This is a genomic window from Aurantibacter crassamenti (assembly GCF_016811105.1).
GTDB classification, from domain to species: domain Bacteria; phylum Bacteroidota; class Bacteroidia; order Flavobacteriales; family Flavobacteriaceae; genus Aurantibacter_A; species Aurantibacter_A crassamenti.
In genome coordinates this window covers 461372-519042 of sequence record NZ_JAFBGM010000002.1, presented here as the reverse complement: position 1 = coordinate 519042, position 57671 = coordinate 461372, and the positions used below count along the sequence as shown (strand labels likewise).

51 protein-coding genes (2 of these 51 running past the window's edge) are annotated in these 57671 nt (G+C 33.7%); 28 read left to right on the top strand and 23 right to left on the bottom strand.

The annotated features are described in order from the left end of the window. Both JQC67_RS14850 and JQC67_RS14845 read right to left on the bottom strand, forming a co-directional pair. Positions 1-213 carry the 5' end (the start) of a sensor histidine kinase gene (locus JQC67_RS14850; protein WP_203253707.1) on the bottom strand. It extends 990 nt beyond the left edge of the window, so only the first 213 of its 1203 coding nucleotides appear in the window; its start codon is at positions 211-213; its stop codon lies beyond the left edge, outside the window. Between the two features lie 28 nt (positions 214-241). Next, positions 242-1399: an alpha/beta hydrolase gene (locus JQC67_RS14845; RefSeq protein WP_203253706.1), complete on the bottom strand. Its 1158-nt coding sequence runs from the start codon at positions 1397-1399 to the stop codon at positions 242-244. Positions 1400-1786: 387 nt separating this feature from the next. On the opposite strand from JQC67_RS14845, the gene dnaK reads away from it, so the two are divergent. Continuing rightward, positions 1787-3691 carry a molecular chaperone DnaK gene (dnaK, locus tag JQC67_RS14840; RefSeq protein ID WP_203253705.1) on the top strand — a complete coding sequence of 635 codons (1905 nt, stop codon included), beginning with the start codon at positions 1787-1789 and terminating at the stop codon, positions 3689-3691. Between the two features lie 100 nt (positions 3692-3791). On the opposite strand, the gene JQC67_RS14835 is transcribed toward dnaK, so the two are convergent. Beyond that, a complete protein-coding gene (locus JQC67_RS14835; RefSeq protein WP_203253704.1) occupies positions 3792-4697 on the bottom strand; it encodes a metallophosphoesterase in 906 nt (301 codons plus the stop codon). Between the two features lie 152 nt (positions 4698-4849). On the opposite strand from JQC67_RS14835, the gene JQC67_RS14830 reads away from it, so the two are divergent. Continuing rightward, positions 4850-5770 (top strand): hypothetical protein, encoded by a 921-nt coding sequence (locus JQC67_RS14830; RefSeq protein ID WP_203253703.1) that lies wholly within the window; start codon positions 4850-4852, stop codon positions 5768-5770. An 8-nt stretch (positions 5771-5778) separates the two neighbouring features. On the opposite strand, the gene JQC67_RS14825 is transcribed toward JQC67_RS14830, so the two are convergent. Further along, a complete protein-coding gene (locus JQC67_RS14825; protein WP_203253702.1) occupies positions 5779-6426 on the bottom strand; it encodes an alpha/beta hydrolase in 648 nt (215 codons plus the stop codon). A gap of 75 nt (positions 6427-6501) precedes the next feature. On the opposite strand from JQC67_RS14825, the gene JQC67_RS14820 reads away from it, so the two are divergent. The 9 genes from JQC67_RS14820 (at position 6502) to JQC67_RS14780 (ending at position 16025) form a co-directional block, all read left to right on the top strand. After that, positions 6502-6924, top strand: a complete 423-nt coding sequence (locus JQC67_RS14820) for a PaaI family thioesterase (protein ID WP_203253701.1) — start codon at positions 6502-6504, stop codon at positions 6922-6924. A gap of 1 nt (position 6925) precedes the next feature. Then, positions 6926-7963, top strand: coding sequence for an isochorismate synthase (locus JQC67_RS14815; protein ID WP_203253700.1), 1038 nt, complete (start codon positions 6926-6928; stop codon positions 7961-7963). 45 nt (positions 7964-8008) lie between these two features. After that, positions 8009-9760: a 2-succinyl-5-enolpyruvyl-6-hydroxy-3-cyclohexene-1-carboxylic-acid synthase gene (gene menD, locus JQC67_RS14810; protein ID WP_203253699.1), complete on the top strand. Its 1752-nt coding sequence runs from the start codon at positions 8009-8011 to the stop codon at positions 9758-9760. 53 nt (positions 9761-9813) lie between these two features. Next, positions 9814-10161 (top strand): DUF2853 family protein, encoded by a 348-nt coding sequence (locus tag JQC67_RS14805; RefSeq protein WP_203253698.1) that lies wholly within the window; start codon positions 9814-9816, stop codon positions 10159-10161. Between the two features lie 79 nt (positions 10162-10240). Next, positions 10241-11071: a CvfB family protein gene (locus JQC67_RS14800; protein WP_203253697.1), complete on the top strand. Its 831-nt coding sequence runs from the start codon at positions 10241-10243 to the stop codon at positions 11069-11071. A gap of 181 nt (positions 11072-11252) precedes the next feature. Next, entirely contained in the window at positions 11253-11858 is a 606-nt protein-coding gene (locus JQC67_RS14795) for an SPOR domain-containing protein (RefSeq protein WP_203253696.1), read from the top strand. 1 nt (position 11859) lies between these two features. Continuing rightward, positions 11860-12768, top strand: coding sequence for a 1,4-dihydroxy-2-naphthoate octaprenyltransferase (gene menA / locus JQC67_RS14790; RefSeq protein ID WP_203253695.1), 909 nt, complete (start codon positions 11860-11862; stop codon positions 12766-12768). A 33-nt stretch (positions 12769-12801) separates the two neighbouring features. Next, positions 12802-13560 (top strand): LytR/AlgR family response regulator transcription factor, encoded by a 759-nt coding sequence (locus JQC67_RS14785; RefSeq protein ID WP_203253694.1) that lies wholly within the window; start codon positions 12802-12804, stop codon positions 13558-13560. A gap of 497 nt (positions 13561-14057) precedes the next feature. Next, positions 14058-16025 carry a tetratricopeptide repeat-containing sensor histidine kinase gene (locus JQC67_RS14780; protein ID WP_203253693.1) on the top strand — a complete coding sequence of 656 codons (1968 nt, stop codon included), beginning with the start codon at positions 14058-14060 and terminating at the stop codon, positions 16023-16025. Between the two features lies 1 nt (position 16026). Here the strand turns inward: JQC67_RS14780 and JQC67_RS14775 are convergent, their stop codons facing one another. After that, positions 16027-16821: an SDR family oxidoreductase gene (locus JQC67_RS14775; RefSeq protein ID WP_203253692.1), complete on the bottom strand. Its 795-nt coding sequence runs from the start codon at positions 16819-16821 to the stop codon at positions 16027-16029. Between the two features lie 47 nt (positions 16822-16868). On the opposite strand from JQC67_RS14775, the gene JQC67_RS14770 reads away from it, so the two are divergent. The 3 genes from JQC67_RS14770 to JQC67_RS14760 are packed head-to-tail and all read left to right on the top strand — an operon-like array spanning position 16869 to position 19949. Then, on the top strand, positions 16869-17921 hold the full coding sequence (locus JQC67_RS14770; RefSeq protein WP_203253691.1) for an o-succinylbenzoate synthase: 1053 nt from the start codon (positions 16869-16871) through the stop codon (positions 17919-17921). Beyond that, positions 17912-18886 (top strand): CPBP family intramembrane glutamic endopeptidase, encoded by a 975-nt coding sequence (locus JQC67_RS14765; protein WP_203253690.1) that lies wholly within the window; start codon positions 17912-17914, stop codon positions 18884-18886. The genes JQC67_RS14770 and JQC67_RS14765 overlap by 10 nt, the downstream gene beginning before the upstream one ends. After that, positions 18861-19949 carry an AMP-binding protein gene (locus JQC67_RS14760; protein ID WP_203253689.1) on the top strand — a complete coding sequence of 363 codons (1089 nt, stop codon included), beginning with the start codon at positions 18861-18863 and terminating at the stop codon, positions 19947-19949. Before JQC67_RS14765 ends, JQC67_RS14760 begins: the two co-directional genes overlap by 26 nt. On the opposite strand, the gene JQC67_RS14755 is transcribed toward JQC67_RS14760, so the two are convergent. Beyond that, positions 19938-21566 (bottom strand): acyl-CoA carboxylase subunit beta, encoded by a 1629-nt coding sequence (locus JQC67_RS14755; protein WP_203253688.1) that lies wholly within the window; start codon positions 21564-21566, stop codon positions 19938-19940. The two genes, JQC67_RS14760 and JQC67_RS14755, sit on opposite strands and share 12 nt — an antisense overlap. Positions 21567-21636: 70 nt before the next feature. Between JQC67_RS14755 and JQC67_RS14750 the strand changes: the two genes are divergently transcribed. From JQC67_RS14750 to ettA, 3 genes are all read left to right on the top strand, one after another. Next, positions 21637-22620, top strand: coding sequence for a Gfo/Idh/MocA family protein (locus JQC67_RS14750; protein ID WP_203253687.1), 984 nt, complete (start codon positions 21637-21639; stop codon positions 22618-22620). A 72-nt stretch (positions 22621-22692) separates the two neighbouring features. Continuing rightward, the gene (locus tag JQC67_RS14745) at positions 22693-22875 is read left to right on the top strand and encodes a CAL67264 family membrane protein (RefSeq protein ID WP_203253686.1); all 183 of its coding nucleotides are present in this window, start codon (positions 22693-22695) and stop codon (positions 22873-22875) included. An 85-nt stretch (positions 22876-22960) separates the two neighbouring features. After that, positions 22961-24652, top strand: a complete 1692-nt coding sequence (gene ettA, locus JQC67_RS14740) for an energy-dependent translational throttle protein EttA (protein ID WP_203253685.1) — start codon at positions 22961-22963, stop codon at positions 24650-24652. A gap of 120 nt (positions 24653-24772) precedes the next feature. Here the strand turns inward: ettA and JQC67_RS14735 are convergent, their stop codons facing one another. Further along, positions 24773-25591 (bottom strand): MBL fold metallo-hydrolase, encoded by an 819-nt coding sequence (locus JQC67_RS14735; protein WP_203253684.1) that lies wholly within the window; start codon positions 25589-25591, stop codon positions 24773-24775. A gap of 3 nt (positions 25592-25594) precedes the next feature. Then, entirely contained in the window at positions 25595-26059 is a 465-nt protein-coding gene (locus tag JQC67_RS14730) for a GNAT family N-acetyltransferase (protein WP_203253683.1), read from the bottom strand. Positions 26060-26215: 156 nt separating this feature from the next. On the opposite strand from JQC67_RS14730, the gene JQC67_RS14725 reads away from it, so the two are divergent. Further along, complete coding sequence (locus tag JQC67_RS14725; protein WP_203253682.1) at positions 26216-27103, top strand: hypothetical protein; 888 nt, start codon at positions 26216-26218, stop codon at positions 27101-27103. 76 nt (positions 27104-27179) lie between these two features. Here the strand turns inward: JQC67_RS14725 and fumC are convergent, their stop codons facing one another. Beyond that, the gene (gene fumC / locus JQC67_RS14720) at positions 27180-28577 is read right to left on the bottom strand and encodes a class II fumarate hydratase (protein ID WP_203253681.1); all 1398 of its coding nucleotides are present in this window, start codon (positions 28575-28577) and stop codon (positions 27180-27182) included. A gap of 140 nt (positions 28578-28717) precedes the next feature. Here fumC and JQC67_RS14715 point away from each other — a divergent pair, with 140 nt between their 5' ends. Beyond that, the gene (locus tag JQC67_RS14715) at positions 28718-28891 is read left to right on the top strand and encodes a hypothetical protein (RefSeq protein ID WP_203253680.1); all 174 of its coding nucleotides are present in this window, start codon (positions 28718-28720) and stop codon (positions 28889-28891) included. A gap of 48 nt (positions 28892-28939) precedes the next feature. Here JQC67_RS14715 and JQC67_RS14710 read toward each other — a convergent pair whose 3' ends face one another. The 7 genes from JQC67_RS14710 to JQC67_RS14680 all read right to left on the bottom strand — a co-directional run bounded on the left by JQC67_RS14710 (position 28940) and on the right by JQC67_RS14680 (position 36963). After that, on the bottom strand, positions 28940-31429 hold the full coding sequence (locus tag JQC67_RS14710) for a TonB-dependent receptor domain-containing protein (protein ID WP_203253679.1): 2490 nt from the start codon (positions 31427-31429) through the stop codon (positions 28940-28942). A gap of 1 nt (position 31430) precedes the next feature. Next, positions 31431-31940, bottom strand: coding sequence for a hypothetical protein (locus tag JQC67_RS14705; RefSeq protein WP_203253678.1), 510 nt, complete (start codon positions 31938-31940; stop codon positions 31431-31433). Between the two features lie 104 nt (positions 31941-32044). Beyond that, positions 32045-32386, bottom strand: a complete 342-nt coding sequence (arsC, locus tag JQC67_RS14700; protein WP_203253677.1) for an arsenate reductase (glutaredoxin) — start codon at positions 32384-32386, stop codon at positions 32045-32047. A 50-nt stretch (positions 32387-32436) separates the two neighbouring features. Beyond that, positions 32437-33538, bottom strand: a protein-coding gene (gene prfB, locus JQC67_RS14695) for a peptide chain release factor 2 (RefSeq protein WP_203253676.1) whose coding sequence is annotated in 2 segments (ribosomal slippage) — positions 32437-33471 and positions 33473-33538 — 1101 coding nt in all. Because the reading frame shifts where the segments join, the coding sequence is not laid out codon by codon here. A 50-nt stretch (positions 33539-33588) separates the two neighbouring features. Further along, the gene (locus JQC67_RS14690; protein ID WP_203253675.1) at positions 33589-34446 is read right to left on the bottom strand and encodes a transglutaminase-like domain-containing protein; all 858 of its coding nucleotides are present in this window, start codon (positions 34444-34446) and stop codon (positions 33589-33591) included. Positions 34447-34489: 43 nt separating this feature from the next. Further along, positions 34490-35437, bottom strand: coding sequence for an alpha-E domain-containing protein (locus JQC67_RS14685; RefSeq protein ID WP_203253674.1), 948 nt, complete (start codon positions 35435-35437; stop codon positions 34490-34492). 62 nt (positions 35438-35499) lie between these two features. Continuing rightward, positions 35500-36963, bottom strand: a complete 1464-nt coding sequence (locus tag JQC67_RS14680; RefSeq protein WP_203253673.1) for a circularly permuted type 2 ATP-grasp protein — start codon at positions 36961-36963, stop codon at positions 35500-35502. A 294-nt stretch (positions 36964-37257) separates the two neighbouring features. On the opposite strand from JQC67_RS14680, the gene JQC67_RS14675 reads away from it, so the two are divergent. Beyond that, complete coding sequence (locus tag JQC67_RS14675; RefSeq protein WP_203253672.1) at positions 37258-38280, top strand: threonine aldolase family protein; 1023 nt, start codon at positions 37258-37260, stop codon at positions 38278-38280. On the opposite strand, the gene JQC67_RS14670 is transcribed toward JQC67_RS14675, so the two are convergent. Then, a complete protein-coding gene (locus JQC67_RS14670; protein WP_203253671.1) occupies positions 38281-38589 on the bottom strand; it encodes a YegP family protein in 309 nt (102 codons plus the stop codon). Positions 38590-38774: 185 nt separating this feature from the next. Between JQC67_RS14670 and JQC67_RS14665 the strand changes: the two genes are divergently transcribed. Next, a complete protein-coding gene (locus JQC67_RS14665; RefSeq protein WP_203253670.1) occupies positions 38775-39875 on the top strand; it encodes an OmpA family protein in 1101 nt (366 codons plus the stop codon). Positions 39876-39948: 73 nt separating this feature from the next. On the opposite strand, the gene JQC67_RS14660 is transcribed toward JQC67_RS14665, so the two are convergent. Further along, a complete protein-coding gene (locus JQC67_RS14660; protein ID WP_203253669.1) occupies positions 39949-40401 on the bottom strand; it encodes a thioredoxin family protein in 453 nt (150 codons plus the stop codon). 40 nt (positions 40402-40441) lie between these two features. After that, positions 40442-40768, bottom strand: a complete 327-nt coding sequence (locus JQC67_RS14655; protein ID WP_203253668.1) for a YbaB/EbfC family nucleoid-associated protein — start codon at positions 40766-40768, stop codon at positions 40442-40444. A 54-nt stretch (positions 40769-40822) separates the two neighbouring features. Between JQC67_RS14655 and JQC67_RS14650 the strand changes: the two genes are divergently transcribed. The 3 genes from JQC67_RS14650 to JQC67_RS14640 all read left to right on the top strand — a co-directional run bounded on the left by JQC67_RS14650 (position 40823) and on the right by JQC67_RS14640 (position 45471). Next, positions 40823-42961: a S9 family peptidase gene (locus JQC67_RS14650; protein ID WP_203253667.1), complete on the top strand. Its 2139-nt coding sequence runs from the start codon at positions 40823-40825 to the stop codon at positions 42959-42961. Positions 42962-43045: 84 nt separating this feature from the next. Beyond that, entirely contained in the window at positions 43046-44086 is a 1041-nt protein-coding gene (locus JQC67_RS14645; protein ID WP_203253666.1) for a PLP-dependent cysteine synthase family protein, read from the top strand. A gap of 125 nt (positions 44087-44211) precedes the next feature. After that, a complete protein-coding gene (locus JQC67_RS14640; RefSeq protein WP_203253665.1) occupies positions 44212-45471 on the top strand; it encodes an aminotransferase class I/II-fold pyridoxal phosphate-dependent enzyme in 1260 nt (419 codons plus the stop codon). 92 nt (positions 45472-45563) lie between these two features. On the opposite strand, the gene JQC67_RS14635 is transcribed toward JQC67_RS14640, so the two are convergent. Both JQC67_RS14635 and JQC67_RS14630 read right to left on the bottom strand, forming a co-directional pair. After that, on the bottom strand, positions 45564-46682 hold the full coding sequence (locus tag JQC67_RS14635) for a GTP cyclohydrolase (protein ID WP_203253664.1): 1119 nt from the start codon (positions 46680-46682) through the stop codon (positions 45564-45566). 69 nt (positions 46683-46751) lie between these two features. After that, a complete protein-coding gene (locus JQC67_RS14630) occupies positions 46752-47858 on the bottom strand; it encodes a transporter (protein ID WP_203253663.1) in 1107 nt (368 codons plus the stop codon). A gap of 88 nt (positions 47859-47946) precedes the next feature. Between JQC67_RS14630 and JQC67_RS14625 the strand changes: the two genes are divergently transcribed. The 4 genes from JQC67_RS14625 (at position 47947) to JQC67_RS14610 (ending at position 53562) form a co-directional block, all read left to right on the top strand. Further along, complete coding sequence (locus JQC67_RS14625) at positions 47947-48213, top strand: DUF4834 family protein (RefSeq protein ID WP_203253662.1); 267 nt, start codon at positions 47947-47949, stop codon at positions 48211-48213. A gap of 191 nt (positions 48214-48404) precedes the next feature. Beyond that, positions 48405-50840, top strand: coding sequence for a YfhO family protein (locus JQC67_RS14620; RefSeq protein WP_203253661.1), 2436 nt, complete (start codon positions 48405-48407; stop codon positions 50838-50840). Then, positions 50840-52111 carry a glycosyltransferase family 4 protein gene (locus JQC67_RS14615; RefSeq protein WP_203253660.1) on the top strand — a complete coding sequence of 424 codons (1272 nt, stop codon included), beginning with the start codon at positions 50840-50842 and terminating at the stop codon, positions 52109-52111. The genes JQC67_RS14620 and JQC67_RS14615 overlap by 1 nt, the downstream gene beginning before the upstream one ends. Then, a complete protein-coding gene (locus JQC67_RS14610) occupies positions 52111-53562 on the top strand; it encodes an oligosaccharide flippase family protein (RefSeq protein WP_203253659.1) in 1452 nt (483 codons plus the stop codon). Before JQC67_RS14615 ends, JQC67_RS14610 begins: the two co-directional genes overlap by 1 nt. A gap of 108 nt (positions 53563-53670) precedes the next feature. Here JQC67_RS14610 and JQC67_RS14605 read toward each other — a convergent pair whose 3' ends face one another. Both JQC67_RS14605 and uvrA read right to left on the bottom strand, forming a co-directional pair. Beyond that, positions 53671-54906 carry a hypothetical protein gene (locus tag JQC67_RS14605; RefSeq protein ID WP_203253658.1) on the bottom strand — a complete coding sequence of 412 codons (1236 nt, stop codon included), beginning with the start codon at positions 54904-54906 and terminating at the stop codon, positions 53671-53673. A gap of 216 nt (positions 54907-55122) precedes the next feature. Beyond that, a protein-coding gene (gene uvrA / locus JQC67_RS14600; RefSeq protein ID WP_203253657.1) for an excinuclease ABC subunit UvrA crosses the window boundary here: on the bottom strand, positions 55123-57671 show its 3' portion. 232 nt of this gene lie beyond the right edge of the window; the window shows 2549 of its 2781 coding nt (coding positions 233-2781); its start codon lies off the right edge, out of view — the gene reads right to left on this strand; its stop codon occupies positions 55123-55125.

Below are 57671 nucleotides of genomic sequence, written 5' to 3'. Positions count from 1 at the left end.
GGGTGTTTCTGTAGCGTCAATGTTATGACTTGATTTGAACCATTGTCGTTTGTCATCAATTAAGCTAATTACAGAAATTTGAGTACCACATATTTCAGAAGCAATTGCAGTTATATTATCATATTCGGTTTCTGAAATGGTATCAAGAATAGCATAAGATTCTAATTCTTTCAACCTTTCGTTTTCTTTCTTATGCTCTTTTGGCTTTATCATTGGTATTTTTTGAAATTAATTATGGTTATTACAAACCAATTTTTAAATATTTCATAATGGCCTCTTCACCCATGAGTGCATTTTTTGGTCGTGGATGCTTTTCATTAAAAACTCTTAAATCATCAGTAGCTAAAATGGTTACATAGCTTTCATCAAAACCATCATCATAGGGAGTATTAAACGGTAATTTTAAATGATGCTTAAAAAAATTGTATGCCGCTGCTCTCTTAGAATAGGCGTAATCATGTCGTTCTAGTGGCAAATGCACATTCTCTAGTCTATTTTCAGCATTATAAAGGGCATATACTTTTTGAACGTATGGATATTCTACTCGAGGTGTATTGCTCGTCCAATCACCACCATCAGAAATCATCAATAAAGGTCGTGGTGCGCATAGCGCTGCTATTTCAACATTATTGGTTTGGTGATCTGCACTTTGGTGTACAGGCATACCACTTTCACAAACGCAACCACCAAAAAAGTGAGCTGATACTTGAACAGCCGGAATTGAAACGCTTATTCGGTCATCAATTGCAGTAAGCATAAAAGTTTGTGTGCCACCACCAGAACCTCCGGTCATACCAATTCTAGTTGCATCTACATCAGGCCTAGAAATCAAATAGTCTAGAACACGTTGACTATTGAAAGTTTGTAATAACAAAGCAATTGGCATTTTATGATTTGTTTGATCATTTTCACCATAACCAACCATATCATAGGCAAAAACAATAGCGCCCATTCGTGCTAAAACGGCGGCTCGTTTTTGTATATAATGGGTATATCGTTTATCAGCTAAATGCCCATGTGGACTCAACACTGCAGCATATTTTTCTTTATCACCAATTGGTCTGTATAAATTACCAGATACATAAAACCCAGGAAAACTTTCAATGGCGATATTCTCAACAGTATAGCCATCCATTTCTCTTTTGCTGTGAATAATGGTGTTGAAACTTCCTGAAATCTTAGGCATTTTTTCAAGTTGCATACCTTCAATAATTCCCCTTTTTATCCGGTCGCGACGTTTTTCCCAAGATTCTAAATCATCCCATTCAGATGCAAATTTTTTCATGACCAAATTCGCTTCATCTTCTGTCCAGAAATGACCTTGACATAGTCTATTCTCTTGCCCGAAGGAAGAAACACTTAATAAAAAAAGAACTAATAAATTAAAATAAAACTTCATATTGATACAATTGATTATTATGAATCTATGAATTTAATGCCTTTCTCGACTGAATACAATAGCTCTGATTTAATTTTATTGTAGTATTTAGACTACATATTTAACGGTGTTTTTGCAAATTTGTTTTCTCAAGCTAAATAAGTAGTGAAAGAATAGTATTGTAGTGGTACATACATAAATCTGGATTGGATAGATAATGAAACAATTGTGGTTACAACTTTTTGCTGTCAAAACACCAGTAAACACAATAATTGGCGGTAATTAATAGTATTAGAAACTAATTAATTTAACTAAAAATGACATAGTGTCAGTCTTTATGTCTTGGCATATTGTTTGACAATAGAGTATTGATTATAAAAATAAAACGCTAATTAAATACATATATAAATGAGCAAGATTATTGGAATAGATTTAGGTACAACCAACTCTTGTGTCTCGGTGATGGAAGGTAACGAGCCAGTGGTTATTCCTAACGCAGAAGGTAAAAGAACTACTCCGTCTGTTATTGCATTCGTAGAAGGAGGCGAGATTAAAGTTGGAGATCCAGCCAAAAGACAGGCAGTAACAAATCCAGAAAAAACGGTTTATTCTATAAAACGTTTTATGGGCAATAAATACTCTGAGTCAAGTAAAGAAGCTCAGCGTGTGCCTTATAAAGTTGTAAAAGGTGATAATGACACACCTCGTGTTGATATTGATGGTAGATTATATACACCACAAGAATTGTCAGCTATGATTCTTCAGAAAATGAAGAAAACTGCTGAAGATTATTTAGGTCAAGATGTAACTAGAGCAGTAATTACTGTGCCAGCATATTTTAATGATGCACAACGTCAGGCAACTAAAGAAGCTGGTGAAATAGCTGGTTTAACAGTAGAAAGAATTATCAACGAACCAACCGCAGCATCACTTGCTTACGGTATGGATAAGAAAGATGTAGATCAAAAAATCGTTGTTTTTGACTTCGGTGGTGGTACACATGATGTTTCTATCTTAGAATTAGGTGATGGTGTTTTTGAAGTATTATCTACGGATGGTGATACACACTTAGGTGGTGATGATGTTGACCAAAAAATAATTGATTGGTTGGCTGAAGAGTTTAAAAAGGATGAGAATATTGACCTTCGTGATGATGCAATGGCATTGCAACGTTTACGTGAGGCTGCTGAAAAAGCAAAAATTGAATTATCTTCTTCAGCACAGACTGAGATTAACTTACCATATGTAACTGCAACGGCATCAGGTCCAAAACACCTTGTGCGTACGTTGTCTCTTGCTAAGTTTGAGCAATTGATTTCTGATTTGGTTGCACGTACTATTGAGCCTTGTCAAACTGCCTTAAAAGCAGCTGGACTTTCAAAAAGTGATATTGATGAGATTATTTTGGTTGGTGGTTCAACACGTATACCTGCAGTTCAACAAGCTGTTGAGAAGTTCTTCGGAAAAGCACCTTCAAAAGGTGTGAACCCTGATGAGGTTGTTGCCGTTGGTGCTGCAATTCAAGGTGGTGTTTTAACTGGTGATGTTAAAGATGTATTGTTATTAGATGTTACGCCACTTTCATTAGGAATTGAAACAATGGGTAATGTGTTCACTAAGTTGATTGAATCAAATACCACAATACCTACTAAAAAATCACAAGTATTTTCTACTGCTGCTGATAACCAGCCTTCAGTTGAAATTCATGTGTTACAAGGTGAGCGTGCAATGGCTGCTGATAACAAAACAATTGGACGTTTTCATTTAGATGGAATTCCACCAGCACAAAGAGGTACACCTCAAATTGAAGTTACTTTTGATATTGATGCAAACGGAATTATCAAAGTTTCAGCTACTGATAAAGCAACTAACAAGACGCAAGATATTCGTATTGAAGCTTCTTCAGGTTTGACAGAAGATGAAATTCAAAAGATGAAAGCTGAAGCAGAAGCTAATGCTGAATCAGATAAGGCGGCTAAAGAAAAAGCTGATAAGTTGAATGAAGCTGACAGCATGATTTTTCAAACTGAAAAGCAGTTGAAAGAATTCGGAGATAAATTATCTGAAGAAAAGAAGAAGCCTGTTGAAGAAGCTTTAGAAGAATTGAAAACTGCATTTGACACTAAAGATTTAGCGGTAATTACGCCAGCTTTAGATAAAATCAATGAAGCTTGGAAAGTTGCATCTGAAGAAATGTACAAGGCGCAAGCTGAAGCACAACAAGGTGGTGGAGCGGCTCCTGATCAAGAAGGATCTGCTGATTCTGCTGAAGGTGATAACGTTGAAGACGTAGACTTTGAAGAAGTGAAATAATAACTTCTTTTAAATATAAAAACCCGCAAGATGCACATCTTGCGGGTTTTGTTTTTTTAGGCATTACCTTAAACTTGGGTTGTGCTAAAAAAAAATCAGTTTATTTGATTTTTAAGTTTCTTGAAGGTTCTCTACCAAAGCCTTTTACCAAAATAGAATCTTTTATAAAGCGTACAGTTGCAAATGAAGTTGAATTTTCAGTGTCCACCATTCCTTTAAAGTTTAAATAGTGTACGCCATTTCTTTTTACGTAACCACCGTTGTGATAGTGGCCGTTAAAATAAAATTTTACACCGTCGTATTTATCAATAATAGAAAGTAACTGTTCGTAGTTCAAAAGATTATGTGTTGGTTCCTCTGCAATTGCTGGAAAATGACAATAAAATCCAACTTGCTCATTATTTTTTTTCGCCAATTCTAATTCATTTTCTACCCAGGCTAATTGATCATTACTCAAGCCACCATTCCAATCTTTTAAATTTGGTCTATTTTTTTTAGATAAATGTTTGAAAAGTGAATCTGTTTGTTGTTTTTTTGTTTCTGAAAGCGCACCATGTTTACTGAGGTCATTGCCATCAAGAATAATAAAACGCCAATTATTCTTGACAATGCTATAATAGCGATTATCAAGATTCATTTTTTTAAATATTAATGGTTTTAATGAATCAATCACACTGAAATCATGATTACCTAGCACGTGATATTTGTCAGATTTTAAGCTGTTCCAAATGGGAGCAACAGTATCAAAGCTTTCAAAATTCTTATCAATAAAATCTCCTAAATGAATTGAATAGTCTAGTTTGTTATTGTTTAGAATGTTAACAGCATGCTGAAGACGATTAGAAGATTTTTTATAAAAACGTACAGTAGATGGCTCACAGTAGCAATATTGACAATCAGCAACTACTCCAATTGTAAATTCGATGGGCTTTTGTTCTGTTTCCTTTTTGGTTTTGCAACTGACTAATACGAGAATTAAGAATATGAAGAGGTGCCGATTTATCATGCTTTTAAATTTTTGTCGTTTGATGCTATTTTATGCTAAAGATACAGGTAAGACTTTATTCAATAAAAATGAATTCACTACGTTTATAACCTTAATTATTTTTTAGCACAGTATTTGTTTCTATTTGAAGTAATATCAAGTAATTTTGCCAAATGATGAAAAACATTCTTGTCGTAGTATTCCTTCTTATCACAGGTGCTTTCTTTAAAGTGTTTGGTCAAGAAGCACAGATTTTTAGTGTTGAAGATTTTGATTTAAGAGGCAATGTGAAATCATGTCTAGTAATAACCAAGTACGGCAAAGAAGAATATGAGTTTGATGCGAAGAGTCGCTTGATCAAATCTGTCACTCGTTATAGTGATACTGATTACGATATAACACGTTATAAATTTGAAAAAGACGAGCTTACTGAAAAGCGCACAGAGAATTATAGAGATGGTAAGTTTGATCCATCTATTTCATTTGGTAATTTTTATACAGTAGAGAAATCTGAACCTCGAGTAGTCATAGAGAAGGTTTTTTCTTATGAAAAAGAATTCTTAGATAGTTACCAATACACCTATAATGAAGCAGGTAAATTAAAAGCTATTTTACATTCTGGTGCTGATGGTGAAAATGAAACCGTTATTGAACATTCAGAAAAAGGTAATATTTCTGAACAAACCTATAGTTTAAACGGAGTAATTAAAAAATCAGTAAAAATTACAATTGATAAAATTGAAAATACCAAAACTGAATTTACTGTTCAATATTTAGATGGAATTAAAACTTCTGCTGTTAAGAAAGTGTTTAATAAATATGAACAATTGATTTCTGAATCGCAAATGAGTTTTGATACTAACACTAAAAAATTCATAGCAACAGAAAAGAAAAAATATAGTTATGTTCAAAGTGGTGTGAAAAACAAACTAATTACTACCATTGGTAATTCAGAAAGTACGCACCAATATATTTATCAGTTTGATAATGAAGAAACAGGCAATTGGGTAAAAGAAATTATTGCGCCTGATAATTTATATACAACCCGTAAAATTGAGTATTTTCCTGAGGTAAAACCTGATAAAAAGGAATAATTTGTAATTCACTGTATTAAGCTTAATACAATTTCTTTTTTCACTTCATGGCCACCTTCAAATTTTATAGTTTGCGCTTTTCCTTTAAAAAGAATGTCTATTCTCTTATTTTCTGTGAGCATTCGGTCAGCAGTTAAATATTCATCTTTATCACCAATTATTACTTTCACTTCTGTATTGTTTTCTTGAAGGAAATTAAAATCAGTTGGTTTTAATTCATTCGGAAGACCACCTGCATAAAAAACCAATTGTGAACACTTTATCTTTCTTTTTGCAACCCATCTTGCTGCAATTGATACACCTTGTGAAAAACCGAATACAATTAAATTTAAGCTATTCGGGATGCCTTCTTTTTCACAAACTGAGTCAATAGAATTAAGTACATTTTCTATTTCTAGTTCTGTTTTTTCTTTTGTAAGCCAACTTGCACCTACATGTTTGTATTGATTTTTTAGATAGTATTTTGACGGAGCTTGTGGAGCAATAATATAATTTTCATCCGCTGAAAGCGTATCAAAAAAATTTATAAAATAACGGCTGAGATATCCAATGCCGTGAAAAACAATCCAAACATTTTTAGTTTTAGGTCCAAGAGTATTTAAAGTGGAATAAGTATTTGTTGAGGTGTAGGTATTTTCTTTTTCTATGCTACTCATATTTAATTTCAAATTGCCAAGCTTGTCTTGAATTTATTTCGTTAGGTAATAGTATTTTTACAAAAATTCAATTTTATGAATGAATTTCAAGAAAAGATACTCAAAATCTGTAACGAGTCCACAAAAAATACTTTTATGGAGACTATAGGAATTGAGTATGTAGATGTTGGCGAAAATTTTTTAACAGCAAAAATGCCAGTTTCACCAACCGTTCATCAACCTGATGGTGTTTTGCATGGTGGCGTTACAGCAGCATTGGCTGAAAGTGTTGGTAGTGTTGCAGCTCATGTTTTTTTAAATGGGCAAGATGTTATGATTAGAGGTACGCAAATTACGGCTAACCATATTAGTAGTATAAAAGAAGGTGTGGTTTTCGCTACTGCATCTGCAATACATATGGGTCGTACAACACAATTGTGGGATATAAAAGTCAGTGATGGTGATGGAAAACTAATTTCATCTTGCAGATTATCTACTATAGCCTTACAGAAAAAATAATATGTGGCAGCGTATTGAAAAACAGTTGAGTGATCAATTGCCATTTGTTGTTTATTGTAAACCAAGGCAAACGGAAATAAAAGCGATTTTTCAAAAAGATAAGTCGCTTACCAAGGTTTCTGATTTTACAGAAAGTGGATTTGTTTTTGCGCCTTTTGAATCAAAAGATGCAGCTGTTCTGATTAAAAATGATGAGCATATTCATCTTGAGTTTTCAGAAGAAAAACAAGAAATCAGTTTAACTCAACCACTTGCTGAATCAAATTCTGGGCGTGATCCTTATATCAAATTACTCAGAAAAACAATCCATGAAATAGAATCAGGTGCATTTACAAAAGTTGTGCTTTCACGTAATCTGAAAGTTGAAAGTAAAACTTCACCAATAACACTTTTTAGAAGAATAGTGTCATTGTATAGGAATGCGTTTTGTTATTTGTGGTATCACCCAGAAGTAGGAATGTGGCTTGGAGCTACTCCCGAAATTTTACTACAAACCGAAAACAGTAATCTGACAACTATGTCATTAGCAGGTACATTGCCTTACGAGCGGATACGTAAACCGAATTGGAGTTTTAAAGAATTAGACGAGCAAGCATTGGTTACCAAGTATATTCTTGATGCCTTGCAGGGTAAAGTTGAAGAACTTCAAGAATCAGATTTAGAAACAATTCGGGCAGGTGAGCTAGTTCATTTACGTACGAAAATCACAGGTGTTTTACAGTCAAATAAGTTGAACGAAATTATTGATGCTTTGCATCCTACACCGGCTGTGTGTGGATTTCCGAAGAAAAATACCATGAATTTTATTCTTGATAATGAAGACTATGATCGTCAGTTTTATGCCGGATTTTTAGGCGAATTGAATTTTGGTTTGAATATGGCAACAACACTTTATGTAAATCTAAGATGCATGCAAAAAATTGATAACATCATGAAGATTTATGTTGGGGGAGGGGTTACCAAAGATTCTGACCCCGAAAAAGAATGGCAAGAGACCGTTAATAAAAGTCAAACAATGCTACGCGTACTTTACAATTAATATTATTGGGTAGTATAGAACTTGGGTCGTATTTTTGTTAGTACTATGGAGCAATCAAGCATACCGTCAGCTCAGCTATTACTACAGCTATGTAAAGCCCACGGAATTAATAACATTGTAATTTCACCAGGTTCTAGAAATGCGCCGCTTACTTTAAGTTTTACTGAAGATTCATTTTTCACATGTTACAGTGTTGTTGATGAAAGAAGTGCTGCTTTTTTTGCAATGGGTATTGCCCAGCAATTACGTAAACCTGTGGCTGCAATTTGCACCTCTGGTAGTGCCTTATTAAATTATTATCCGGCCGTAGCAGAAGCTTTTTACAGTGATATACCGCTAGTATTGATTTCTGCGGATAGACCGTTTTATAAAATTGATATTGGCGATGGGCAAACCATACGTCAAGACAATGTTTTTAATCGACACATAGGTTATTCAGCCAATTTAAAACTTGATGTTTCGCATGCAACCGATCGTATTCAAAAGTATGCACCTCAATTGATTCATAACAAAAACGTTGATGTTTCTCAGTCTGAGGTGGATAAATATAATAGTGCTGAAATTCAAAATGCACTGTTGATGTCAATGCAGAACAATACTCCGGTTCATATAAATATTCCGTTTGAAGAGCCACTTTACGATATGGTTTTGAAGAAAGATCAAATTATTGAAACTGTAGTTGTAGAAAATAACTTAATAGATGATTTTGATGTTTCTGAATTTTCTTCCATTTGGAATAATGCAGAAAGAAAAATGGTTTTAGTTGGCACAAATATTCCAAACGATATAGAACAGGAATATCTTGATATTTTGGCTGAAGATGCTTCAGTAGTTTTTCTAACAGAAACTACTTCAAATTTACATCACGATAATTTTTTCACAAGTATAGATAGTTTAATTGCGCCAATTGAAAAATCTGAAAATAAAGATGTTTTATTTGAAAGGCTTAAACCAGAAGTCTTATTGACTTTTGGCGGCTTAATTGTATCAAAGAAAATAAAAGCATTTTTACGAACATATAAACCAGAGCACCATTGGCATATCAATTCGAAGAAAGCATTTGATACTTTTTTTTGTTTATCACATCATTTTAAAATGCATCCGAATGACTTTTTTAGTCAATTTTGTCTGAATTTAGAACATAAGATTAGCGACCATTTTAACTTTTGGAAGGATAAAAAAGATAACTATGAATCAAAACGCCAAGCATATTTAAAAACTATATCTTTTTCAGATATGTTGGCTTTTGAAAAAATAATTGCAACAATTCCAGAAAATTATCAATTGCAATTATCAAATAGCTCAACGGTACGCTACGCGCAGCTTTTTGATTTAGATACTTCACTTCAGGTATTTTGTAATCGTGGCACTAGCGGTATAGATGGTAGTGTTTCAACGGCAGTTGGTGCAGCAATTTATAATAAAGCTCCTACGCTTTTAATTTCAGGCGATTTAAGTTTTCTGTACGATAGCAACGGACTGTGGAATAATTATATTCGTGCTGATTTCAGGATAATTGTTGTTAATAATGAAGGTGGCGGTATTTTTAGAATACTTCCGGGGCATCGTGAAAGTGATAATTTTAAAACATTTTTTGAAACTCCTCAGAATCTCCAAATTTCACATATTTGTGATATGTATGGTTTCGATTTCATTTCTGCTAATGATTCAAGCGAACTTGAAAATGCTTTAAAAGAGTTTTATTTATCCTCAGAAAAACCAAAACTTTTAGAAATAAAAACGCCAAGTATTATTAACAATCAAATTTTGCTTGAATATTTCGATTTCATATCTTAGCAATCCATAACTATTTACATATAACTATAAACATTTATTAAACACTTCGTATTATGAGTTCAAAAAGAGAAGAATTAATTGAAAAGTATGTTGCTGACATTAAAGATAAATTTGGTGAAACACCAGATATGGATCTTTTAACTAAAGTTACAGTTGGCTTAGGTCCAGCAATTTACAATCTTGATGCATCAAAAGTTTCTGGTAGCGATGACAAAGAACTAGAAACGGTTAAGAAAAATTATTTGATTAAAAAATTGGGTATGGATGACAGCCCAAAACTAATGGAAGCTGTAAAAAGTGTTATGGATACTTACGGCTCTTCTAATAGAAATAAGCATCGTGCTGTGATTTATTACATGTTATGTAAGCATTTCAAAAAAGCAGCTGTTTACAATAAATAGAATAATAAGTTCAATGAAACCGTCAAACAATTGTTTGACGGTTTTTTTGTGCCTGTAAATTAAAAGATACCTTTACAAAATGATTGAGCTGGGTAATTACAATGAGCTGGAAATTTTGAGAGATACCAGTGTAGGACTTTTTTTAGGTAGTGAAGGTGGTACAGAAATTTTGTTGCCAAACAAATATGTGCCAGTAGATTATGAAATAGGTGACAAGCTGACCGTGTTTTGTTATTTAGATCATGAAGAAAGACCTGTCGCTACCAATATTGATCCATTTATAAAACGGGGTGTTTTTAGTTTACTACGAGTGGTAGAAGTAAATCAATTCGGAGCCTTTTTAGATTGGGGTTTAGAAAAACATTTACTTGTTCCGTTTCGTGAGCAACGTGATAAAATGAAAGAGGATCAATGGTATGTGGTCTATTGTTATCTTGATGAGCAAACCTTTAGACTAGTAGGGTCAAATAAATTAGATGGGTTTCTTGATAATGAAAATTTGACCGTAGAAAATGGTGATAAAGTAGAATTGGTGGTTACGCGATTGACTGATTTAGGTTGGGAAGTAATTATCAATAACGCTCACAAAGGTCTTGTATTTGATAATGAGGTATTTCAAAAAATTGCAATTGGAGACAAAATTGAAGGATATATTAAGAACATACGCCCTGACAATAAAATTGATGTTTCATTACAACCGCTGGGCATAGAAAGTCTTGAACCTACCGCTGAAAAAATTCTCAATAAAATTATAGAAAGAAACGGATTTTTACCTTTGCATGATAAGTCTAACCCTGAAGATATTTCTAAAATTCTACAGATGAGTAAGAAGTCTTTTAAAAAGGGAATAGGCGTACTTTACAAAGCTCGAAAAATAGAAATTAAAGAAGATGGTGTTCACCTCATTTAAAGATTAATGCTCAGATCTAGTATTTGTTTACTAATATATCTGTTTACCAAATCAAATTGACTACGATTTTACTAGGTTTTACCACTAAAATTTTTACTTTTACAACATTCGGTTGTCCAATATAATAAACATTGACGTTAATTGGTTAACTTTATAGAAACCCTGTAAAATATAGCAATACATGCCTTTTATAGAAGAAAGCGATTTACTAGAATTGCATAAAGATATTGATAAAGCCCAGATTATAAACGAGCGGCTTTTAGATCAAATAAAAATAAAGAACAAAGAGTTGAAATCAAGTAAGATTCAGCGCAATGTTCTTGGTGGTATTACAGCACTTTTTTTAGCTGGTACTTTAGCCATGACAGGTTTGACCGCTGGCTTAAGTATGAGTAAGAATAATTTTGAACAACAAAATAATCATCTGCTGGTTTCTATTGACAGTTTAGACGGTATAAAATCTAGAATTGATAATCTGAAACAACAGAATGAAGAGTTAAGTTTGTTGAATGATTTTTATCTAGCAAAAAAATTCTTAGAAAAAGAGACAATTTATTCTGTTCAAGTAAAGTCTTTTGTTGATAACAATGTTGCACTTGCTTCTGAAGCATTAACAAACACGTTGTTTGTAAAGACGAATCCTTTTTATTCCTATTCACTTGGAAATTTTGGAACCTTAGAAGAAGCTCAAAAATTTAGAACCGAATTGGTAAATATAGGTTTTCAAGATGCTTTTGTTGCTTCCTATAAAGATGGAAAGCGATTACAAATAGAAGATCCTTATTAGTTTGATGAAAATTAAGGCATGGTTGTATGCTGCTAGATTACGAACACTTCCACTTTCTGTTTCAGGAATTATAGTAGGTACAGCAGTAGCAAAGTATCACGGAAAAAGTGATACGTTAATATTTATTCTTGCATTATTGACTACAATCGGATTTCAAATAACTTCAAACTTTGCTAATGATTATGGCGATGGTGTAAAGGGTACAGACAATGACACGCGTATTGGCCCCAAAAGAGCCTTACAAGGTGGTTTACTCTCACGAAAAGAATTGAAGAATGGTATTCTCATTTCTATTATAATAAGCTTAATTTTTGTCGGTACTTTAGTTTATACAGCTTTTGGTCATCAGAAGTTAGAATACATAGTTTTATTTTCAATTTTAGGAATTTTAAGTATTTGGGCAGCAATCAAATATACTGTAGGTGATTCGGCATATGGGTATTTAGGTTTTGGTGATTTATTTGTATTTCTATTCTTCGGATTGCTTGCTGTATTGGGTTCAATGTTTCTTTATGCAAATTTTATAACACTTATTGCACTATTACCTGCAACAGCTATTGGGCTACTTTGTACTGCAGTTTTGAATTTAAATAACTTAAGAGATTACGAAACTGATAAGAAATCTCAAAAGAATACGTTAGTAGTATTGATGGGGTTTGAAAATGCAAAGAAATATCACTACACATTGTTGTTGATTTCTTTTCTTTGTATTATATTTTATATGTTTCTTAGCTTTGAAAATTGGCTTATATATATTCCTTTATTGGCATTTGTACCCATTTTCGTACATTTGAAAAAGGTGTATAATATCAAAGAACCAGTAAAGTTAGACCCCGAGCTAAAAAAATTGGCGCTAAGTACTTTTTTTTTATCTGTTTTGATTTTTATTAGTTGTTATTATAAAATTTAATTTGAAATGCTAACCACCTAAATAACCCACATCTTGGAACAACCAATTAGAATTCTTATCGTTGAAGACAATGTAATCATCGCAGATGATATGCAATCTATGCTTGAAGAAATTGGCTATGAAATAGTCGATAACGTAATTGTTTATGAGCAAGCTGTTGAAGTATTGAAAACAAAAGAGGTTGATCTTGTGTTAATAGATATAATCTTAGCCTCTGATAAAACGGGTATTGACCTTGGTAAACATATTCGTGAAAATTATAGTATCCCATTTATTTTTGTAACATCAAATTCAGATCGAGCAACGGTTGAGAATGCAAAAACTGTTAAACCAAATGGTTATCTAGTGAAGCCTTTTGAACAACAAGATTTGTATACATCAATTGAAATTGCGCTTTCAAATTTTATTTATGTTCCAAAAGATGGAAACAGTCAAGCTGCACAAGCACCTGTTGCTGATGGTCCAATGTCTAATGCAGTATTAAAGGATTCTATTTTTGTTAAAAAGCAACATTTGTATTATAGAATTCAGTTTGGTGACATTCAATTTATTAAAGCTGATAATGTTTATTTAGAAGTAAATACGGTTGACAAAAAATTCTTAGTTCGTTCTCCACTAAAAGACTATTTAGAGAAATTGCCTAAGAACAAATTTTACAGGGCACATAAATCATATATAGTTAATGTAGATCATATTGATGCTATTAACTCAAAAGATATTATGATTAATGAGACGCTTATTCCAATTTCTAAAGATTTTAAAGAATTTATTATCTCTGCAATGAATTCTTGATATTACAAACATAATATTGAAATATAGGTGCTTTACAGGCACCTTTTTTTATGACTATAATTTGAGGAGGATATTAATAAGTAATTACCTATTAAATGTGTAAGAAAATTCTTTTTCAATACGATTTGACATTCTATTAAATACCAAAATATTCGGTGAAATACATCATTTTGGCAGTGTTTTTACTTTCACAACATTATTTTAAACTTACACAACAATATAAGCACGAAAAATTTACTTAAGGTTAATTTTGAACAATTGGGCTAATGGTATTTATTACATCCATTTAGGGTATTCCTTTTTAAATACAGCTAAAATGCTGTTTTTTAAATGAAAATTTAATTCCTTATACCACTAAAACCTGTAGAAAACGATAATCATGGTAAAACAACGTTTAAAATTGAATAATATATGTCAATAACGTTAATTAGCGACAACAAATTCGCGTACAAACCGTTGAATTATATAATGTTTTCAGTTGTTCCTTGTAGTAAATCATGAAAAAGTTGCTCAACAAATTTCTTAGTATAGTTTTCTTTTGTGGTCTTTCGATTTTGACAATTCATGGTCAAGAATCTGAATTGCCTGAGGTCAATGCTTATGAAAGCTTTCTTAATCTTGACGGCTCTACGGCGCAATTTACTTTTTTCTTTAATTCATCAAACAGATATCAAGAAAATTCAGCTTATGATTGGATTGATAGTGTAAACGATTATAAAGTAAATGCTGAAAAGAATAGGGATTCTACTGGCATACGTAACTATATGCTAATTCAATCACAGATTTTACATGACCTAGGTGATTTTGATAAAGGCTTGACAGTGGCCAAAGAAGTGTATGATGATATTGATTCGCTTGATATTGAACAGAAAGCTGCTCTTTTAAATATCATGGACCGAACTTATGGGCAATTAGAGTTGTATGATAACCAAATGGATATTCGTGAAAAGAAAAAAGAATTGGGCATCATTAAGAATGTTTATTTCTATGATATCTATTCTAATTTAGGAATGTACCGCGCCGCTATTGATGATTATTATGATAAGATAAAGCCTAATGTTAATGATAAAGACTCTTTTGCTCAAGCTGATTTTTATAATAATATTGGAAATTTTTTGCGGTTAGACGGCTCAACACCTACAGCTTTAAGTAATTACAAAAAGGCATATGGGTATACAGAAGTGTATATCAATGATATCATGTTAACCAAAACTGAAAAGGAAGAAACTAAAGGATTTTTGTTAAAAGGCAAGATTGAAGGTAATATTGGAAAGTGTCATGCTCAAATGAAAAATTATGAGTTGGCTATTCCGAAACTAGAAAATAGTCTTGAACTAATTAAAGAACATAGTGCTGGTAAATATTCACAAGATTTTATAGAAAATTCATTAGCACTTGCTGAATGCTATATTCAACTTGAAGATTTTGAAAAAGCAACTGATTATTTAAGTGATGATCTTGATATTAAAAGAACTATAGATGTTTTAAAAAAGAATAGATTGTTTGCGGCTTTTTATGAAAAGACTGGTGATTATAATAATTCAACCCAGTATTTCAAGAAAAATTTAAGAATTCATGATTCATTGGCAATAACATCTTCAGAGGTAAGAAAGCAAATGCTAGCGTCTGTAATGGGGCGTGATATGAAGAATAATCAAGAAATGATTTCTAAGCAACGAGCCTTATTAGAACAAGGAAGTAAAGATGCTCTTATTCAAAAGAAACGTAATGATTATGTAATTATCTCATTAGTTCTAACACTGCTTTTTTTAGCAGGTCTTGTTTATGCTTATATGAGGAGTCTAAAAAATCAACGCTTAATTGCACGACAAAAGGAAATTATTGAGAGTTCTTTGGTTGAGAAAGATTCTTTGCTAAAAGAAATTCACCATAGAGTTAAGAATAATCTGCAAATGGTTTCGAGTCTATTAAGTTTACAGACTAAAAATACCCGAAGTAAGGCTGCAATTGAAGCGCTGGAAGAAGGTAAGAGTAGGGTAAAGGCGATGGCTTTGATTCACCAAAAATTGTATCAGCATGATGATCTTTCAGTCATTGAAATGCAAGGTTATATTGAAAGTTTAATAAACAGTGTACAATCAGTTTATAAAAAGGGCGGACATAATATTAATATTACCATTGATGCTGAAGATGTTCAATTAGATATTGATCGCGCAATACCATTTGGCCTAATTTTAAATGAATTGGTATCAAATTCATTTAAATATGCTTTTCCGAATGATGAAGAAAACGGAAAAATCTATATTCACCTAAGACGAACCAAAGGTGAAGAAGGTTTCTTTGAATATACAGATAATGGTATCGGACTTCCTGAAGATACTGATGAGCGTGCAAATAGTTCTATGGGTTTACGTTTGATGAATCGTTTAGCTAATCAATTACAAACCGTTCTTAATGTAGATAAAAGTAATGAGGGTGTTCGTTTTTGGTTTAATTTCAAGTAATTTATCGCACATCAATATTGAGTACTAACCGATGTAGTAATTTCGGGAAAAATCGCTTTACATAAACAGCAAATTTTTCTTTACGACCTATATAAGCTTCATATTTTCGCCGTTCAATAGCTTTAATTATTTCTTTTGCACAGAGCTCAGCTGAAATTCCGTTTTCAGTAGCAGTATCATTATGTTCTTGTGCGTTACCGCTGCCAGTTAAGGCATTTTTTGCAACGTTGGTATTAATAAAACCCGGACAAATTAAGGTAACAGCTATACCGTCTTTTTCATGTTCCATTCGTAGTACATCAAAAAAGCCATGCAACGCATGTTTTGCACCGCAATACCCTGAACGGTAGGGAGAACCAAATTTTCCCATCAAACTTGATACTGTTACAAAATGGCCTGATCCACCTTTAATAAAATGTGGCAATACAGCTTTACTCAATGCCACAGTACCTAAGTAGTTTACATCCATTAGTTTTTTATCTACTGCGATGTCTGTATCAATAATTAATGATCTTTGACTAATTCCGGCATTGTTTATTAAAAAATCTATCTGACCGAATTTTGAAATTGCTTCGTTTACTTTTGATTTAGCAACATCAATATCGGCTATATCTAATTCTAAGATTGAAATATTGTTTTCATTTAAACAGTTGGCCTTTACGCGCTTTAGCTCTTGTAATCGCCTTGCAGAAATTATAAGTTTACAATTCTTTTTGTCTAGAGCATAAGTTAAAGCTTCACCAATACCTGATGATGCACCTGTAATCCAAATTGTTTTTCCGTCGATCTTGGTCATTTGTATCCTTTATTGCCGTAAAATATAATTAAATTTGTTGTCTTCGGATGAAAGCATCATATAAAAAACACATAATTGATTTTAAAAAACCTAGCGGTACCTCAAGAGGAGTGTTAATTCACAAGGAAACTTGGTACCTAACTTTACATGATGACGATAAATTTGGTATTGGTGAATGTGGTCTTTTACAAGGATTGAGCATAGATGATGTTCCAGAATATGAGCAAAAGTTACAGTGGACTTGCGATAATATTCATTTGGGTACAGATGTATTGTGGCATGCATTAATAAATTATCCTAGTATTCAATTTGGGGTAGAACAGGCCTTTCTGTCTTTTGAATCTTCAGACCCTTTTAAATTGTTTTCTACTGATTTTACAGAAGAGGAAAAAACAATTCCTATTAATGGCTTAGTTTGGATGGGTGATTTTGATTTTATGAACAAACAAATTCAACAAAAACTAGCCGAGGGTTTTCAATGTATTAAGTTAAAAATAGGGGCTATTGATTTCAATCAAGAAATAAAGTTATTAGACTCACTACGAAAAAACTATTCTAAAGAAATTTTAGAAATAAGAGTTGATGCAAATGGTGCCTTTTCGTCGGTAGACGCTTTAGAAAAGTTACATACTTTAGCAACCTTTGGTTTACATTCAATTGAGCAACCCATTCAGCCGGGTGATTATGTGCGAATGAATCAACTTTGTCAAGAATCTCCGCTACCCATTGCTTTAGATGAAGAGTTAATTGGTATTACAGATAAAATCGAAAAAGAAGAAATGTTGCGTGCAATTCGTCCCCAATACATTATCTTGAAACCAAGTTTAATTGGTGGTTTTCATGGTTGTGAAGAATGGATTTCGCTTGCTGAAAAATATAATATTGGTTGGTGGGTTACAAGTGCATTAGAGAGTAATATTGGGCTTAATGCCATTTCGCAATGGACGTACACACTCAATAATAATATGCCACAGGGTTTAGGCACTGGGGCTTTATATACTAATAATATAGAAAGTCCATTGACTGTTGAAAATGGACATATTTATTACAGCCAATCTAAAAAATGGAATACAAAAAAAATTGAAAAAGTATGTATATAGAACAAGCGTATAAGGGATTATCTGAAAGCTGGCGCTTTGTTATCGGTATTATTAGTATAATAATTGTTTGGCAATTTTTGGGATCTATTCCATTATTAATAGCATTAGTGCTAAAATCAGACTCTTTGTCTGCATTAGCAGGTGGTGATATCGCAGCGATTTCTGCTGTTCTAGGATCAAATCCATTTTTATTTTACATGTTGCTATCTTTTGCATTTGGTTTAGTGAGTCTATTTATTTACGTAAAGTGCATTCATAAGCAATCAATTACTAGTTTAACAACCTCACGAAAGAAAATTGACTGGGGAAGAATATTCTTTGCTTTTATTATTTGGGGTGTGATATCTGTAGTATTTGTACTTATTGATATTTATGTTTCTCCAGATGATTATGTATGGAATTTTGAGCTAAACAATTTTATAATTTTAGCTGTTATTGCAGTTATAATGATACCCATTCAGACAAGTATGGAAGAGTATTTTATGCGCGGCTATATGATGCAAGGTATTGGAATAATGGCAAAAAACAGATGGCTTCCACTGGTGATAACTTCGGTATTATTTGGCGTAATGCACCTGTTTAATCCTGAAGTAGAAAAGTTGGGTTACGGAATAATGGTGTATTATATTGGAACAGGTTTTTTTCTGGGAATTTTAGCTTTGATGGATGAAGGTCTTGAGTTAGCACTTGGTTTTCACGCTTCAAATAATTTAATTACCGCACTTTTAGTTACTGCAGATTGGACAGCTTTTCAAACACATTCACTTTATCGAGATATTTCTGAGCCTGCCTTAGGTTGGGATGTTTTTGTGCCAGTATTGGTAATTTACCCTATTTTACTATTTATTTTTTCAAAGAAATACGGCTGGTCTAATTGGAAAGAACGCCTTGCAGGTAAAGTATATTCAGAGGAAGAATTTCTAGCTCTAGACCAAAACAATGGAGAAATACAAAACCCTTCATAATCATTTTAAATTCAATGGTTCTTCGTATACAATTGAAGAATTACAAAGCCTTAGCAGGGATTATGTTAAGAAAGGCGCTACTAATGAACGTTCAATAGGTGAATTTCTACTGAATTGGTTAGATGAGAATGAAACTGTAAAAGTGTCTACTTCGGGTTCTACCGGAAAGCCTAAAGAAGTTGAACTGTATAAATCAAAAATGGTCAATTCAGCTTTGGCTACGGGTGAGTATTTTAAACTAAAACCAAAAGATAGTGCACTACTGTGTCTTTCTGCGGATTACATCGCAGGTAAAATGATGCTCGTTAGGGCTATGGTATTGGGGCTAGAATTAGATTGTGTTAGTCCGTCTTCAGATCCACTAAACGTTACTAATGGTAAACATTATGATTTTTGCGCAATGGTGCCTATGCAGCTTCAAAATTCTATTAATACTATTAACCAAATAAACACTTTAATTGTTGGTGGAGCCGCTGTTTCTCAAGTATTAAAAAACAAAATACAAAACACTTCATGCCATATTTATGAAACCTATGGTATGACAGAAACCATTACCCATGTTGCTATAAAGAAAATTAATAATATAAATTTCAATTTGGGCGTTACCGATGCCACCTATAAAGCTTTGCCGAATATAGCATTCTCAATTGATGAGCGCAATTGTCTTGTTATTAATGCACCTAAAGTATCAGATGAAGTAGTGGTAACAAATGATGTGGTAAACTTGATTTCAGAAATTGAGTTTGAATGGTTAGGCCGTTTTGATTCTATTATAAATTCTGGTGGTGTAAAATTGATTCCAGAACAAATTGAATCTAAACTTACACCTATAATCACAAACCGATTTTTTGTTGCAGGACTCCTAGATGAAAAATTAGGACAAAAGTTGGTTTTGATAGTTGAAGGTGAAATAAGTGCACCTACACTAATGACAGAAATTAGTCAACTTTCATCCATAAGTAAATACGAAAAGCCCAAAGAAGTTTATTCCCTACCCATATTTATTGAGACCAAAACGGGTAAAATCCAAAGAAAAGAAACTATAGAGTTATTAAACCTGTAAAACACCCATATTAAAGGGCTTTTCAATAGGTGCATGATTAGCAGCTTCTATGCCCATTGAAATCCATGTTCTGCTTTCTAATGGATCAATTACTCCATCTGTCCAAATACGGGAAGCCGCATAATAAGGTGAAATCTGATTATCATAACGCGATTTTATTTTATCAAAAAGTTCTTTTTCTTTTTCAGGAGTAATTTCTTCTCCTTTCTTTTTTAAAGAAGCTGTTTCTATTTGAAGTAATACTTTGGCGGCCGATTTTCCACTCATAACCGCTAGTTCTGCACTTGGCCAAGCTGTGATTAATCTTGGGTCATAGGCCTTGCCACACATGGCATAATTACCTGCGCCATAGCTATTACCAATGATAATAGTGAATTTTGGCACTACAGAATTACTTACCGCATTTACCATTTTGGCTCCGTCTTTAATAATGCCACCATGTTCACTTTTACTACCAACCATGAATCCAGTAACGTCTTGAATAAAAACTAGTGGAATTTTCTTCTGGTTGCAGTTTGCTATAAACCGTGTTGCTTTATCCGCGGAATCTGAATAAATAACACCACCAAATTGCATTTCTCCTTTGGCATTTTTTACCACTTTTCTTTGATTAGCAACTATGCCAACGGCCCAACCATCAATTCTTGCATAACCAGTTAAAATAGTTTTGCCATAATCTTCTTTATATTGTTCAAATTCTGAATCGTCTACTAATCGTTTGATAATTTCAGTCATATCATACTGAGCAGAACGAGAAGCAGGTAGAAGTCCGTATAGATCTTCTGGGTTTTCTTTAGGTTTTATAGATTTTTTTCTATTGTATCCTGCCTCGTCATAATCACCAATTTTATCAACAATGTTTTTTATTTTATCGAGACACGCTTTATCGTCCTTGGCTTTATAATCAGTCACGCCGCTAATTTCACAATGCGTGGTTGCACCGCCCAAAGTTTCATTATCAATGCTTTCTCCAATGGCAGCTTTTACTAGATAACTTCCAGCTAAAAAAATACTTCCAGTTTTATCTACAATTAAAGCCTCGTCACTCATAATTGGCAAATAGGCACCACCAGCAACACAACTTCCCATTACTGCTGCAATTTGAGTAATACCCATGCTACTCATTATTGCGTTGTTTCTAAAGATGCGACCGAAATGTTCTTTATCAGGAAAAATTTCATCTTGCATCGGTAGATAAACCCCAGCACTATCCACCAAATAAATAATAGGCAGCCGATTCTCAATGGCTATTTCTTGGGCACGCAGATTCTTTTTTCCCGTAATAGGAAACCAAGCTCCGGCCTTTACAGTAGCGTCATTTGCAACTACTAAGCATTGTTTTCCACCAATATATCCCATTTTAATAACGGTTCCGCCAGATGGGCAACCGCCATGTTCTTCATACATACCGTCTCCAGCAAATGCAGCTATTTCAATACTTTTCTTATTGCTGTCTAAAAGGTACTCAATGCGTTCACGAGCAGTTAATTTACCTTTTGCGCGATGTTTCTCTAATCGTGCTTTTCCACCACCAAGTTTAACTTGTGCCAACCTTTTTTTAAGGTCAGAAAGTAAAAGTTTATTGTGATCTTCGTTTTTGTTGAAGTCGATATCCATGAATAGAACTTTAAATATATAGTAAAGATAAGGAGTTAAAATGATTACTTTTAAAGGATAAAATTTGAATATGGGAAATGAAATCAGATGGGGAATCGCTGGCCCCGGTAAGATAGCGCATAAGTTCGCTCAAGATTTGCAATTGGTTAAAGGTGGACACATTACTGCAGTTGGTTCACGTAGTATTGAAAGAGCAAAAGCCTTTGCTAAAGAGTATGGAGCCCAACATGCCTATGCCAGCTATGAAGCTTTATTTAAAAGTGAAGAAATTGATATTGTTTATATAGCTACACCGCATAATTCACATGCTGAGTTAACATTGTTGGCTATTAAACATGGTAAACATGTACTTTGTGAAAAACCTGGTGGGGTTAAAAAATATGAGGTGCAACAAATGGTGAATGCGGCACAAGAGAAGGGTGTATTTTTTATGGAAGCACTATGGAGCAGATTTAATCCTGCTATTAAAAAAGTGAAAGCCCTAATTGACTCCAATGAGATTGGTGATGTAGGATATTTAAAAGCAGATTTTGCTTTTTATGGATTAGATAGAGACGAAAAGGGAAGATTGTTGAATCCGGATTTGGCAGGTGGATCTTTGTTAGATATCGGAATTTATCCAATTTTCTTATCTTATTTGATATTAGGTAAACCCCAAGAAATATTGGCTACGTCTAAATTTCATACCACTGGTGTAGAAATTCAAACTGCTATGATATTTAACTATAAAAATGCACAAGCTTTATTATATAGTGGTAATTCAACAAACTCTGAATGTAAAGCTGAAATTGCAGGCGCTACAGGGTCACTTTTTATCCCTGGTCGATGGCATGAAGCTCAAGGGTATTCATTAGAAAAGAATGATGAATTAACAGATTTTGATTTGCCTAGAAATGGATATGGTTATACGCATGAAATTGAAGAAGTGCACAAATGTCTTCAAGAAGGTAAAACTGAAAGCGAGCTGTGGTCACATCAAAATAGTTTAGACCTCATTGAGCTTTTAGATGCAGTTCGAGCTAAAGCAGGAATCACTTTTCCGTTTGAGAAATAATATTTGGCAATAAGCCTTTAATAGTCTCCTTAATTTTGCGATATTTGGATTTCAAGCTAAACCAAACAATGTATGGGAATGAATAAGAATACCGTATTGGCATGGGCCACATGGATTATGATTTTTGTCGGATTAGGATTAATTGCCTTAGGTGCTTTTCGCTATGATGATGTTGCTGGCTGGGGTTTTGCAGCAGTAGGTGCCGGATTCTTTGCCATTGCGTGGGTTTTTAATGCCTTAAAAGGGCGTGTATAATATTCAAGACAATATTTTAATGTGAGATTATGCACCAATACGGAGCATCTTTATCACTTATATTACAATTTCATAAACTATTACAATGAGCGACGATAAAAAAGTCATTTTTTCAATGTCTGGGGTTACTAAGACCTTTAAAAATGCAAATACCCCTGTTCTTAAGAATATTTATCTCAGCTTTTTCTATGGAGCTAAAATTGGTATTCTTGGTTTAAATGGTTCTGGTAAATCAACATTATTAAAGATTATTGCTGGAGTTGACAAAAATTATCAAGGTGATGTGGTTTTTTCTCCAGGATATAAAGTTGGTTATCTTGAACAAGAACCTGAACTTGATGAAGAAAAAACAGTTTTAGAAATTGTAAAAGAAGGTGTCGCTGAAACAGTTGCTATTCTAGATGAATACAATAAGATAAATGACATGTTTGGTTTGCCTGAAGTCTACGAAGATGCAGATAAAATGCAAAAGTTGATGGACAAGCAAGCGGTACTCCAAGATAAAATTGATGCTTCAAATGCATGGGAACTAGATACTAAGCTTGAAATTGCTATGGATGCTTTGCGCACCCCAGAAGGCGATAAGAAGATTGGTGTATTATCTGGTGGTGAAAGAAGAAGGGTTGCTCTTTGTCGTTTATTGCTACAAGAGCCTGAAATTCTATTACTAGATGAACCTACTAACCATTTAGATGCAGAATCAGTACATTGGTTAGAGCATCATTTAGCAGGTTATAAAGGAACTGTAATTGCAGTAACGCATGACCGTTATTTCTTAGATAACGTTGCAGGTTGGATTTTAGAATTAGATAGGGGAGAAGGTATTCCTTGGCAGGGAAATTACTCGAGTTGGCTGGATCAGAAATCTAAGCGCATGGCGCAAGAAAGTAAAACAGCTTCTAAAAGACAAAAAACCCTAGAACGCGAGTTAGAATGGGTTCGCCAAGGTGCTAAAGGAAGACAAACAAAGCAAAAGGCTCGTTTGAAGAATTATGACAAGCTAATGAGCCAAGACCAGAAACAATTAGATGAAAAGTTAGAAATCTATATTCCAAATGGTCCGCGTTTGGGTACTAATGTTATTGAAGCCAAAGGCGTTAGTAAGGCTTATGGTGACAAATTATTATATGAGAATCTAAATTTCAATTTACCGCAAGCGGGAATTGTTGGTATTATTGGACCTAATGGAGCTGGTAAAACAACAATTTTTAGAATGATTATGGGTGAAGAAACACCTGATGCAGGTAGTTTTGAAGTTGGCGAAACTGCAAAAATTGCATACGTTGATCAAAGTCATACTAAGATTGATTCAGATAAAACAATATGGCAAAATTTCAGTGATGAACAAGATTTAGTAATGATGGGAGGGCGAGAAGTCAATTCTCGTGCTTACTTGAGTCGATTTAACTTTTCTGGAAGTGAACAAAATAAAAAGGTAAATATGTTGTCTGGTGGTGAACGAAACCGTCTACATTTGGCAATGACATTGAAAGAAGAGGGCAACGTATTATTGCTTGATGAGCCAACTAATGATTTGGATGTTAATACATTACGTGCTTTAGAAGAAGGACTTGAAAATTTTGCTGGTTGTGCGGTAGTAATTTCGCATGATAGATGGTTTTTAGATCGTATATGTACCCATATCTTGGCTTTTGAAGGCGATTCGCAAGTATACTTCTTTGAAGGTTCATTCTCTGATTATGAAGAGAATAGAAAGAAACGATTGGGTGCTGATATTATGCCAAAACGTATTAAGTACAAGAAATTGATTCGTTAATCAAACTAAAGTATAAAGTACAAAAAAGCTTCTAAGATTTCTTAGAAGCTTTTTTAGTTTTATTACGAATTATAATCAAATAAAGAATATTAATTTTCTTTACTTATGTTAATAATATCTTTAAAACTCATCATTAGGATACCAATCGAGTTGTACAACTTCTATATCAGAATCACCTGAATTTATTAGGGTTTTAAACTTTTTTACATCGCTAACATTTGGATTCCCACGAAAATGATAAGGATAAACTTGTTTAGGTTTGAAGGCGAGAACAGCATCGGCAGCACTTTCTTCTGTCATTGTATATGGTAGATTCATACATATAAATGCCTTGTCAATATTTTTCAACGCACGCATTTCAGGAATGTCTTCTGTATCGCCTGAAAAATAGATTCGTTCACCGCCCATATTTAAAACATAACCATTACCACGACCTTTCTCATGAAATTTTAAAGCTTCTTTTCGTAAATTGTACATGGGTATGGCTTCTACAGTTATTCCATAGCGTTCTTTAGACTGACCATTATTCAATATGTCTAACTGTGGTGTAAATTCTTGTGGTATTTTATCAGCTACGGCTTGTGGTACTATAATTTTAGCTTTTGAAGTATTTAGTGCTTGCAATGTTTCAACACTTAAATGGTCACCATGAATATCAGTAATTATGATAAGGTCTGGTTGTTTTTGTCCTTCAAAAGCTGCAGCTCCACCTACAGGGTCTATATATAAGGTATAATTATTCCATTCTAAAACTACAGTTGCGTGTTCAATGGGTATTATTTTTATTTCTGATTCAGAATTATCACTTTCAGGTGGTGGGGGTGGGGCGTCCGTTTGCCCATATCTGGGCTCAGAATCTACTTCTAGATTGTTTTTTACTTTATCCTTACAGCTAAATAAAATAAACCCGATAATTAAAATACCAATATAATTTTTCATGTTTTAGAGATTTAGTTCCATTTTTAGTTCACTTCTTGCGTAATCTAGGTTGTCACCTATTACAACTTCATTGAAGCCTGCCTTTTTATAAATATGTTGCGCTATAGGTAATTTAGCGCTCGTGTACAGAATAATTTGTTTCCAATTATGCGCTTTGGCATGTTCAATGGCATAATTTAAAAGTTTTTGACCAATTTTTAGTCCTTGATAGTTTTCATCAACAGCCATCTTTCCTAATTCAAAGCATTTGTCAGTTAATTTGATAAAACAAAAGCATCCTACAATTGTTTCATCGTATTTGGCAAAAAAAATAAATCCACCTTTATTAATAATATTTTTTTCGCAGTCTTCAAGTAGCTCTTTATCTTTCTGTTCTACATGAAAATACTTTTCAATCCAGATCGTATTTAAATCTAAGAAATTCCTTGCATACTGGGGTTCGAACGGTATAATTTTTAGGGATGGCATAGCAACAATCTAACACCCTTAAAGGTAAAACAACCTTATTTAGTTACAAAAGGGCAGTTTAATAATTTTAACATCTAAAAAATCCAAGATTAAAATTGAGCCGTATATAGACTGATACAAACAAAATTTACAATTAGTAAAATTAACTTTAATATTATGACTGAAACAAAAAATAACAACGGATTAAAAGTTTTGGCAGGTTTGCTAGGGGTGGTTCTTTTAGGAGTTATCATTTATACGGTTAGCCTTTACCAAGACAAGAAGAAGACTACTGCTGTTTTAACTCAAGAAAAGCAATTGGTGGTTGAAGATTTGAATAGCTTAAAATCTGAATATGATAAAGCTATACTAGAGAGTAATGCAACCAATGAAGAATTGGTATCAGCACGTGATAATATTGCAAAATACATTGATTCTGTAAAGAACATGAAAGGTGATATTGCTTCTTTATCTAGATACAGAAGACAAGTTGGTGTTTTAAAGACTGAAAGAGAGCAACTTTTAAGACAAGTAGATTCTCTTACAAAGTCTAACACTTTGATTGCTATGCAACGTGATAGTACTTATGTTGAGTTAGAAAAGCAAACTGTTTTTAATGATTCTTTAGTTGTGCAAAACACGCAATTGGCTGATGTTGTTGAAAAAGGATCTGCTTTAAACTTATCAAAATTTAATGTTGATGCAGTAAAAGAAAGAGGAAGCGGTAAATTAGTTTCAACTTCTAGAGCTAAGAGAACTGATAAATTTAAAATCTGTTTTACAGTAGCTGATAATGTTATTGCAGCAGCGGGTGATAGAGAATTTTTTGTTGAAGTTCTTGACCCTCAAGGAAACGTTCTTGGAGAAAGCTATTCTAAGACTAATGATTCTGGTGCTTCTGTAACTTATAGCAAAGGAACTAGTTTCTACTACGAGAACAAATCATTAGATGTTTGTGATTACATTAATAAGCCTTCTGGTGAGTTTCAAAATGGAAACTACATGGTGAATGTATATGATGACGGTTTGAAATTATTAGGAACTTCTAAGTTCACTTTAAAATAGTACACACTAACCATTAATAGATAAAAAGGGATAATCTTAATTGATTATCCCTTTTATTTTTTTGGTCTATTTATATCTATTTTAAGCCACCAACCATGTCTTCTGGTTTTACCCATTCGTCATAATCTTCAGCTGTAACATAACCTAAATTAACAGCTTCTACTTTTAGCGTAGTTCCATTTTTGTGGGCTGTGTTTGCAATTTCAGCAGCTTTATAGTACCCTATCTTAGTATTTAAAGCAGTTACAAGCATTAATGAGTTATTGAGAAGTTCTTTAATTACTTCATGATTCGGCTCAATACCTGCTGCGCAATTCTCATCAAAACTCACACATGCATCACCAATAAGTTCAGCAGATTGTAAGATATTGGCTGCCATCATTGGTTTAAACACGTTTAACTCATAATGCCCTTGCGTACCACCAACTGATATTGCAACATCATTGCCCATAACTTGTGCACAAACCATTGTAAGTGCTTCACATTGCGTAGGATTAACTTTTCCGGGCATAATTGAACTACCAGGCTCATTAGCTGGTATAATGATTTCTCCTATGCCAGAACGAGGGCCAGATGCCATCATGCGAACATCATTTGCAATCTTATTTAATGAAACTGCCAATTGTTTGAGTGCACCATGACTTTCAACTATTGCATCATGAGACGCTAAGGCTTCAAATTTATTTTCAGCGGTTATGAAAGGTAATCCGGTAAATTCAGCAATATATTTAGCAACTAGTACGTCATATCCTTGTGGAGTGTTTAAGCCAGTACCTACTGCCGTACCACCAAGCGCTAATTCACTTAAATGATTTAACGTGTTTTGTAAAGCCTTTAAACCATGATCAAGTTGTGAAACATAACCAGAAAACTCTTGTCCTAAGGTTAGGGGAGTGGCATCCATCAAATGCGTGCGACCTATTTTTACAACTTCTTTAAATTCTTCTGATTTTTTTGCTAAGGTGTTTCGTAATTGCGTTACCCCAGGTATCGTGTTTTCAACAATTTTCTTATATGCAGCAATATGCATCCCTGTCGGAAAAGTGTCATTTGAAGATTGTGATTTATTTACATCATCATTTGGTTGTATGGTTTTTTCACCTTCACCTATCGTTTTACCAGCAATTTCATGTGCACGGTTAGCAACAACCTCATTTACATTCATGTTACTTTGAGTACCTGATCCCGTTTGCCAAATCACCAATGGAAATTGGTCATCATGCTGGCCATCAAGAATTTCATCACAGACTTTGGCTATTAAATCACGTTTTTCTTCAGCCAAAACACCTAACTCACAATTGGTATAGGCTGCAGCCTTTTTTAGGTAAGCAAAACCATAAACAACGTCTAAAGGCATTGATGCGGCTGCTCCAATTTTGAAATTATTTCGTGAACGCTCAGTTTGCGCACCCCAATATTTATCTGCGGGCACTTTAACTTCACCCATGGTATCTTTTTCAATTCTAAAGCTCATTTCTTATGTTTTAGTTAAAACAAAGGTACAGCATAGCTCATTTATTTTTGCCAACAGAAATTTATTTTCACTTTTTTTTTGGATTTGATTTGCAATTTTTATCCTTTTCAAACTATCTTTGCTGAATAAAATAGTAACACATGTTCGATTTTGACCAATATTTAGGTTTTATAATGTTTTTAACCATTTTTACCATCGGCTTTTGGCTGATGATATTTTTGTTAGTATTTGTTGTGCCTTATTGGTTAGGTGGTAACCTTCTTGAAATGTGGAAAGAAAAACGTGCGGCAAAAAAAGCTAAACGACTAGAATAAAAAAAAGGAGCCAATTGGCTCCTTTTTTATTTTAAGAATTCTTTTAATCTATCCTTCTTCGTCAAAATCTCCTCCATCGTTACCGCCACCTCCTTGACGATTACCTTTATTTCGTTCCTTAGGTTGATTAAAGCGATATACGAATCCAAAAGTAACTTGTCTTCTTCTCCATTGAAATTCACTCTCAGAGGTAAAGAATTCAGTTTCAGTAAAAGATCTTCTTTTTCTCGTGTTTAATAAATCACTTACGTTCATTGAAATTGTACCGTTATCTTTTAGAATGTCTTTACTGAAAGCTAAGTTTAATGAAAATATTCCTTTGGATTCGGTTTGTGCATTTTGAGATGGTCCTCTGTAAAAAGCGTTTGTCTGCCAATCAATTTTAGCAGGTAAAGAAACTTTAGAACTAAATCGTGCAAACCAACTTGTATTAGTTGCACCATAATCCACTCCATTAAATAAACCTTCACTAGAAAACTGGAAGAAGTTAAAACTAGTATTTAAACGTAACCATTTTGTTGGGTTATACATTGTACCCGCTTCTACACCAATTCTATTATTAGTTGATAGGTTTATGGGTATTGACCTAATTATTTCAATACCATCTGTAGTAGTTTGTCCAGTTTCTTCTTGTACCCTTTCAAAAGAATTTGTTTCTCTTTGATAGTAAATTGAAGAAGTTAAAGTAAGCTTATCCCATCTTTTTAAATAGCCTAAATCAAAAGCATTTGAAAAGGCTGGATTTAAATCAGGGTTACCTTGAAAAATATTAGTTCTACTTGATCTAGAAGGAAAAGGATTTACGTAGCGACCTCTGGGTCTATTTATCCGTCTATTATAACCTAGTGTTATGTTTTCATTTTCGCGCAACTCAAATATTAAATTCAAAGTAGGAAATAACCCTAAATAATTTTTGTTAAAATTCACGTCTACATCAACGCCTAACTGCTCCTCTAACTCTGAGGTATCAAATTCAGATTCTAATTGTCCTTTCAGTTGCGTGTTTTCTAATCTTAGACCTAATAGGAAAGAGAACTTGCCAAATTTATTTCCATATTGAGAGTACAAGGCGTTTATGTTTTCGGAATATGTGAAAACATTAGTTAGGTTCTCATTTAAGTCAAAAAGACCACTAGTTTGGTTCAGAGAATCTAACCTATAATCTGTGATATCTTCTTCAAATTTGCCCCTATATCCAATTTCAAATTGTGCATCTTCCATAGGAAGTACATAATCTGCTTGTATTAAATATTCATTTTCGGCTTCAATTTCATAAACATTTTCAAGTACTATAAGATTTTCGGTTGGCACTGTTTCATTTTCTTCAATAATAGAAAATTTCTCTTCGTCACCTCTTGAGTATTGAAGGTCTACGGTTAATTTTTCCCCGTCCTCATTTAAATCATTTACATAATTTAAAGAGAATTGATAATTCGTATCATCTTCAGTTTCATCTTCGGTTCTATAAGTTAAACTATTTACTATATTATTATTGTAACGTTGATTCGTATTTTCGGTTTCATCTTCACCGTCTGAAGTTCTATAAAAAACGCTACCCGTAATAGAAGAATTATCTGTTAAAAAATACTCTAGGCCTAAGTTTGTATTAAAACCCTTTCTCAGCCTGTTGTATTCTCTATCTTCATAGATTCTATCAAAGCTTCCTGAAGTGTACGTATTATCGAAATAAGCATTTCCAGGTGCATCGCGATAGCTATATCCGGTAGTGTTAAAAATGTTGAATTTGTCTGTTCTAAGGTTTGTATTGACAGATATTCCACTGTTAATCGGAAAACCAATGGTAGTATTTACAGAGCCATTAAAACCTAATGTTTTTTCTTTCTTTAGAACGATATTTAAAATACCTGCGGTACCTTCTGCGTCGTATCTAGCTGAGGGACTAGTAATAACTTCTACTTTTTCAATGGCATCGGCAGGAAGTGCACCAAGTGCATCGGTCGAACCAAAACCAGCTAAGGCAGAAGGTTTTCCATTAATTAATATTCTTACATTCTCATTACCTCTTAAACTTATTGCACCTTCTACGTCAACGTCTACAGAAGGTACATTGTTTAAGGCATCAGTAATAGTAGCGCCACTATTGGTTAAATCTTTACCAATATTATAGATTTTTTTATCTAGACGGATTTCCACCGTGGTTTTTTCGCCAACAACCTCAACGCCTTCTAATTGGGCAACATCTAAAGCTAATTTAATGGTGCCTAAATCAGTTGATTCTTTAATCGTTTGGTTGGGTAATTCATATGTTTTATATGAAATATATTCTATACGAATATTATATTCTCCTGGAGTAGTCTCGACATCAAATTTACCTTCCAGGTCGGTGATGCCACCTGTAACTTTTTCTGGATTTTGTACACTTTGTAAGACCAAAGTTGCATACTCTAGTGGTTGGCCGTCTTCACTATCGATAACGGTACCTGTAATATGAATGGGATTGGATCGCTGACCTTGTGGTCTTTGTGAATAAATGATTGAACAAAATAAGAATAGGGATAGGGTCAGGATTTTTTGCATGTTAGTCTTTTGGTTTTTTCTTCTTTTTTTTCTTCTTTTTGCCTTCTTTTTTCTTTTCTTTTTGGGCCTTGGCGAGACCTTTTTTCTGAAGCTCTACAAACGCTTCATATTTTTCTTCTGATAGACCAGATTTTAATTCTTCGGTCTGTTGCTCAGTTATTTTTTCTAGTGCTTCGCGCATTTTATCTGGCGCCAATTCTAGTATTTGTAATTCAATTCTTTTTTGAATGGATTTTTTCAAAATAGAACTCATTACAGCTGCTTCAAATTCATTTAGCTCTAATGCCTCGGTAATACCAGGCATTTCATCATCAACTATTTGATCAGCGGTTTTAGGCTCTGGTGCTTTAGGCTCGGAATGTGCTTGAGGAATGGCATTGCGTTGCCTACCGTAACCATAACCATATCCACCACCTCCATATCCGTTGCCATATCCATATTGAGCCTGCAATTCAGCTCCGGTTAATAAAATAATAAATGCTGCAAATAGAAACTTTGTATTGATTTTCATAATCGCGAACTTTTGTTTGATTGTAAAATTAAAAGAAGGTTTAACCGTCTTTGGTTAAAACTTTGTTAAATGAAATTACCACAAAATTGCAAAACTCATGCCAATTAAATGATATTCAGAATGTTTTGAGGTGGTCTGCCTAAAACTGCTTTTTTACCATTAACAACGATAGGCCTTTCAATTAGTTTTGGGTTGGCCACCATTATAGCTATAATTTCAGCATCAGACAACTCTTGGCCTTTATACTTTTCTTTCCAAATTGCTTCGGTTTTGCGTAATAATTGTTGCGGTTTTATACCTAAACGCTGTAGAACTTCGGTAAGTTCTTCTATGGTAGGTACGTTTTCTAAATATTTTATAACCTCAAACTTTTTTCCTGAATTTTCAAGAATCGCTAATCCTTCACGAGATTTACTACATCTAGGATTGTGGTATATTTTTATCATTAATTTAAAATTTAGATTTAAAGAGAGTCTTGAATAATGGGTTTATTGGCTTATTCCTCTTCTTTTTGACCCATCATCATTAAGAAAGCTTTTAAGAAACGATCTATGTCACCATCCATGACGGCATCTACATTGCCCGTTTCTTCACTGGTGCGCACATCTTTTACTAGTTTATACGGATGCATTACGTAATTTCTTATTTGTGAGCCCCATTCAATCTTCATTTTAGAAGATTCAATTTCTTGCCTAGCTTCCATTTTTTTACGCAATTCAATTTCATACAATTGAGATTTTAACATTTTTAAAGCTGTAGCTCTATTGTCATGTTGACTACGTGAATCTGAACATGAAATTTGAATTCCACTTGGTTTATGTACCAACTGTACTTTAGTTTCAACTTTATTCACATTCTGACCACCTGCACCACTAGAACGTGCTGTGGTTATTTCTATATCTGCTGGGTTTACATCAATCTCTATGCTATCATCAACTAATGGGTAGACGTACACAGAGGCAAACGAAGTATGTCTTTTGGCATTACTATCAAAAGGCGAGATACGAACTAAACGATGTACACCATTTTCACCCTTGAGCCATCCGAAAGAAAATTCACCTTCAATTTCAAGTGTAACAGTTTTAATGCCAGCAACATCACCCTCTTGGTAATTGAGTTCTTTAACTTTATACCCGCTTTTTTCTGCCCACATCATGTACATGCGCATTAACATGGCTGCCCAGTCGCAACTTTCAGTTCCACCAGCACCAGCAGTAATTTGAAGTACCGCAGGTAATTCATCACCTTCTTCTGAAAGCATATTCTTGAATTCTAATTTTTCAATTAGATTCAAAGACTTTTCATATTGGGCAACAACTTCGGTTTCTTTCACTTCACCTTCTTGGTAAAATTCAAGTAACACTTCAAGGTCGCCTACCAAAGTCATAGCACCATTGTAATCATCAACCCATTGTTTTTTGGATTGAATAAATTTCATATGTGCTTGCGCTTCTTGCGGATTGTCCCAAAAATCAGGAGCGAGGGTTTTTTCTTGCTCGTTCTCTATTTCAATAAGTTTCGCATCGATGTCAAAGATACCTCCTTAACGCACCAAGGCGATCTTGAAGACCTTTAAAATGGTCAGTAGTGATTGTCATTAATTTTAATTTTTGGCTAAAATAGTACTCTTTATCGTACCACGATGTAATTATTGTTGTTGTTGACTCAAAACTTGAACCGTATGCGAGGTTTCATTAGTACCTGTTGTGTATACCACACCTTTTAGGGGAGAGCAATCTGTGTAATCTTTACCATGGGCTACCTTAATATGGTTTGTATTGGCTAGTAAATTGTTAGTGGGGTCAAAACCTACCCAACCTATTTTAGGAATATATGCCTCTGCCCAAGCATGCATTTGTGAATCACCAAAGTAGCCATTGCCTTGATGTAAATAACCTGAAACATATCTTGCAGGAATATCATTTTTTCTAGCTACGGCACAAAATAGATGTGTAAAGTCTTGACATACACCTTGGCGTTCAACTATTATTTCATCTAATGTGGTTTTTACATCAGTTACATTAGTTTTAAATCGTAGATAATTAAATACAAAATGATTAAGGTTCTGAAGGTTTTCAAAAATTGATATGTCTTTTTCAAAATCAAACATACTTTTTTGCGCTTGTGGAATCCGTGTGAAATGGGTAGTTTTTAAGAATGCTTCAAAATCTACTTTAAAATTTAATTCATTTAACTTTTGGTACGATTGTTCAATATCTGCCGACGGATTAAAATCAAATGGATTCACTTCTTTCTTTATTAAACGAAATGTAGCTTCAAATGAAATGTTTTTAAATTTTTGTTTCGGATGTACCCGAATTGTTTTGAATCCATAACCATTAATAGAAAATTGGTTTGTAGCCCCTACTGAATTAGAAAAATCAATATTTACAAATTCCTGATTATTATTTACTTCGGGTATTATTAAAAATTGCCAATGCGCTTGTTCAACCCAATTTTGATAGTTGTTTTCTGCTTTATATACTATAGAATATTCTAATGACATTTGTTTATTTACAAGGTGTGCTAAGGTAGTAGATTAACAGCATTTAGTAATTGAAAAATTCTTTTTCCATTTTAAGACTAATTTCATTCAAACTGTTAAGAATATCTTCGATAAAAATTTGAATGTTTTCTTCTATTTCTTCAATATACTTGTATTGATATTCAGCCCGTACTTTACCAATCAAAAAAGCTGTTGATTTTTTATTGTATGCCATACTCGGATCCAAAATTTTAATGTTTTTGTATACCTGATTTAAACTATTCATTATTGATCTAGGACAATTAGGATTAAGAATTAAAAATTCTAAAGTAGATATACTGGTTGGTGTTTTCTTATAAAATCGTCGCATCATATCATAAGATTCAGCACATTTTAATAAGGTTGTCCATTCAAAACTATTACCAAACTTATCTCCATAACTGCCTTGAGCTTTTAAAGCATCATTGTATTTTGTGTTTATTATGCGAATGATTTGGTTGGCTCGTTCAATATTAACACCCATCATAATAATTGCATAGACAGAATCATGTAATAGTGTTCCTCTAATTTTGCCACGAAGTATGGCGGTCATTTCAGCAACATTGCTTGTAAAATCATGCAAACCGTTTTTTAAGAATATGTCAGAAGGATAGTTCAACACAAAGTGGTAAAATTTATTTATTGATTCATATAACTCTGTTGAAATTAAATCTCTAGCACTGTTGGCATTCTCTCTAGCATATTTCACATTATTGATTATTGAGAAAGGTGATTCTGTATCTAATCCTATTTTAAACAATACTTCTTGTTCTTTTAATATGACATTTTCGTCTACATCTGGTTCTCCAACTAAGAAGAGCATTGATCTAAGAACGAACTGTCTATCTTGCGATTTAGCGTTAGGTGCATCTAAAGATGAAAAATAATTTACATTAAGATATCGGGCTATGTGTTCTGATCGTTCAATATATCTGCCCATCCAGAAAAGGTTATTTGCTACTCTTGCCAGCATACTTTTATTTTTTCAAGTTCATATTCTAGTTAATAAAAGGGTCAATGCGCTAAATTGTTTATTTAACCTTTTAGCACCCAAGTATCTTTTGATCCACCACCTTGTGATGAATTCACAATGAGATTACCTTTTTGCAACGCTACACGTGTTAAACCTCCTTTTAAAACAAATTCTTTGTCTTTTCCTAAAATTGTAAATGTCCTTAAATCAACATGACGTTGTTCAAATGATTCACTTTCATCAATATATGTTGGATGTACCGATAATGACATTATCGGTTGGGCAACATATTTTCTTGGTGATTCAGTAATTTGCTTTTTTACTGTTTCAATTTCAGCTTTAGTTAATCTATTTCCAATTGAAATACCATAACCACCAGCTTCATCAACTGGTTTAATAACTAATTCATGAATATGTTCTAGAACATATTTAAGTTCATCAGGTCTACTACAATGATATGTATGAACATTATTCAGTATAGGTTCTTCGTTTAAATAATATTTAATAATCTGGGGCATGTAGGTATACACAGCTTTGTCATCAGCCACACCCGTACCTGGGGCATTTGCTAAGGTTACATTACCTTTTTTATAGGCTGCGAATAGACCGGGAACTCCGAGAGTAGAATCAGGCTTGAATTCTAATGGGTCAATAAATTGATCATCAATTCGGCGATAAATAATATCAACTTTGATTGGGCCTTTTATGGTTTTCATATACACAAAGTCGTTCTCAACAAAAAGATCGCGACCTTCTACCAATTCTACGCCCATAGTTTTTGCCAAATAGGAGTGCTCATAAAAGGCAGAGTTGAACATGCCTGGGGTAATAACTACAGAAACTGGTACATCAACCCCTTTTGGTTTTGTTGTTTCTAATAAATCTAAGAGATTTTCAGCATAATTAGTAACGGAATAAGTTTTGTAATGATTAAAGACGCCGAACAAGGCTCGTTTAAGGGCGGTTCTATTGCAAATAACATAGCTAACACCTGATGGGCAACGTATATTATCTTCTAGTACATAGTATTTGCCATCATTGTGTTTAATAATATCAGTACCTGAAATGTGATTATAAATTCCTCCAGGAGGATCTATTCCAACCATTTGGTCTAAATAGTTCTCAGAAGTACTAATTAGTTCCATTGGTACAATACCTTCTCTAATTATATTTTTATCGTGATAAATATCCCATAGAAAAAGATTTAATGCTTTACTTCTTTGTATGGCACCTTTTTCTATTATCTCCCATTCATCTGGGGCAATTATTCTTGGAAATAAATCAAAGGGAAATATCTTTTCTTGGGTGTCTTTATCATTATATACTTGAAAGGTTATTCCTTGATTAAAAAAAGAAGACTTAGCCTTTGCATTGAGATTTACATAATCTTGTATTGAATGTTTACCGTAGAGTTCAAATAATTTTTTATAAACCTTTTTTATTTGCCCCTTCTTTTTATAGATTTCATCATATAAAATGGGGTTTCTTTCGTACGAAGAGAAAATTTGATTTTCAATATTGTCCATACCTTTTTTGTTTGTAATAAGTTAGTGATTTTCAAGGTGTTTCAAGGTGTTAAATAATTAATAATAAGTGCGTGAATTAATCATGCTCATAAAAATTAATACTGATTTTTAACAAATCGATTTTAACAAAAAAATTAATCTTAGAAATATGTCTTACTTGTTTTAGACAAGTTGAGAAGTGTAGAGATAGCTTCAGAATACATTATTAATACAAATGTTTTAGCTTGTAATAGCTGTTTAATTTTCTTAAAATTGTTCGTACTTTAAGTTATAACCAATAGCAATAAAATCATTTTGGAGATTAACCTTATTAGCGATACTGTTACAAAGCCAACTTCTGGCATGCTTGAAGCAATGATGAATGCAGAAGTTGGTGATGATGTTTTTAAAGCCGATCCAACCGTAAATGCGTTGGAAAAAAAAGTGGCTGAATTGTTTGGTAAAGAAGCTGCTTTGTATTTTCCTTCAGGTATCATGGCGAATCAGACGGCAATAAAGTTACTTACAAACCCAGGTGATCAATTGATTTGCGATAAATTTGCCCATGTATATAATTATGAGGGTGGAGGCGTTAGCTTCAATAGTGGAGTTTCATGCAAATTGGTAGATGGTTATAGAGGCATGATGACAGCTGAACAAGTTATAGAAGCTATTAACCCGCCTGATTTTTATCACAGTCCACTAACTTCTCTTGTATGTATAGAAAATACAACGAACAAGGGTGGGGGAGCTTGTTGGGATTTTAAAGAATTAAAGCGAATCAAAAAAGTCTGTACCTCAAATGGTTTGGGGTATCATTTAGACGGGGCACGCCTTTGGAATGCATTGGTTGCTAAAAATGAAACGCCAGAACAGTATGGTGAACTTTTTGATACTATTAGTGTTTGTTTGAGCAAAGGTTTGGGATGCCCTGTAGGATCGGTTTTGGTTGGTAGCACAGAACTTATAAATAGAGCATTACGAATTCGGAAAATTTTTGGTGGAGGAATGCGACAAGCTGGTTTTCTTGCAGCGGCAGGAATCTATGCACTAGACAATCATATCGAACGATTAACTGAAGATCATAAAAGAGCTCAAGAAATAGGTGAGGTTTTACGTGGTTTATCTTATGTGAAAAAGGTAGAACCTATAGAGACTAATATTCTCATTTTTGAATTAGATAAGACAATCATTAGTGAAGAATTGTTTCTAAGTAAACTTTTGAGCAAGAATATTCATATAATAAGCATGGGGCAGGGTAAGTTACGAATGGTTACCCATTTAAATTATACCCAAAATATGCATCAAGTATTACTAGAAATTCTAAAAGATTTGTAATTAAGGTTTTAGTGATGCAAGTATTTTTTTGAGATTTTTAATACCATTCTGCATACCAGCCTCAGAATTATATAATTGGCTTGAGCCAATTAGCCTTCCGTTAGAATTCTTCACATTAAATAAAAATTTACCCTCATTATTGGTTTTTCTTTCAAAGGTATTGAGTGGCATGTTATCGCCTGTCAATTCACTTAGAACTAATACTACTTCTTCTTGAGAAGAAAAGGTGATACTATTAAATAGCGCCTCATCGCTTTCAGCCTGAATATTAAAAGTATAACCAGAATCAGTTTTGTGTTGCGCTATCATTTTAAAGTATCACTTTAAGTAAAAGTACGATTTTTTATGGCTATAAATAAGGTTGTTTAGTCGTTGTTATTTGTATTGTGGGATTAAATAATATCTTAATTTGTTTAAAAAATATCTTAAAAAAATTAACATTTAATTTAAAAACATTACTTTAGCGATACCATTAATTATAAACATATAGTAAAATGAAAAAGTTTTTATTCCTATGCTCGGCATTTGTCGGTATGATTTCTTATGCCCAAGATTTGCCCCAAAACCCGGAACCGGGTAAATGTTACGTACGTTGTACAACCCCTGATGTATACGTAAATGAGACTGTTACTTTAACCATTAAACCAGGTTATAAAGTCTTAAAGACTGTACCCGCAACTTTTAAAACTGTTACTGAAAGAGTTTTAGTAAAAGACGAAGGTAAGAAGCTAACTGTTGTGCCCGCTAAATGGGGAAAAGAAACAGTTACGTATGTTGCTAAACAAGGAGGAAATGTATTAAAAGTTGTTCCTGCTAGTTTTGCAGCAGGTTCTGAAACTGTAGAAGTTAAACCAGCCTATGCTCAATGGGAATTAGGTGCTTCTGCTCCTAACTGCGCCTCTGGCAATCCTGATGATTGTAGATATTGGTGTTATAAAGGGTACCCAGCTGAGTTTACAACAATTGACACTCAGGTATTATCAAACGATGCATCAACAAATAGTACCCCCATTGGTTCAAAAGATGCTTCTTATTCTAAAACGGTATTATTAGAACCAGCTAAAGTTATTGAAGAAGTTATTCCTGCAGAATATGCTGAAATAACTAAAACTGTTCTTGATACTGATGCTCAAACTATTGAAGAAATAGTGCCGCCAGTTACCAAAACGGTTACTAAAGAAGTTTTAAAGGAAAAAGGTGGTTTAACTACTTGGAAAGAAGTAGAATGTTCTTTAGTTGAATATCAAGCCTTACCAATTAGTTGGAACTTAGGTAGCGCAACATTAACTTCTCAGGCTAAAACTATCATTGATACAAGGTTAATGCCTGTATTAGCTCAAAACCCTGGTGTAAAGGTAGAATTAGCTTCTCATACTGATTCACAAGGTAATGCAGGTTCAAACCAAGAACTTTCTGAAAGAAGAGCAACTGCTGTTGCTGACTACTTAATTTCTAAAGGAGTAAATTCTAGTCTTTTAGTTGCCAATGGTTATGGTGAAACAAAACTATTAAATAGATGTAAAGATGGCGTTTCTTGTACACAAAGAGAGCACGCTGCTAACAGAAGAACTCAATTTAGATTGATCAACAACTAGGTTAGAATTACTTTCTTAACCAATAAAAAAGGGCTTTCGTTTAGAAAGCCCTTTTTGTATTTTATGAAGTGAATTATATGTTTTTTCTAAAGAATTCAAGATGGTAGTTGATTTCCCCATTCATATTATAACCTGAATACTCATCAAGTACTTTTTCTTTCGGACTCAATATTTTGAAATAAGGAAAAACCCCTTTCTTATTTAGCTTTTTAAGAAGCTCTTTATTGTTTTGCATTTGTTCAGGCGCCAAAATATCTACACTACGAGGTATATCAACATAAAGCATAACAAAAGATTCTGTTATGGTTTTAAATTCATCTTTTGCAAATAAATCTTTCTTTAGCATTTTACAAGGACCACACCAATCACTTCCTGTAAAATAAACTATAAGATTTTTATTTTCATTTTTGGCTTGTGAAATAGCAATGTCATAATCGGTTTGCCAATTTGAAAAATCATTGGTATCATTATCCAACTGCCCGAAAGTTAGTAGTGGCATTAAGATTAAAAGGATTGCATATTTCATAAAATCATTTTGTTTAGAATTACAATAAACTTGCCAAAGTCTATTTTAAAAATGAATCCATACCTGGAATGTTCGGCATTCCTTCTTTAGCAACAGCACCTAATTCAGTTTCATTAACAGTAGAAGCACGTTCTATTGCTTTGTTCAACGTAAGAACTAAATAATCTTCAAGTTGCTCTTTGTCTTCTAATAGACTACTATCTATTTCTATGTTCTTTATGGTTCTATTTGCAGTAATAGTAACCTTTAGCATTCCATCGGCAGACGCCTCATCAAGTAATACATGATTTAGTCTTTCTTTGGTAGCTTGTACTTTTTCTTGGGTTTCTTTCAATTTACCCATCATTCCCATTAAATCTCCAAACATAATTTATAATATTATTATTCAAAATTACTAAATTTCATTATAAATGGAATTTTAATGAGACTCAGAATTAAAAAAAGTTTGTTTTGTCTGATTAGCGTTACTTTTGCGCTTTCTTGTCAAAATCATAAAAATACAATGAGTAAAATTGATGCACCAATAGCTAAAAAAGTGGCTAAAGAACTTGAAAAGCATGGTGACGTGCGTATTGATAATTACTATTGGATGAATGATCGAGAGGATCCTGAAGTAATTTCATATTTAGAGGCTGAAAATACTTATTATCAGAAGTCTACAGAGCATACGAAAGAATTTCAAGACAATCTTTTTATTGAAATGAAGTCAAGAATTAAGGAAGATGATTCTTCAGTGCCTTATAAGCTAAATGGTTATTGGTATTTAAAAAGATTTGAGATAGGTAAAGAGTATCCTATTTATTCAAGAAAAAAGGAAAGTGAAAGAGCTTCTGAAGAAATAATGTTCGATGGTAATGAAATGGCTAAAGACCATGATTATTTTCAGTTGGGTGGTATAAGTGTTAGTCCAGATAATACGATGGCTTCTTTCGCTGTTGATACTGTGTCACGTCGTCAATATACCATTCAAATAAAAAACTTAATAACAGGTGAGATTTATGCCGATAAGATTGAAAATACTACTGGAGGTTCGGTCTGGGCTGATGATAATAAAACATTATTTTACACCAAAAAGGACCCTGTTACATTAAGATCAGATAAAATATACAAGCATATTGTAGGCACTTCAGTTGAAGATGATGAATTGATATTTCATGAAAAAGATGAAACCTTTTATGCCTTTGTATATAAATCAAAATCTAAGAAATATATAATTATAGGCTCTACCAGTACTTTAACGTCTGAATATCAAACTTTACGTGCAGATGATCCAAACGGAAAATTTGAAATGTTTAACGCACGTGAGCGTGGCGTGGAATATGGAATTTATCACTATGATGATAAATTTTATGTGCATACGAATAAAGACGAAGCTACCAATTTTAAAATGATGGTGACTGATGAGAATAAAACAACATCTGAAAATTGGGTAGAATTCATTCCACATCGTGCGGATGTTCTTTTGGAAGATATTGATATTTTCAAGGATTATTATGTGATTTCTGAGCGTGAAAATGGTCTAAATAAGTTGCATATTGTCCGATGGGATAGTTCTGATAATTATTTCCTTCCTTTTGATAACGAAACATATACAGCTGCAACAAGTACAAATGTTGATTTTGATACTAAAATCCTACGATATGCCTATAATTCAATGACTTCGCCTAGTTCGGTTATTGATTTTAATATGGAAACCAAGGAGAAGACTATCAAAAAAGAGCAGGAAGTTTTAGGTGGAAATTTTGATAAAGCGAACTATAAATCGAAAAGAGTTTGGGCTACCGCACGTGATGGAGTAAAAGTGCCTATTTCATTAGTTTATCATAAAGATACTAAGTTAGACGGTAACAGCCCTTTATTACAATATGCTTATGGCTCGTATGGTCATACTATCGATCCTTATTTTTCTTCTGTACGATTAAGTCTTATGAATCGTGGCTTTATTTATGCTATTTCTCATATACGCGGGGGGCAATATTTAGGACGACAATGGTACGAAACAGGTAAAATGTTTGATAAAAAAAATACATTTACTGATTTTGTTGATTGTTCAAAATTCTTGATTCAAGAGAAGTATACAAGTGCTAAACATTTATACGCTTCAGGTGGTTCAGCTGGTGGTTTACTTATGGGGGCTATAATAAATATGGCACCTGAATTATATAATGGAGTAATGGCATCAGTACCCTTTGTAGATGTTGTTACCACAATGTTAGATGATTCAATACCTTTAACTACCGGTGAATATGATGAATGGGGTAACCCAAATGATAAAGCTTCATACGAGTATATGAAATCGTATTCGCCCTACGATAATGTGGCAAAACAAAATTATCCTAACCTTTATGTCAGTACGGGTCTACATGATTCACAAGTACAATATTGGGAACCCGCCAAATGGGTTGCAAAGTTAAGAGATTATAAAACTGATAAAAATCTTTTATTTTTAGATACCAACATGGAAGCTGGTCATGGTGGTGCTTCGGGGCGTTTTGAAGCCCTTAAAGAAGTCGCAAAAGAGTTTGCCTTTATGATTGATTTAGAGGGTAAAATCAACTAAATCGGAAAAAATCCGTAATTTTGTATTTGGAACTATACAAAATGAGTGTTTGAGATTGTGTTCCCCTAAACAAGATTAACCTTTATGGAAAATCAAATTAATGCACATGACAGTGTCCTAGATTTAATAGGAAATACACCACTAGTCAAACTAAATAGAATTGCCGCTGACCTAACTGGTAATTTTTATGCCAAGGTTGAAGCCTTTAACCCAGGGCATTCTTCAAAAGACCGGGTAGCTACCTATATTATTGAAGAAGCTGAGCGAAAAGGTATTCTTAAAGAAGGTAGTACGATAATAGAAACTACATCAGGTAATACAGGCTTTAGTATAGCTATGGTTAGTATTATTAAAGGTTACAAATGTATTTTGGCTGTTAGCTCTAAATCATCTCAAGATAAGATTGATATGCTGAAAAGCATGGGAGCTGAGGTTTATGTTTGTCCGGCACATGTTAGTGCAGATGATCCAAGATCATATTATGAAGTTGCTAAAAGGCTTCATGAAGAAACTGACGGTAGTATTTATATTAATCAATATTTCAATCAATTAAATATTGAGGCTCATTATCAGCATACTGGACCAGAGATTTGGAAGCAAACAAACGGAAATATTACCCATTTAGTAGCTTGCAGTGGTACCGGTGGTACAATTTCAGGAATCGGACGATATCTTAAAGAGCAAAATCCGAATGTTAGAATTTTGGGTGTTGATGCTTTTGGATCAATTCTCAAAAAGTATCATGAGACCCGTAAATTTGATCAAAAAGAAATTTATCCGTATCGTATTGAAGGTTTAGGTAAGAATTTAATTCCTGGGGCTACTGACTTTGATGTGATTGACGAGTTTATGAAAGTGACCGATGAAGCTAGTGCACATACCGCTCGTGAAATTGCAAGCGCAGAAGGTATGTTTGTTGGCTACACAAGTGGAGCTGCAATGCAAGCTTTAAAACAATACAATGAAAAAGGTGAGTTTGATGAAAACAGTAATGTAGTTGTTATCTTTCCTGATCACGGCTCAAGATATATGAGTAAAATATATAGTGACGATTGGATGCGTAATCAAGGTTTCTTTGATACAGAAAATGTTGAAGCGCAGCAGAAAATTCAATTAATAAAATAATATTGAAATAGTATAAAATTTGAAAGCAACGGCACTAGCTGTTGCTTTTTTTTTGTTTGACAATATTCAAGCATTCAAGTAAAAAAATCCATATTTTTGCAGTATAATCAAACGTAGAGCGCTAGATGAGAGACATATTTGATAGAATTATTGAGAATAAAGGACCATTAGGTAAATGGGCTTCACAAGCTGAAGGTTATTTTGTATTTCCAAAATTGGAGGGTCCTATTTCTAATAGAATGAAATTCCAAGGTAAAGAAGTAATTACCTGGAGTATCAATGATTACTTAGGCTTAGCAAATTTGCCAGAGATTAAAAAAATTGATGGTGAGACTGCGGCAGAGTATGGATCTGCATACCCAATGGGGGCAAGAATGATGAGTGGTCATACCGAATTTCATGAACAACTTGAACAAGAATGTGCTGAATTTGTAAGTAAAGAATCTGCATATTTATTGAATTTCGGGTATCAAGGTATAATGTCTGCCATTGATGCATTGGTTTCTAAAGATGATATTATTGTTTATGATGTTGATTGCCATGCCTGTATCATAGATGGCGTTCGGTTACATATGGGTAAGCGTTTTACGTTTATGCATAATGACATGGAAAGCCTAGAAACAAACCTGGAAAGAGCCACAAAAATGGCTGATCAAACGGGTGGTGGTATCCTTGTGATTTCTGAAGGTGTTTTTGGCATGAGAGGTCAACAAGGTAAATTGAAAGAAATTGTTGCTTTAAAGAAAAAATATAGCTTTAGATTATTGGTTGATGATGCTCACGGTTTTGGTACTTTAGGTAAAACAGGTGCTGGGGCAGGTGAAGAACAAGGTGTGCAAGATGATATTGATGTTTATTTCGCCACATTTGCTAAATCTATGGCTAGTATCGGTGCTTTTTTAGCTGCTGATAAAGAGATAATTGATTATTTGAAGTATAATTTACGTTCTCAAATGTTCGCAAAATCACTTCCAATGGTTTATGTAAAAGGAGCTTTGAAGCGTTTAGATATGTTGCGTACACAGCCCGAACTTAAAGCCAAGCTTTGGGAAAATGTGAATGCTTTACAAAACGGATTAAAAGAACGTGGATTCGATATTGGTACAACTACCAGTTGTGTTACTCCTGTTTATTTAAATGGAAGTATTCCAGAAGCAATGGCCTTGGTTAAAGACCTAAGAGAAAATTACGGAATATTTTGTTCTATAGTAGTTTATCCTGTCATACCTAAAGGATTGATTTTACTACGAATGATTCCGACTGCAACGCATACTATGGCTGATATTTCAGAAACATTAGAGGCGTTTTCTGCAATTAGAACACGTTTAGAAAACGGAACTTATAAAAGACTTTCTGCCGCAGTTGCTGCTGCAATGGGTGAATAAATAAAACAATTAGTTTTATTAGTTACAATATAGATTAGCTCCATCTGTAAAGAATCGAAATTCTTTGAAGATGGAGTTTTTTTAGATGTTAACTACAGATTTTTGCGATAGGTACATCTACGCTTGTAGATTTTTGGATCAAAATGCTTCCACATTTGCCGAATAGCTATATTGTCTTCTAATTCTGGGGTACGGTAGCACATTTCAATTTTTTTAGTAGTGAAAGTTTTGTGATACTCATTAAAAATAATAGCTGTGACACCTTTGTTTTGGTATTCAGGATGTATTCCTATTAAATAAAATAATACATCTTTGTTATTCTTTTTAGCTTTTAATAACTGAAAAATCCCGAAAGGAAATAGTTTTCCCTTAGCTTTTTGTAAAGCCTCTGAAAAAGAAGGCATTACAATAGAAAAAGCAATTAATTTATCTTCTTTGTCAACTATGAACTTAATATATTCAGGGTTAATGAAGCTGATATATTTCTTTTTGAAATATGCCTTCTGCACTTCGGTTATCGGAACGAACGAAGAAAGCTTTGAATAAGTTTCATTGAACAAGTCGAACATTTTGTCAGTCATTGGCAAAACATCCTTGGTTTTAGTGAAATTTATTTCTCTAAGTCCGTATCTACGTTTGATTAAGCTATTTAATTTTGTAAAAAGTGCTGGGTCAGCATTTTTAGCAGGAAACTTATTTTCTACATATTTTTTTTCAACTGTAAAGCCTGCTTTTTCATAATGAGATGCGTAGTAAGAATGATTATACCAAGTTATCATGCTGCCAATATGATCAAATCCTTCAGTAAGTACACCAACTTTATCTAGGTTTGAAAACCCTACAGGACCTTCAATAAAGTCAAGTTGTTGTTCTTTACCAATCTCTGCAACTTTATTTAGCAAAGCTTCTGAAACTTCAAAATCATCAATAAAGTCAAACCAACCAAATCGCATTTTTCTGACTTTTTGATCATTTACCTCAAGCCAGTTGATAATTGCAACTACACGTCCCACAACTTTTTTGTTCTTGTATGCTAGAAAAAAACGCGCTTCTGCGTTTTTGAACGCGGGGTTTTTCTCTTTATCAAAAGTTTCTAATTCATCGGCAATAATAGGAGGGACCCAATATTTTGAGTCCTTGTATAATGTAAAAGGATATTTTACGAAGGCCTTAAATTCTGATTTTGAAGAGACTTCAACAAGGTTGACCATAGCTGTTTTTTCTACAGTCAATATTAGGGATAAATGTCGTTAGAATAAAATGAGAAATGCAAATGAATGTTAAAAATCAATCGCTCCGTTATCTTCTTTTTTGTCTTTGCCTTTTTTCTTGTCAGCTTTTTTCTTCTTACGAAGTTGCTTTTTTGATGGACTTAAGTCAATATCTTCAGCACCAGATCCATTTTTAGCTTTCTTCTTGTCGTCACGCTCTTTCTTCTTCATAGCGTTCTTTTTAATTGGACCGCCATTTTCACCTGCTTTTTGATCTTCAATAGCTTTAATTTCATCTTTATGAAAATCAAAGCGATATGAGGCTCCGGCACTCATAAATATACGAGAAGGCGTATTTTTAAAGCTAGCACCAAGATTTACATCTACTTGTAATTGTTCAGATAATAAATGCACAACGCCACCGCGTATTAGAACATCAGCATAACGATCACTATCAAACCCTTGGTGCTCAATGAAAGTGCTCCATTTTGGGTTTCTAAATGCGTATGATAAGGAAACTGCATAGTTTATTTCTGGAAAAGGTGAGCCTATTCTATCATAAGCTATATTTGAAATAAGAACAAAACGCGGTGTCAGTCTACTTTGAGTAGCTAACATAACTCTTGGTGAAATTGTTGGGTCACCTACATAAAATGGATTATCACCAAACAGAATATTTGCACCTGCGTATATAGATACAGACGGAATTAAATTTTTTAACTGAAAAACATAATTTTTTCGCCAACTATACAAATTCGGTTTGTTTCGTATAGGTGATTTATAACGATCATAAATCAAAAATTTAAGACCAATACGATTTTGATTGAAATTTGTTCGGTTTTCACTGATTCCAAAATTTGCAAAAGTGATGTTTTGGTTTTGAAAATTACCTTCCCAATTGATTTCTAATTGCTCAAATAAAAGTCCATATCTAAGCGCATAATCTAGCCCCCAAATACCTGATTGTGTATTGAGCAGTGCATGGTCTTGTTGTTCAAAAACGGCGCCACCTTCAATTTGAATTACATTTTTACCTACAGCGTAAGCGCTTACTGCCTTACCTGGTCTATTAGAATTTATAACGTCTGTATACTGTGAAAAACCTAAAAAAGGTATTGAAAACACTAGTAAAACCAGTACTTGTTTAATATTTTTTAACATAAAACTGTACTTCATAAACAGCGACTTTATTAAACTTTTAAGACAATTGCTCATACAATACAACGCTAGAATCGTATTTTTGATATATCTATATTGAATTAAAATGGTATTATTAAAAACGATATTAATTATTCTTTTGGTGTATTACGGGCTGAAAATTTTAGCCAAATGGTATGGACCAAAACTGTTTAATTATGCAGCACGTAAAACAGAACAAAAGTTCAAAGAACGATTTGGTGATTTTACACAACAGCAAACAAGACAAGGTGAAGATAATATTGGCGATATTTCAGTAAAAGGAAAACGAGCCAAGAGTAATACTTCAAAAGAACCAGTTGGGGAGTACATTGAATTTGAAGAATTAGATTAGTTGTTTGAATTAATTTAATTTTTACTTAGTTTAAGTGTCTTTAAATCAATGCTCTACAATGTTTTTCATGGTGTTTTTTCGCTAGAATGCCTTTTTAGTTACGGCATGCAAAAACATAAAATTAAGTACAGGAAAAATTCTTTACAAGAACCTTTTGGAATTTGTAAATTTGCTACAACCAAGTTTATTCCATGCAAATCACTTTAAAGGCTTTTTTAATACATTTTTTTGTTCTAGTTCTATTTGTAATTGCGTCTTTAGCGTACTTTAGCCCTGTTCTTCAGGGTAAGGTTATTGAGCAATCAGATATTGTTCAGTACACGGGCATGGCTAAAGAACAAAATGATTTTCGAAAACTTACAGGCGAAGAACCCTATTGGACCAATAGTGCTTTCGGAGGCATGCCTACATATCAGTTAGGTGCCAATTACCCACATAATTACGTTAAAAAATTAGATAAAGTAATTCGCTTTCTACCAAGACCAGCGGACTATCTATTTCTTTATTTTTTAGGATTTTACATTTTACTTTGCTGTTTAAAAGTTGATTTTAGATTGGCTGCGCTTGGTGCTCTTGCATTTGGTTTTTCAACGTATTTGATAATTATTTTAGGTGTTGGTCATAACGCGAAAGCACATGCAATAGGTTATCTACCCATGTTGCTTGGTGGCATTGTGTTAGTTTTTAGAAAAGAATACCTCTGGGGTTTTGTTTTGGCGGCTATTGCCATGGCACTTGAAATAGGAGCAAACCATTATCAAATGACCTACTATTTTATGTTATTGGTCTTGATATTGGGTGTTGCTTATTTAGTAGATGCCATTAAAAAGAAAAAACTCAAGCATTATTTTATTTCTGTTGCAATTCTTTTGGGTGCTGTTCTTTTAGGTATAGCTGCAAATGCGACTGGATTAATGGCTACTAAAGAATACGCTGATTGGAGTACTAGAGGTCAATCAGAAATTACTATTAACCCTGATGGTTCGCCAAAAGAGAATACTGGCGGTTTAGATAAAGGTTATATTACCCAGTGGAGTTATGGCATAACCGAATCTTTAAACCTATTTGTACCGCGTCTCTTTGGGGGTGGTAGCCAAGAAAAATTGGGTGAAGATTCAAAAACTTTTGCTTATGTCGTCAGTAAAGAAATTCCGAAAAGTACAGCATTAGAGTACTTTGGTACACTACCCATGTATTGGGGACAACAACCAGGTACCTCTGGTCCGGCTTATATTGGTGCAATTATATTTTTCTTATTTATTTTAGGATTAATTCTGGTTAGAGGGCGAGCAAAATGGTGGTTATTGGGTGGAACAATTATGTCTTTGACACTTTCTTGGGGAAAGAACTTTAGTCTGCTTACAGATTTCATGATTGACTATTTTCCGTTGTATGATAAGTTTAGAGCTGTTTCTTCTATACAAGTGATTCTAGAATTATGTGCACCTATATTGGCTATTCTTGCATTGACCGTTTTATTTAATGAATATGTTTCGAAAGAGAAAAAATTAAAGGCACTTAAGCTCTCATTTTTTATTGTTTTGGGCTTGTGTGTAGCCTTATTCTTAGCCAAAGGGATGTTTGATTTTAGTTCGCCTACTGATGACCGTATGCGAATGACAGGTCTTGAGGGTCTTCCTGATGTGTTAGTAGAGGATCGTAAGTCATTATATACTAGTGATTTGTTGCGTTCGTTTATTTATGTTTTTTTAGCGGCACTAGCAATTTGGTTCTTCCTTAAAGAGAAAATAAAAGAAAACATATTTGTTGTTGCTTTGGCAGCTTTAATCCTTTTTGATTTAGTAGGAGTAGGGCGACGTTATGTTGATAATGATGATTTTGTTGCTAAACGTAAAATGACGCAACCGTTTCAAAATACACCGATGCACCAACAGATTTTAAAAGATGAAGGTGTATATCGCGTTTATAATCCGAGCGAAGGATGGGACTCTGCTGGCACTTCGTATTTTCATCAGTCAATCACGGGTTATCATGCAGCCAAACCAGCTGCTATGCAAGACCTTTTCTATTTCTATATTTTTAAGGGCAATGTGGGCGTATTGAATATGCTGAATGTTAAATATGTAGTTCAACAAACTGAAAATGGCGAAGATTACCCAGCGGTAAATCCTGAGGCAAATGGTAATGCATGGTTTGTAAAACAATTGAAAGAAGTAAGTAGTACAGATGAAGAAATCTTAGCTATAGAAGATTTTGATGAGAAAAACGTAGCAATTGTTAATACTTCAAAGTTCACAAATATAAACCGTACTAGTTTTCAAACAGATTCAACCACAACCATTGATTTACTTGACTACAAACCTAATCACTTGACGTATAAGTCTAATAATTCAAATGCGGGAGTTGCCGTGTTTTCTGAAATGTATTATGCACATGGTTGGAATGCCTATATTGATGGTAAACCGACTGACCATTTTAAAGTTAATTATGTGCTTCGTGCTTTAAAAGTACCAGAAGGAGAACATACTATAGAATTCAAATTTGAGCCAACAATTATTGAACAAGGAAGTAAAATAACTCTGGCAAGCTCAGTGTTATTTGGTCTTATAATTTTGGGTGGATTAGGATTTTCTTTCTGGCGTAATCGCAAAAAAGAAGAAGTATAATGCGAAAGATTTTGATCATTACGTACTATTGGCCACCTGCTGGTGGGCCAGGTGTACAGCGATGGTTGAAGTTTGTCAAGTACTTACCAGAATTTGGTTTTGAGCCCATAGTTTATATTCCTGAGAACCCAAATTACCCAATTGTAGATGTTACTTTAGAAAAAGAAGTACCATCCGGAATTCAAATTCTAAAGCATAAGATTTCTGAACCCTATAAATTGGCTGGTTTGTTATCCTCCAAAAAAACAAAAAGAATTAGTTCTGGGGTCATTCAAACGAAAAACCAATCGTCACTTGAAAAACTAATGCTTTGGATAAGAGGCAACTTTTTTATTCCTGATGCCCGTAAAAATTGGGTAAAGCCATCAATTGATTATCTATCAGCTGTTATAGAAGAACAAAATATAGATACTGTAGTTACTACTGGGCCACCGCATAGTGTTCATTTAATTGGTGATGGATTAAAAAATAAATTTAATTTGAAATGGATTGCTGATTTTCGTGATCCGTGGACTTCAATTGGGTATCATAAAAAATTGAAGCTTTCAAAGGCATCGCAGCAAAAACATAAGCAATTAGAAAAGCAGGTTTTAAATAATGCAGATAAAATTGTTGTAACCAGCGCAACTACAAAAACCGAGTTTTCGGCATTAACCAAACAGCCTATCTCGGTTATAACAAACGGCCATGATACGGATTATAAAGGCGAATCTCATTTAGATACGCAATTTACAATTACTCATATTGGATCTTTATTGACAGGTAGAAATCCCACAAATTTGTGGAAGATAATTTCTGAAATTGCGCGCGAAGATGCGGTTTTTAGAACGCAGTTGCAACTTGAATTTCTCGGTGTAGTAAGCCAAGATGTTATGGATAGTTTACACCGTTATGAACTTGAACCTTATATTAAGTTTAAAGGTTATGTATCGCATGCTGCTGCAGTTCGAAAGCAACGTAGTTCACAGGTTTTACTTTTAATAGAGATTGATTCTGAAGAAACAAAAGGCATCATTCCAGGTAAATTATTTGAATACATGTCAGCCCAACGACCTATTTTAGCGGTAGGCCCAAATGATTGGGATGCGGGTAAAGTCATTGCCGAAACCGAATCAGGAGCTGTTTTTGATTATACCTCTAATTCTGAGCTAAAAGATGTAATTTTAAAATGGTTCAAAGCATTTAAAAATGATAGCCTGTCAATAGCTTCAAAGAACCTTGATAAGTATAGTCGCCGGGCTTTGACCGAAGAACTTTCGAAATTACTATAATGGGTATAGTACTCAAACAGACATTTATTAATACCATCATTACCTATCTTGGTTTTGCTATGGGTGCTGTAAATGCACTTTTTCTATACACCAATTTTTTAACCGATGAATATTATGGTTTGGTAGGTGTTGTTTTATCTACCTCTGCAATTCTAATGCCTTTAATGGCTTTTGGTGTTCAAAATACATTAGTTAAGTACTACAGTAGTTTTGAAAAAAAGGATGCGTTTTTAACTTTAATGGTACTATTACCTTTGGCAGTAATATTGCCGTTAGCATTGTTTTCTTATGTGAGTAATTCGGCTATTGCAGACTTTTTAGCGAAGAAAAATACTATTGTTAAAGATTATGTATGGTATATCTTTTTAATAGGGCTAGCCATGGCATATTTTGAAGTCTTTTATGCGTGGGCTCGAGTGCATCTAAAATCAGTATTTGGTAATTTCATGAAAGAAGTCTTTGTTCGACTCGGAATTACGGTTTTACTCTTTGCTGTCCATTTTGAGTTTATTTCTATTGATGCATTTATGAAGGCTTTAGTAGGTCTTTATTTGTTGCGAATGCTGATTATGAAAATTTATGCCTATGGTTTAAAAAGACCAAGGTTGAATTTTAATTTCCCTAAAAATACTCGAGAGATTGTGGTGTATAGTGCATTGATTATACTCGGAGGTTCAGCTGCTGTTATCTTACTAGAGGTTGATAAGTTTATGATTAACCAATACATTGAAATTGAAAATGTTGCCTATTATGCAGTCGCAGTACATATTGCTACCGTAATCATTGCTCCGTCAAGAGCAATGCATCAAATAACCTACCCAATGACGGCGGAGTTGTTAAATGCTAATAATCTTGTTGGTCTTAAAGGGTTATATCAGAAAAGTTCATTGACTTTATTTATTGTTGCAGGGCTTGTTTTTTTAATGGTAATTCTTAACCTAAATGATTTGTATCAAATGATTCCTGCCCAATATAGAGGTGGATTTCTGGTTGTTCTTTTAATCGGTTTGGTTAAACTATATGATTCTTTCTTAGGATGTAATAATGCAATTCTATTTAACTCAGAATATTACCGTGCCACCCTTTGGTTAGGCGTTTTTCTTGCAGCCATGACAATTCTTTTTAATATGTGGCTCATACCTAAATATGGTATGGAAGGTGCTGCTATGGCTAGTTTCTTAGCAGTTTTTATATATAATACAAGTAAATTGGCTTATGTAAAATTGAAGTTTAATATGTGGCCATTTACAAAAGAGACCTTTAAAGTAATAGGATTAATATTACTTGTTGGTACGTTGTTCTATACTTTTCAATTTCCTTTTCATCCATTGGTGAATATTTTACTAAAGTTAGTTTTAATGACAGCTATGTATGTGGGCATACTATATCGATTTAAAATATCTGAGGATGTTTTTGGGGTATTAAAGAAATTTCTAAATAGAAAAAAATAGGCTATCAACTCAAATAAACGGTGCTAATTACCTAAATAAAAACCCCCGCAGTAGACGAATCTACTACGGGGGTAAACAACTAACCAACCTAAAAACTATTTTTATATTTTATCTTCTTCTAGCGCTTCTTGTACTACTTGATGTAGAACCGCTAGTTCTAGATGTACTTCTTGATGGAGCTCTACTAGCCACTTTTCTTGAACTTGTATTTTTACTATAACTCTTAGTGCTTCTAGCAGGAGTTCTACTTACTGTTCTCTTTGAAGTATTACTTCTTGTTGCAACCGAAGTTCTACTTCTTGATGAAGCTTTACTAACTGTTCTTGAACTAGTAGCTCTACTCGGGCTTTTAACCGTAGTACTTCTTTTTATTGTTCTTGAACTAGTTGCTCTGCTCGGACTCTTAACAGTAGTACTTCTGTTTACCGTAGTACGATTCGGAGTACGTGTAACGGTTCTTTTTGTAACAGTACTTGTTCTAGGGGATCTAACCGATGTTGATCTATTTACAACTTTTCTGTTCGTATTATTTGAACGTTTTACTGTACTATTGTTTCTAGCCGTTGTACTACGATTTGCTATTGTTCTTTTGTTTATAGCAGCGTTACCAGTTCGTCTTACTACCGCCGTTTTGTTAGAACGTACACTTCTATTATCTCTAACAGCTACACGCTTATCATTTCTATATACTGTAGCTCTTTCACGACGTACTTTATTATATCTATGCTCTTTTCCAATTTTGGCGTAAGACCTTCTTGTATTATATCTATAAGGATTATAATAAGTATATCTAATTGGCGTATACCATCTTCTATACGGATTCACATTTACTAGACAAAAACCTAATGCTGGTCTTGCAAAGAATGCGTGAAATGGTCTCCAAACATAACGTCTGTTATAAGTGTTTATATAACCTGTATGGTAATCATAGAAACCACGATTGTTGTAATACACGTACATACCACCTACGTTTCTAACCCTTCCATTACGGTAGTTGATGTTTACATCACCAATTTGCGATACACGACCGTTATAATCGTAATAAATAGGAATGTTCTCAACTTGAATTACCGCACCGTAATCATCATACTGTGCAAACGGACTGTAATCAAATCCGGAGTTAAAAGTTACATTTCTGTTTTGTTGTCCAATTCTATTGTCGATGTAAAAATCGAATTCACCATCTGGGTAAACAGAAAACGTGATTCCGTCTTCTACAAATATGAATGAATTGTTATTTCTTAAAGCAGTGTTTTCCACAACCTTTTCTTCTGTTGTTACAGTTGCCATGGTACTTGTAGTACCTAGGATCAAAGCTGTAAATAGGAGTACTAAATTTCTCATGATATAAGGTTTTAAATCTCGAATGCAACTATTTACATTCGGTTAGTATATACCAAACAACATGCCAAAAAAATAAATAATATGTAAGTTGTTGATTTTTAGGTGTTTATTTTCAGTAATTATCTTGAAAATAAAAAGTTGAACGCCAATTACCGGCTTCTATAATCCGAAAAATAGTAGTTGATTTTAAATTTTAGCAATCTAAATGAATCAATTTTATCTCAATTTTTCCTTTAAATATCTCGCTGTATGTGAGGTTTTACTTTTAGAAATTTCCTCAGGAGTACCTTGTGCAATAAGTTGGCCACCTTTTGTACCACCCTCTAAGCCTAGGTCTAGAATATAATCGGCACATTTTATTAATTCTATATTATGCTCAATAACAATTACACTATGACCTCTAGATATTAAGGCTTCAAAAGATTTTAATAGTTTTTTAATATCGTGAAAATGCAAACCAGTGGTAGGTTCATCAAAAATAAATAGTGATTTGTCTTTATTTCTACCTTTTACTAGAAAGGAAGCTAATTTAATCCGTTGTGCTTCACCACCAGATAGGGTAGAAGAAGATTGCCCTAATGTAACATAACCAAGACCCACTTCTTGCAAAGGTTTGAGTTTTGATGTAATTTTTGTTTGTTCGTTTTTTTCAAAAAAGGCAATTGCATCATCAATGGTCATATTCAATATATCATCTATAGATGCATTTTCAAATTGCACTTCTAATACTTCTTTTTTAAAACGTTTGCCTTTACAGGTGTCGCATTCTAAGTGAACATCAGCCATAAACTGCATTTCTACAGTAATTTCACCTTCACCTTTACATTTCTCACATCGACCTCCGTCAACATTAAATGAAAAGTGTTTGGCTTGATAAGCCCTTATTTTACTTAGCTTTTGAGCAGCAAAAAGACTGCGAATGTCATCATAAGCTTTTATATAAGTGACCGGATTTGATCTTGAAGAACGCCCAATTGGGTTTTGGTCAACAAACTCAACTGTTTTTAAAGTTTTAAAGTCTCCTGTTGCTTTTGTGAATTGACCGGCTTTTTCACCATACCCACCAATTTCTTTTAATACAATAGGATAAAGAAGCTTTTTTACGAGCGTACTTTTACCACTGCCAGAAACACCAGTAACAACCGTTAACATATTCAGAGGAAACGTAACATCTATGTTTTTGAGATTATTTTCTCTAGCACCCTTGATTGTAATGGCGTGTTTAATTGTTCTTCGTTTTTCAGGAACTGTAATCTCTTTAGTTCCATTTAAATAACTAGCAGTAAGTGAATTGGATTTTAATATTTCGCTCAAAGGTCCAAAAGCTACTACTTCACCGCCATGCGTACCAGCCTCTGGGCCAATATCTATGACTTCATCGGCAGCTTTCATAATATCTTCATCATGCTCAACTACAATTACAGTATTGCCTAAATCTCGCAATGATAATAAGACCTCAATGAGATTTTCTGTGTCTTTCGGATGCAAACCAATACTAGGTTCATCTAATATATACATGCTTCCTACAAGGCTACTGCCTAATGAAGTGGCCAAATTTATACGTTGACTCTCGCCGCCTGAAAGTGTGTTTGATTTTCTGTTTAGAGTTAAATAATTCAATCCTACCTTGGTAAGAAACCCTAATCTTGTATTTATTTCTTTTAGTAGTCTATTTGCAATTTGAATATCATGTTCACTTAAGGTAATATTCTGAAAGAAGGTTACTAAATCTTCAATTGGCAACTCAACCAAATCAGAGATAGATTTATCGCTGACTTTAATATACTCAGTTTCTTGACGTAAACGTTTTCCATTACAGCTGCTGCATCGGGTCTTACCGCGATAGCGCGACAACATTACTCTATTCTGAATTTTGTAACTTTTCTCCTCTAACATTCCGAAGAACTTATGCAATCCAGTAAAATGCTCATTGCCTTGCCAAACAATTTGTTTTTGCTCTTCTGTTAATTCAAACCAGGGTTTGTGAATTGGAAAATCAAATTTATACGCTGTATTAACTAATTGGTCACGATAGGCGCCCATACTCTCACCACGCCAAGGAAATACAGTATTTTCGTAAACAGAAAGTCCTGTATTTGGTACCACTAAATCTTCATCAATACCAATTACATCACCATACCCTTCACATTTAGGGCAAGCACCATATGGATTATTGAAACTGAACAAATGAACATTAGGTTCAAGAAAAGACATTCCGTCTAACTCAAAATTGTTACTAAATGGAGATTGATTACCGGTTTCAAGTTCTTCAATAGCGCATTCACCATTTCCTTCAAAGAATGCAGTATCAATGGCATTGGCTAATCGATTAAAGAAATCTTCATCTTCCTTATATATGATACGATCAATTACTAAATGAAATTCACGACCAATTGTACTAGGTGCCTTATCAATTCGTATTACTTCACCCTTATATTTTATTCTAGCATAACCTTGCTTTGCAAATATTTGTAGCGATTTCAGCGTCTCTCTTTTCGCATCAATTTTAATTGGTGCGAGTAATAATAGCTTTGTTCCCTCTTTATATGTTTTAATATGGTCAATTACATCACTAACTGTATGTTTCTTAACCTCTTTGCCCGAAACTGGCGAAATAGTTTTACCAATACGTGCATAGAGTAATTTAAGGTAATCATATATTTCTGTGGTGGTACCAACAGTAGAACGTGGGTTTGTTGAGTTTACTTTTTGCTCAATTGCAATGGCTGGTGCAATACCTTTGATGTAATCAACTTTTGGCTTGT

Bases quoted from the DNA above. Each gene is read 5' to 3' on its own strand.
- JQC67_RS14845 (WP_203253706.1), bottom strand. From the start codon at position 1,399: ATGAAGTTTTATTTTAATTTATTAGTTCTTTTTTTATTAAGTGTTTCT.
- dnaK (WP_203253705.1), top strand. From the start codon at position 1,787: ATGAGCAAGATTATTGGAATAGATTTAGGTACAACCAACTCTTGTGTC.
- JQC67_RS14835 (WP_203253704.1), bottom strand. From the start codon at position 4,697: ATGATAAATCGGCACCTCTTCATATTCTTAATTCTCGTATTAGTCAGT.
- JQC67_RS14830 (WP_203253703.1), top strand. From the start codon at position 4,850: ATGATGAAAAACATTCTTGTCGTAGTATTCCTTCTTATCACAGGTGCT.
- JQC67_RS14825 (WP_203253702.1), bottom strand. From the start codon at position 6,426: ATGAGTAGCATAGAAAAAGAAAATACCTACACCTCAACAAATACTTAT.
- JQC67_RS14820 (WP_203253701.1), top strand. From the start codon at position 6,502: ATGAATGAATTTCAAGAAAAGATACTCAAAATCTGTAACGAGTCCACA.
- JQC67_RS14815 (WP_203253700.1), top strand. From the start codon at position 6,926: ATGTGGCAGCGTATTGAAAAACAGTTGAGTGATCAATTGCCATTTGTT.
- menD (WP_203253699.1), top strand. From the start codon at position 8,009: ATGGAGCAATCAAGCATACCGTCAGCTCAGCTATTACTACAGCTATGT.
- JQC67_RS14805 (WP_203253698.1), top strand. From the start codon at position 9,814: ATGAGTTCAAAAAGAGAAGAATTAATTGAAAAGTATGTTGCTGACATT.
- JQC67_RS14800 (WP_203253697.1), top strand. From the start codon at position 10,241: ATGATTGAGCTGGGTAATTACAATGAGCTGGAAATTTTGAGAGATACC.
- JQC67_RS14795 (WP_203253696.1), top strand. From the start codon at position 11,253: ATGCCTTTTATAGAAGAAAGCGATTTACTAGAATTGCATAAAGATATT.
- JQC67_RS14780 (WP_203253693.1), top strand. From the start codon at position 14,058: ATGAAAAAGTTGCTCAACAAATTTCTTAGTATAGTTTTCTTTTGTGGT.
- JQC67_RS14775 (WP_203253692.1), bottom strand. From the start codon at position 16,821: ATGACCAAGATCGACGGAAAAACAATTTGGATTACAGGTGCATCATCA.
- JQC67_RS14770 (WP_203253691.1), top strand. From the start codon at position 16,869: ATGAAAGCATCATATAAAAAACACATAATTGATTTTAAAAAACCTAGC.
- JQC67_RS14765 (WP_203253690.1), top strand. From the start codon at position 17,912: ATGTATATAGAACAAGCGTATAAGGGATTATCTGAAAGCTGGCGCTTT.
- JQC67_RS14760 (WP_203253689.1), top strand. From the start codon at position 18,861: ATGGAGAAATACAAAACCCTTCATAATCATTTTAAATTCAATGGTTCT.
- JQC67_RS14755 (WP_203253688.1), bottom strand. From the start codon at position 21,566: ATGGATATCGACTTCAACAAAAACGAAGATCACAATAAACTTTTACTT.
- JQC67_RS14750 (WP_203253687.1), top strand. From the start codon at position 21,637: ATGGGAAATGAAATCAGATGGGGAATCGCTGGCCCCGGTAAGATAGCG.
- JQC67_RS14745 (WP_203253686.1), top strand. From the start codon at position 22,693: ATGGGAATGAATAAGAATACCGTATTGGCATGGGCCACATGGATTATG.
- ettA (WP_203253685.1), top strand. From the start codon at position 22,961: ATGAGCGACGATAAAAAAGTCATTTTTTCAATGTCTGGGGTTACTAAG.
- JQC67_RS14735 (WP_203253684.1), bottom strand. From the start codon at position 25,591: ATGAAAAATTATATTGGTATTTTAATTATCGGGTTTATTTTATTTAGC.
- JQC67_RS14730 (WP_203253683.1), bottom strand. From the start codon at position 26,059: ATGCCATCCCTAAAAATTATACCGTTCGAACCCCAGTATGCAAGGAAT.
- JQC67_RS14725 (WP_203253682.1), top strand. From the start codon at position 26,216: ATGACTGAAACAAAAAATAACAACGGATTAAAAGTTTTGGCAGGTTTG.
- fumC (WP_203253681.1), bottom strand. From the start codon at position 28,577: ATGAGCTTTAGAATTGAAAAAGATACCATGGGTGAAGTTAAAGTGCCC.
- JQC67_RS14715 (WP_203253680.1), top strand. From the start codon at position 28,718: ATGTTCGATTTTGACCAATATTTAGGTTTTATAATGTTTTTAACCATT.
- JQC67_RS14710 (WP_203253679.1), bottom strand. From the start codon at position 31,429: ATGCAAAAAATCCTGACCCTATCCCTATTCTTATTTTGTTCAATCATT.
- JQC67_RS14705 (WP_203253678.1), bottom strand. From the start codon at position 31,940: ATGAAAATCAATACAAAGTTTCTATTTGCAGCATTTATTATTTTATTA.
- arsC (WP_203253677.1), bottom strand. From the start codon at position 32,386: ATGATAAAAATATACCACAATCCTAGATGTAGTAAATCTCGTGAAGGA.
- JQC67_RS14690 (WP_203253675.1), bottom strand. From the start codon at position 34,446: ATGTCATTAGAATATTCTATAGTATATAAAGCAGAAAACAACTATCAA.
- JQC67_RS14685 (WP_203253674.1), bottom strand. From the start codon at position 35,437: ATGCTGGCAAGAGTAGCAAATAACCTTTTCTGGATGGGCAGATATATT.
- JQC67_RS14680 (WP_203253673.1), bottom strand. From the start codon at position 36,963: ATGGACAATATTGAAAATCAAATTTTCTCTTCGTACGAAAGAAACCCC.
- JQC67_RS14670 (WP_203253671.1), bottom strand. From the start codon at position 38,589: ATGATAGCGCAACACAAAACTGATTCTGGTTATACTTTTAATATTCAG.
- JQC67_RS14665 (WP_203253670.1), top strand. From the start codon at position 38,775: ATGAAAAAGTTTTTATTCCTATGCTCGGCATTTGTCGGTATGATTTCT.
- JQC67_RS14660 (WP_203253669.1), bottom strand. From the start codon at position 40,401: ATGAAATATGCAATCCTTTTAATCTTAATGCCACTACTAACTTTCGGG.
- JQC67_RS14655 (WP_203253668.1), bottom strand. From the start codon at position 40,768: ATGTTTGGAGATTTAATGGGAATGATGGGTAAATTGAAAGAAACCCAA.
- JQC67_RS14650 (WP_203253667.1), top strand. From the start codon at position 40,823: ATGAGACTCAGAATTAAAAAAAGTTTGTTTTGTCTGATTAGCGTTACT.
- JQC67_RS14645 (WP_203253666.1), top strand. From the start codon at position 43,046: ATGGAAAATCAAATTAATGCACATGACAGTGTCCTAGATTTAATAGGA.
- JQC67_RS14640 (WP_203253665.1), top strand. From the start codon at position 44,212: ATGAGAGACATATTTGATAGAATTATTGAGAATAAAGGACCATTAGGT.
- JQC67_RS14635 (WP_203253664.1), bottom strand. From the start codon at position 46,682: ATGGTCAACCTTGTTGAAGTCTCTTCAAAATCAGAATTTAAGGCCTTC.
- JQC67_RS14630 (WP_203253663.1), bottom strand. From the start codon at position 47,858: ATGAAGTACAGTTTTATGTTAAAAAATATTAAACAAGTACTGGTTTTA.
- JQC67_RS14625 (WP_203253662.1), top strand. From the start codon at position 47,947: ATGGTATTATTAAAAACGATATTAATTATTCTTTTGGTGTATTACGGG.
- JQC67_RS14620 (WP_203253661.1), top strand. From the start codon at position 48,405: ATGCAAATCACTTTAAAGGCTTTTTTAATACATTTTTTTGTTCTAGTT.
- JQC67_RS14615 (WP_203253660.1), top strand. From the start codon at position 50,840: ATGCGAAAGATTTTGATCATTACGTACTATTGGCCACCTGCTGGTGGG.
- JQC67_RS14610 (WP_203253659.1), top strand. From the start codon at position 52,111: ATGGGTATAGTACTCAAACAGACATTTATTAATACCATCATTACCTAT.
- JQC67_RS14605 (WP_203253658.1), bottom strand. From the start codon at position 54,906: ATGAGAAATTTAGTACTCCTATTTACAGCTTTGATCCTAGGTACTACA.